The sequence below is a fragment of the Polyangiaceae bacterium genome (assembly GCA_020633235.1).
Lineage (GTDB): Bacteria > Myxococcota_A > Polyangia > Polyangiales > Polyangiaceae > JACKEA01.
In genome coordinates this window covers 745,557-803,227 of the sequence record JACKEA010000002.1, presented here as the reverse complement: position 1 = coordinate 803,227, position 57,671 = coordinate 745,557, and the positions used below count along the sequence as shown (strand labels likewise).

Here is a 57,671-nt window from a genome sequence, read left to right as displayed (position 1 = left end):
GGCCTACTCGCCCGCGGACGGCACGCCGGTGTTCGGGTTCGAGGATTCCGGGCGCTTCTTCTACGGATTTCCGGCCCTGGAGCCCGGGGTGGTGAAAGTGGCGCTCCATACGGGCGGGACGCGAGTTTGCGCGGCGGACCGACCCCAGAGAAACCTGGAAGCGGCGGACGTGGACGAGATCAAGGCGCTGTGTCGAGCGCACCTGCCCAAGGTGGAGCCCGTGGTGCTGCGCCACGCGGTGTGCATGTACACCATGACTCCGGACGAGCACTTCGTAGTCGACCGCGACGACAACGTGGCGTTCGCCGCGGGGCTATCCGGTCACGGCTTCAAGATGGCGCCGGTGATCGGTGAGGCGCTGGCGGATCTCGCGCTCGACGGTCGCACGGAGCTGCCCATCGGGTTCCTGTCGGCGGCGCGCTTCGCTCACTGAATCGCGCGTAGGTCCGAGCGATCTTCGCCGAAGGAGTACACGGGTGGCTTGCCGATGGGCGCGTCCGCGTTCAGCGTCTGGCCTCCGTCCACGCTCTGACCGGTCCACACGTCGAACCAGGTACCTGGCGGCAGGTACACGCTGCGGCTGGTGGCGCCTTCGGTCAGCACCGGCGCGACCAGGAGCGCGTCGCCGATCATGAGCTCGTCGCTGACGCCGCGGCTCCCGGGGTCGTCGGGAAACACGAGCATCAGCGCGCGCAGGATGGGCGCGCTCGACGTCTGGGCGTCGGCGGCCAGGGCCTTGAAGTCCGGCGCCAGCGCTTGGTGGATGCGCGCCATGCGGGCGAAGTGGGCGGTGGTCTCGGCGTCCTTGTCCCAGGCCCAGTTCTGGTCCCGCATGTTGCCCTCGTGGGTGCGGAAAATGGGCGTGAAGGCGCCGAGCTCGGCCCAGCGCAAAAACAGCTCCTTGCTGCTGGGGCCGCCGCTGAAGCCGGCGACGTCGTGGCTCACGTAGGGCTGGGCGGCGAGGCCGAGGTTCAACAACGCGGGCACCACGGTGGGCAGGCCGTCCGTCGTGCTCCAGGTGCACTCTTGATCGCCGGCCCAGGTGATCTGCGTGGCGCCGGTGTCTCCGGTCCAACCGGAGCGCGTGATGAAGGCGAAATCTCCGCCCGGCCGTTGTTCTTCCATCACCTCGCGACTCAGGCGATGCCACTCGATGGGATAGCGCTGGTGGGCGGCCATCGCGTCGCTGCCGTCGCTCGGCACGGTGTCTATTGGCACCCACTCGCCGAAGTCGGCCATCCAGCCGTCCATGCCGAGGTCGTTCACCATCTTCGCGAGGTAGCTCTTCACGTAGGCGCGGGCTTCGGGCTTCGTGAGATCCGGATGTGAAGCGTCGCCCGCGGGGGAGGCGTGCAAGTACGTCGCGCCGCTGTCGTCCTGGATCAAGAGCCCTTGGGAGTCCATCGCGGCGAAGTGATCGAGCTTGGGCATCACGAAGGGATTCGCGTAACCCAGGAACTTGAGCCCGCGACCGTGGAGGTCGTCAATCATGCCGGCGAGATCGGGATACAGCGTCTCGTCCGCCACCCAGCGGTACTGCACGCCGTAGCCGCCGCCGGCGTTGGTGCGCGCCCCGGTCCAGTCCTGCACCCACAGGGCGCCCACGGGCACCTGGGCGGCGGCAAGCGCGTCGGCCTCCGCCAGCACCGCGTCCTTGCCGCCCTGCACGGCGATCCAGGGTGAAAACGCCCAGTCCGGCAGCGGCGCCGGCCGACCCGTCTCGTCCCCCAGCTCGCGGATCACGTCCAGCGGCGTGGGACCGTGCAGCACCACCAGCTCCAGCGGCGCCGCGCTCTCCGCCTCCAGCCAGGCGACGCTCTCGTCGGTCTTGCACACGTCCGCGAGCACTCGCGCCCCCGTGCGCAGGAGCGCCCCGAAGCCGCGCGCGTCGAGGAAGTACGGCATCGGGTAGTACGTGGTGTGGGCGTTGCCCGCGATGGTCGCCAGATCTTCCGGCCCGTCCCGACCGATGCCCTGCTCGCTCACGAACAGCGACAACGCCTCGCCGCGCTGGTCGATGCCATTGTACTGCTCTCCGAAGCCGTAGAAGCTCGCCTCGGCGTCGCAGGCGAAGGGCAGCGCGATGGACCTGACTCCCTCGTAGCCGCTCGCTTCGATGCGCACGAGGCTCGCCCCCGCCCTGAGCGGGGAGATGGTGACGGTTGCCTTGGCGCCGCCGTCTCCGGACAGCTTGGCGACGAAGCTGTCGCCGCTCTTGGTGCCGCCGTCGAAGTGATTCACGAGCACGGTCTCCTCCGCGTCGCGCACGAAGCTCCACATGCCCAAGAGGGACGTGGACGTCTCTTCATAGCGCGCCAGCCGCACGCCGCCGGTCAGCGAAAGTACCGTGCGCCCGTCCACGGAGAGGCTCACGCTGCCGTCGCTGCCCACCTGCGCGCGGGCGCCGTCGGAAAACGTCGCGTGGTCCGTGCTCGCGCTGCCGCTATCGGAGTCGTCGCTGGAGCAGGCCGTGGCGCCAAGCAGGGCCGTCATGCCCAGGAGCGTGAGAAACCGCATGTCTCCGAGTGTGCCACGTTCATGGCTTTGGGCGCTCCTCACACATTCGTGGGTGCCTGATTACGATGACGGGGTGGAGGGACGTGCCTCTCGCCTGGGCCCCGGGTTTTCTGGCCCGGCGCGGAATCAGCCCGCGCGCGCATCCCGCCCATTGCGGAACGAGCAACGCCAGGGCACGCCGAAGTAGCTCTTCTAGCGAGAGGCTGCGGGCTTCGCCTGCGAGCTTCTTCGTCGCCTTCTTGGCTTCGGCCCTTTTGAACCCTTGGCTCGTGAGGGCCAACAGGAGCTTGTCTTGCTTCTCCCGCGCGTCGGCATCCGCAGCGTCCTCGGTGTCTGAACGCCTTCGCTGACGAAGGCGAATCTTGTCTTCGACGTACTCGCGGCCGAAGGTCTTCTTGGCCGCGTTCAAATTGTGGCCTCTGCAATAGATCCGACCATTGGAGGATCCATCCCACCACCGATGCCGGTAGCTTCGACCACGACCTCCAGCTCCCGGCTCACGTGGCTCATCAGATCCTGGGCGTGCTCGAGTTTTGCTTTCAGGCTCTCTCTCCGGCCCAGCTCGAGCTCGCCGATCAGGGGGGATCGGTCGCGCCCCAATCGGTTGCTATGTAAACTGATTTTCCTGCGCCAAAGACCCCCACGCGTCCCCCTTCTGCCCTTCTCGAGCCTGCCGAACCCTGTCGAATGCAACGATCAGGGGCTTCGGACGCGCCTAGATCAGTTGCTATGTAAACCGATTTCCGTGCACCCCAGACCCCATCAATTCCGCGGGTCCACCCCGGCAAAGCCCACGCCCTTCGTTCGGCGCGGAATCAGCCCGCGCGCATCGCGCTTACCGCGGAACGAGCAGCGCCAGGGCACGACGGAGCAGCGGCGGCGGCACCTGTCCGTCGCTCTCGCCGGAGTGGCACCGATGGTGGTCAACCCAGGTGAACAGTGGGTCTAAGCTCCAATTGCCGGTGCGCTGGCGAAGGTCGCGCAGCTGAACAGCGACGACCTCTCGACTTCTTCCATGTCGATGCCAAGCACCGAGTCAATCCGTGCTCGACGGCGGAGCTCGACGGTCCTCAGCGCGGCCGCCTCTTTTCACGTCCCAGTCAGCGAAACGTGGGGACAGGCGCACCAAGTTCGACGATCCCTCAGGGCCCCGACTTCGTCGCGAGCCGCTGCGGAACACTCGAAAGTGTGGGTGTCCGCGCGTGCCCTGGGCGTCAGTGGCTCACGCCGGCCACGGAGAGCGTGACGGCCAGCACCAGGACGCCGTACTCGAGGGCGCCCTTTGGCAGGCGCTCCGACAGGCGGCGGAGGCGCTTGCCGACGAGGTTGCCGCCCAGGATGGCGACGGCGCCCAGGGCCGAGAGGGCGAGCACGTGGCGATCGAAGAGCCCCGCGCCGGCGTAGCCGAGGATGCGGCCCGTGTGCATCACCACGGCGGAGGCGGCGATGGTGGCGACGTAGGGAATGCCTTCCAGTCCCGAGGCGAGCAAGAGCGGCGCGACGAGGAGCCCGGCGCCCCCCGCGGCGCCGGTGAGGGCGCCGACCACGAGACCTGCGGGTGCGAGGGCAGTGACGGGCACCGTGAAGCGCAAGCGCAGGGTGGCCCGGGCCACCGCGAGCAACGTGATGGCGACCATCAGGACTTGGACCGCCGTGGGTGGGATCCACGCGACGGACAGGCCGCCCAGCAGGGCGCCGGGCAGCGCGCCGAGGGCGAAGGCGAGGGCGCGCCGGCGATCGACGGACGCGCGATACATGTGCAACCGGTGCAGGTTGCCCAAGAGCAGCGCGGGCGCGGTGACGGCCAACGCCTTGGACGGTCCCCACAGCACACTGAGGGAGAGCAGCAGCATCAGCCCACCGCCCATGCCCGCCATCGTGGTCACCACCCCCGCGACCACCCCCAACGCCACGACGATGACCAGCTGCTCCATGGCCTCAGCCTGGGGCCCGAGGGCATATCCGTCCAATCGATTGATTTTCTGATATCCATAAGCAATTCCGATGGTGTCCGGGTGATCGAAGAGCTGCGCCACTTCCTGCTCGTGGTGGAGCACGGCACGGTCACGGAGGCCGCGCGTCACGCGCACCTTTCGCAGCCGGCCCTGTCGGCATCACTGAAACGACTCGAAGAGTACTTCGGCGCGCCGCTCCTGTTCCGCGGTCGCGCGGGCGCAACGCCCACGGCGGCGGGCATGGCGCTGGTGCCACGAGCGGAGGCGGTGCTCGCGGCGCTGGGCGACGCGCGGCGCGCGGTCGCGGAGATCGAAGGGCTCAGCGCCGGCGAAGTGCGCGTCGGGGCGAGCGGGACGGCAGCGACGTACCTGTTGCCCGAGCCGCTGGCGCGGTTCCGCAAGCTGCACCCCGACGTGCGTATCGTGCTGCGCGAGCTCAGTGCGCGGCGCGCTGCCGCGGACGTGGAGCGCGGCGAGCTCGACCTCGCCGTGGTGAGCGACCCCGGGGGCGAGCTGTGGATGCGCGACGAGTTCGTGCTGGTCGGCTCCCGCAAGGTGCACACGCCGGACGCGCCGATGATCACGTTCTCGACGGACACGACGACGCGCCAGAACCTGGACCGTCACTTTCCGGACGCCAACATCGTGATGGAGCTCGGGAGCATCGCCGCGGTGAAGCGCCACGTGCGCGCCGGCATCGGCATCGCGCTGCTCAGCCGCGCCGCGGTGCAGGCGGATCTGGACGCCAAGCGCCTGGTCGTCGTGAAGAGCGACAAGACGCCCATCCCGCGGGAGCTCCGTCTGGTGCATCGCGGGCGAGAGCTACTGTCCCCCGCCGCCGCGGCGCTCCGCGCGCTCCTGCTCGAGCGCCAGAAGAAGCGCTGACCCGCGCGCCGCGCGCTTCAGCTCCTTCCAGTGTTCCGCGGGGGCTCGCGCCGCCCCGACATACTGGTGGAGCACCCGAACGAGTCGGCCAGGCAGACGCCGAAGAAGGCCTTACTTCTTGGGAGCGGGCGGCGTGGTCTCGCTGATGGGCGGGCGCTTGGCGAGACACTTGTCGATGTTGTTCTTCAGCTCTTGCGCTGCGATCTTCGGCAGCCGCGGGCGGCCCATCACGTCGGTGAAGATGCGATCCCAGGTGATGCCGCCGTTCACGCCGAAGCTCATCCACACGAACATGGCGCGGCCCTTGATGTTGGCGAAGGGTGCGCCGCCACCGCGACCGCCGAACCAGGCGCGGGAATCGCTCGAGTTGTTGCGGTTGTCGCCCAACACCCACACTTCGCCGGGCTTGACGAAGTACGGACCCTGGCGGCCGTCGAAGCGATCGTCTTCGAACAGCGTGAGGTAGGCGTAGTCCCCGAGGTACTCGACGAAAAGCTCCCCACGCTTTTCCATCTGCTCGTCCCCCTCGAAGAACTCGTAGCTGCCCACGTCGCAGTTGGGCACGCGCCAGCCGTTGATGCTCGGGTGCCCGCCCTCCACGGTGAGCGTGTCCCCCGGCAAGGCAATCACGCGCTTGATGAAGTCCTGACGCTCGTTGGCGGGGTTCGGATCCGGGTACTCGAACACGATCACGTCGCCGTGCTTGGGCGGCAGGCTGTTCCACAGTCGCTTGTTCGTGAACGGTATGTGAGGCCCGTACACGAACTTGTTCACGAAGATGTGATCCTGGATCTGCAGCGTGGGCAGCATGGAGCCGCTCGGGATCTTGAAGGCCTCCACCACGAAGGCGCGCAGCAACAGGGCCACGCCCACGGCAATGCCGATGGACTCCACGTACTCCCGGAGCTCGCCCTTGCGCCAGCGCCCCAGGTGGCGATCCACCTGCTCCGCGGCGTCTTCCAGGGACTCCTTGAACTCGCGCTCGTCGAAGGGCTCCGCCTGCATCGCGTCCCGCAGGGACTCGAGGGAGTCCTCCAGGGACTCCCGGGCCTTGCTGGGCACGTGGCGCTCGATCGACTTTTCGTTCTTGCGCCGGATGCGCTCGGCTTCGTCCAGAAGGTGCGCGGCTTGCTCGAACTGGCGCCGGAGCTCCGGCGCCAAGTCCGGTCGACCGCCGATACCCACCTTGCCTGCCAGGGGCAGGTTGTAGCGGTAGTGGTAGAGCACCATCTCGAACACCGTGAACAGCACGATGCCCACCGGAACGGGCTGGTCGTAGACCCAGAAGCGGAGCTTCGCCAGGCCTTGGGCCATGGGATCCGGATCCGCCGGCTTCAGCACCCAGATGGTGACGATGGCGAGCAGAGCAGGGACCACCACGAACCACAGCGCGTAGAACGCGTTGCGGTACAGCCTGGGGTTTTGTGCGGGGGGAGCTGCCGGTTCGGCCAAGGTTCGGCTTGCCTTCTACCTGGATGGACCCGGCCGGGCAACCCCGGGAGCTTGCCCTGCGTCTTGCGAGGTGAGCTCAGGGGGCATCGTCGATCTGCACGACGTAGTCGACTTTCGCCGCGCGATCATCGCCCACCTGCGCCGGGGGCGCGCTGCGGCCGACCTTGTCGCTGTGGTCCACCACCAGATAGTAGAGGCCCTTGGGTACGGCGACGTAACGCTTCCAGGGCTGCCCGGCCGAGAGCTGCTCGTCGAGATTCGGCGGCCCAGGCAAGAGCGCTGGCCCCGGGTTCTTCACGTACTGTTCGATCATCTGATCGCCCAGGTTCTTCGCGACCAGGAACACGTCCACTGCGGGAGCGCCGTCGAGGGACATCGTCATGTACAGCGCTTGTCCGCTCTCGGTGACCTCGAAGCCGCCGATGAAATCTTGCTGGCCGCTGTGCACTTCCGTGCGGTCGTTGGCCAGCGTGACGCGCTCGCTCTTGATGTAGAACGGCTTGAAGGGCTTCTGCCCCTTGGGGATGTAACCGAGGCCGAAATCCGTCTCGCCCTTGTCGTTGTAGCGGATCACGGTGAAGCCCCGCTGCAGCTGCCCGTCGACGATCTGCCGGCCGAGCTGGTCGGGATTGATGCCGGTCATCGCCATGCCGCCGCGGGCGAAGGAGCTCTCCACCAGGGTGGTGGCGAAGGAGCTGGCGCTCACCTTGCGCGGCCGGAAGTAGATGTACATCGCGCCGTCGTCATCTACCTGGAAGTCCGGCGCGTACTCGATGAGCCCGGAGGCGGTGAAGCCGATGCGACCGGAGAGGTTGGTCCAGCCGTAACCCTTGCCGCTGTACTGCACGACCAAGCTCTTGCGCGTGTCGTCGTCCAGGATCGTCTGGTTGCAGCTGTCCGCGAAGAAGCGACCGAGCACGGGCTGGTCGTCGCTCAGCTTGAGCGGTGCACCGCGACGCGTCATCTCGAAGCAGAAGCGGTCCAGGCCGAACTTCAAGATGTCGAAGCGCAGCGACTTGTTCTTCGGGTTGTTGATCACTCCGGGGCCCAGCACGCCCATGGCGTTCGAACCGAGGGACTCCTTGGAAGGACAGCCGGAAAGCGACAGCGCCAGGAGACAGAGCGCGAGAGCGAGGGGGATGCGGGCGCGCATGGCGGCCCAGCATACAGCCGACGACGCTCGTTGACAGCCTGCTGCCGATGGCCAAAGTCTCGAAACCATGAGCCATGTCGCCGTGATCGGAGCTGGGGCCTGGGGCACCGCGCTGGCCCTGCTCTTGGCGGGACAGGGGGAAAATGTGGTGCTGTGGACCTGGCAGCCGGAGCACGCTCGCGCCATCGAGCGGGACCGGGAGAACCGAGAGTTCTTCGCCGGCTTCCCCCTGCCCGACGCCATTCGGGCCAGCTCGGAGCTACCGGACGCCCTGGCCGAAGCGGATCTCGTGCTGTTGGTCGTGCCCTCGGACGCGTTCCGCGAGACGCTCGAGCGCGCCAAGCCCCAGCTGCCCGCCGGCGTACCGCTGGTGAGCGCCACCAAGGGCATCGAGAACGACTCGCTCATGCTCATGAGCGAGGTGATCGAGGACGTGCTGGGTTCCGACGCGCGCGCGCGCTCGCTGTTTCTGTCGGGGCCGAGCTTCGCGAAGGAAGTGGCGCTGGGCATGCCCACCAACGTGGTCGTCGCCGGGGACGATCAGGAGCTGGGGGTCGAGGTCCAGAAGCGCTTCGCGACGGATCGCTTCCGGGTTTACTCGAGCGACGACCCGGTGGGCGTGGAGATGGGCGGCGCGCTCAAGAACGTGATCGCGATCGCCGCCGGCGCGTGCGACGGCCTGGGCTTCGGCCACAACACCCGCGCCGCGCTCATCACCCGAGGCCTCGCCGAGATCTCGCGCTTGGCCATCGCCAAGGGCGGCAACCCGCTCACCCTCGCGGGCCTCGCGGGGATGGGGGATCTGGTGCTGACCTGCACCGGGGAGCTCAGCCGCAACCGGACCGTGGGCTTCGAGATGGGCCAGGGCAAGAGCCTCGACCAAGTGCTCGCGAGCTTGGGTCACGTGGCCGAGGGCGTGAAGACCGCCAAGAGCGCCCACCAGCTCGCGGCGCGCTTGGGCGTGGAGCTGCCCATTGCCGGGGAGGTGTACCGCGTGCTGTACGAAGGCAAGGACCCCCGGACCGCGGTCCGGGACGTTCTGACGCGGCCCCTCAAGAAAGAGTGGGATTGAGCTTTCGTTGGTCCGGCGCGATGCCCGTCGGTGAATGCCGGCGCGGCCCTTTCCGTCCTTCGAAACGCGGGACAAACTTGCCCCGCGGCCCGAGCCGGATGATGGTCGACGGGGTTTTACCGTGAAGCACTTCGCCTCCATGACCATGGGACTCGCCGCGCTGTGCCTCACGGCGACGGCGGCAGCGCAGGGATATGGCCAACCCGGCTACGGTCAGCCGCAGCCGGGTTACGGTCAGCCGCAGCCCGGCTACGGTCAGCCCGGCTACGGGCAGCCGACCTACGGCCAGCCGGGGTACGGGCAACAGCCCGGCTACGGCTATCCCGCACCCACGTACCCGGTTCCGTCGCGCTCCAAGAAGCGGGACGACGTCGAGATCGGGTTCTTGTACGCGACCAGCGTGGCCTATGGCGTCGGCACCGGCGTGTGGTTCTCGTCCGAGGTGGGCATCAGCGATCCGGGCTTGTTCCTGATCCCGCCGGCCCTGCTCGGCGTCGCCGCGCCAGTGGGCGTGTACTTCATGGATGATCCGGAAATGCCTCGCGGCATGCCGGCGTCCGTCGCGGCGGGCATGGCCATCGGCGCGGGTGAAGGCATCGGCATCGCGAGCTATCAGTTCGTGACCGCGGACGAAGAAGACGCCTGGGGTTTCAAGGGCCTGGCGCGGGCCACCACGCTGGGCGCCACCTTGGGCGGCGTCGGTGGCTACGCCGTGGGCTACTACCTCGAGCCTTCTCCCAAGAGCACCCTGCTCACCACCAGCAGCGTGCTCTGGGGCACCACCATCGGTACCATGTTCGGCTACGGCGCCAGCGAAGCGGGTGTGGGCTACGGCATCGCCAACGACTCCGCCGCCCTCGGCGGTCTCATCGGCTACAACATCGGCCTGGCGGCGGGCGCGGCCAGCAGCGTGCTGTACATCCCGAGCTGGGAGCAGATCGGTTGGATGTGGGCCGGCGGCGGCATTGGCGCTGCGGCGTCGCTGCCCGTGTTCTTGTTCTACGCCGGCGAAGATTCACCCCCCGCCAAGCGCGGCTTCTTGTTCATGGGCACCGCCACCACGCTGGGCATCGCCGCGGGCGCCATCTTCGCGTCCGGCTATGCGGACGAATACGAGATCGGCTCGGAAGACTCGGCGCCGGGCAATCGCTTCGCGTCCCTCACCAGCATCGCTCCCATGGCGTTGCCCGGTGGCGGTGGTGGCGTCCAGATCGGCGGTATTCTGTACTGAGGTCGGGTGAGCGGGCCCGCCCCACACATTTGGTGGTAGCTTCAGGGCCCGTATGGCGACGCTTCGCTACTTCCCGCCGGAGGGGCAGCCGGTGCTCCTGCCCATCCACAAGCCGGTCACCACCGTAGGCCGCGCGCTGGGCAACGACGTTCACCTGCCGGACGACACCGTCAGCGACCACCACGCGCAGATCGTGTTCAACGGTCGGGACTTCCAGCTCGAAGAGGTGGATCGCGGCGCGGAGATCCTGATCAACGGCAAGAAGAAGCGCCGCGCGCGCCTGGTGAACGGAGACCGCGTGCAGCTCGGAAGGGCGCAGCTCGGCTTTTCCATGTTCAGCGAGCTGCCCACGGCGACGGAGCCGGATCGGGACAGCTCCGACGGTTCGAGCAACGTGCTCGCCAGCCTCCGCCGCCTGCACACCTTCAGCGAGCGGCTGATGACCACCAGCAGCGTGGACGAGCTGCTCGAAGCCCTGCTGGACGACATCATCGAGCTCACCGGAGCCGCCCGCGGCGTGGTGCTCTTGGTGGACCCGGGGGAAGGGCAGAGCTCCACGCCCCGGGTGCGCGCTTCGCGCAACGTGAAGCGCGAGGCCATCGAGGACCCCTCCGGCGCCATCAGCGATAGCATCGTGCGCCAGGTGCTGGAGTCGAAGCGCCCGGTGATCGTCAGCGACGCGCTCACGGACACCAATTTCTCGAAGAGCGAGAGCGTGATCGCGCTCAAGCTTTCCAGCGTGATGTGCGTGCCGCTGCTGTCCCAGGGCGAGATCATCGGCGTGATGTACGTCGGCAACGACGAGGTGAAGCACCTGTTCCACCGCGAGCAGCTGGATTTGCTCACCATCTTCGCGGGGCAGGCGTCGCTCATGCTCCAGAACGCGATGCTGGTCAGTGCCCTCAGGGCGGATCAGCAGAAGCTGAAGACCGAGCTCCAAGACAAGCGCTTCGGAGAGATCATCGGCGCCTGTCCGGGAATGATGGAAGTGTTCCGCAAACTGCAGAAGGTGGCGGCCACGGACATCAGCGTGCTCATCACCGGAGAGACGGGCACCGGCAAGGAGCTCATCGCGCGGGAGCTGCATCGTCGCAGCAATCGCGAGACCGGCCCCTTCGTCGTCGTCAACTGCGGCGCCATCCCGGAAAACCTGATGGAGAGCGAGATGTTCGGCCACGTGAAGGGCGCCTTCACGGGGGCCGTCGCCAGCCGCCCGGGCAAGTTCCAGCTGGCGGACGGCGGCACGCTCTTCCTCGACGAGATCGGCGAGCTCACCCTGCAGCTGCAGGTGAAGCTCTTGCGTGCGATCCAGGAGCGCGTCGTCTACCGCGTTGGCGACAGCCGGCCGGAGAAGTGCGACATCCGCATCTTGGCGGCCACCAACCGGAACCTGGAGGACATGATCAAGACCGGTGAGTTCCGGGAAGATCTGTTCTACCGCCTCAACGTGGTGAACCTGTGGCTGCCTCCGCTGCGGGAGCGTGGGGACGACGTGTTCATCATCGCCAAGGCGTTGCTCAGCAAGTACGCGGACGAGCTCGGCAGCCAGGTGAAGGGCTTCTCCCCGGCAGCGCTCACCTCCATCAAGAAGTATCCCTGGCCGGGCAACATCCGGCAGCTCGAAAACCGCATCAAGAAGGCGTTGGTGCTGTGTGACAAGACCTTGCTCGATGCCGAGGATCTGGATCTCGGTCCCGAGGCGCAGGTCGCCATCGTGCCCCTCGAGAAGGCGAAGGAAGACTTTCAGCGGCGCTACGTCTTGGAAGTCCTCGAGCGCAACAACGGCAACCGCACGCAGACCGCCCGGGATCTGGGCGTGGATCCGCGCACCATCTTTCGCTACCTCGAGAAGGAGCAGAACCCGATGCCCAGCGGCGCCGGCGGTGCTCCCGTGGATCGCGGAGAGTAGCTCCCACGGCCCTCCTTCGGGCCTTTTCGGGGGAATGTTGGCTCGCCGCGGAACCCCACGTTCCGTCGCCTGCGCGGCCCGGTCCGTCGCGCCGCGCCGCTACTTGCCGCCCAGCTTGGCGCGGAACGCCCGCACGACCATGTCGACGCAGGCGGGGATCGACAGCGTGCTGGTGTTGAGCATCAAGTCGTAGTGCAGGGGGTCGGCGACGTCGGCGTTGAAGTGCTGGCGGTAGAACGCCACGCGTTCCGCGTCGATCTTGAGCACCAGTGCGCGGGCCTCGCCGTCGCTCAGGTCTCGCCGCCGGGCGATGTAGGCGATGCGCTCGTCCAGCGGAGCGTAGGCGCGGACTCGCAACGTGCGATCCGGATCGAGCAGGAAGTGGGCGCCGCGGCCGACGATCACTCCCTTGCCATGACGGCCCAGGGCGCCGACTACCTTGCTCAGGTTCTTCAGGTAGTCGTTGGGGGCGAAGGTGTCGCCGTCCATCAGCTCCGTGACCCACTGCTCGATGTTGTCGCGGGCTCGCTCGTCGAGGGACTCCACCAGTTGGCGCCGCACGCGGGACTGCCGCGCGATCTCGTGAACCAGATCCTGCGAGTGGTACTGAAAGCTCAGCTTGGCGGAGACCTTCTTGCCGATCTCCGCGCCCCGGCCGCCGAACTCGCGGCTCATGACGATCATCGGCTTTTGCTCGCTGTCCGCGGAGCGCCGCTTGGAGGTGACCTTCTGCTCCTCCACCCAGCGGAGGAAGTTCTGATTGACGAGCTGCTCGACGCTTCGGGGCATGGTGTTCGTTCATGATAGCGCGGGGGCGCTGATTTCCGCCAAGGACGGATCCGCGCTGGGACGGGAATTTCATTGAGGAATCCCGAGGCGCTCGACGCGACGTGCGGTGTTGACGGGATTTCGAGGCATTGGTAACTTGCATGTTACCAATGCGGCAATCGCTGGAAAGCACACGAGAAATCGCGCTGGATGCGCTCGGCAGCGCGGTCCGCCGGCAGATTTTGGGGATCCTGGCGGCGGGTCCCGTGTCGGTGGGGGACATCGCCGAACAGCTGCCGGTGAGTCGACCCGCCGTGTCCCGTCATTTGCGGCTCCTCACGCGCGCCCAACTGGTGACTCACGAACGGCGCGCGACGCGCAACGTGTTTCGTCTGAATGGCGACGGCTTCCAAAAGGTCCGCAGCTATCTCGACGAGTTCTGGGACCAGGCCTTGCCCCGATTCGCCGCGCGCGCCGAGGCGCTGGAACGAGAGGGCCGCTGATGCTCGAGCGCAGCATCGTCGTGCGCTGCTCTCTCGCGGCGGCCTTCGAAGCGTTCACGACGCACATCGACGAGTGGTGGCCGCGGAGCCATCGCCGCTGGTCGGACTCGGTGCTGGTCCTCGAAGGCCGTGCCGGCGGACGCTTGTACGAACGGAGTGCGGGGGGCGAAGAGGCGTCCCTCGGTGCCGTCACGCACTGGGAGCCGCCCGCGCGTCTCGGCTACGACTGGTACCCCGGAAGCGGTGTCGACGTACCCACCCACGTGGACGTGCGCTTCTTCGTCGACGGCGATCGCACTCGCGTGGAAGTGACGCATTCCCTCGGGAAGGTCGCGCGCGAGCTCTGGACCGAGCGCGTGGCGCGCTTCGAGCAAGGCTGGGGAGCGGTGCTGCCGGCCTTCGCCGGTCACGTGGAGACTATGGAGAGAGGGAACAGCGGATGAAAGAGTATCGAGCGTCCACCACCATCGCCGCCCCGGCGGAGCGGGTCTGGGAAGTGTTGATCGACACGGCGCGCTGGCCGGAGTGGGATCCGTCCTGCGAGAAAATCGAGGGCAGCGTGGGCCCTGGGCACAAGCTCAAGGCCTTCAGCAAGCTGTCTCCGGGCCGCGGATTCGCCGTCAAGGTCACGGAGCTCGCGGATCAGCGCCGGATGGTGTGGTCCGGCGGCATGCCCCTCGGCCTGTTCAAGGGCGAGCGCACCTTCGAGCTCACTTCCCGTGGAGACAGCACGGACTTCAGCGTGCACGAGGTGTTCTCCGGGCCAATGCTGGCGCTGATCGGCGGATCCATTCCGGACATGACGCAGGCGTTCCAGGGGTTCGTGGAGGGACTGAAACGGCGGGCCGAAACCGCGCCGTAGAGGGCGCCGCGCCGGGGCTCGCGCCGCCCCGACAAGACCTGCAAGCTGCACGGGGTCGACGAGCGGAAGACCGCGCTACGATGCGCGGCCATGCGTGTCGAGATCCCAAAGCTGTGGTTGATTGTCCTGATGCTGACGCTGGGCGCGGCGTCGTGTCGCGGTCACGGTGAAGCGCCAGCGGCGAGCACACCACCGCCGGTGGCTTCCGCGCCCGCGGTGGCGTCGCCTGCTCCGGTCCTCGGCAGCGGTGGGGACTTCCGCACGGAGGACGAGAAGAACACCATCTCCGTGTTCAATCGCGCGGCGGCTTCGGCCGTGTTCGTCACGGAACGTCGAGTGGTGGTGGACTACTTCGCCGGGCGCGCCATGGAGGTGCCCGCGGGCTCGGGCTCCGGCTTCGTGTGGGACGACCAAGGCCACGTGGTGACCAACTTCCACGTGGTCGCCAAGGCTCGCAGCGTGACCGTCACGTTGCAGGATCAGAAGACGTATCCCGCGGAGGTCGTCGGTACGGAGCCGCGGCGGGACATCGCGGTGCTCTTGATACATGCGCCCAAGGGCAGCCTTTCGCCCATCACGCTGCCGGCGCCGAACGGCAAGCTGGAGGTCGGTCAGAAGGTGCTGGCCATCGGCAATCCCTTCGGCCTCGATCATACGCTGACCACCGGGGTGATCAGCGCTCTGGGGCGCGAGGTGGACGGCATCGGTGGCGTCACCATTCGCGACATGATCCAGACCGATGCCGCCATCAATCCCGGCAACTCCGGCGGTCCGCTGCTCGACAGCGGCGGTCGGCTGATCGGGATGAACACCATGATCTACTCCAAGAGCGGCGCCTGGGCGGGCATCGGCTTCGCAGTGCCGGTGGAGACGATCCGGCGCATCGTGCCGCAGATCATCCGCACTGGGCGCGCCGAGCAGGTGGGCTTCGGCATCCGCATCGATCCGCAGCAGCGGATCGAGCGGCGCCTCGGCATCAAGGGCATGGTGGTGCTCGGCGTGCTGCCCGGATCCCCCGCGGAGAAGGCGGGCCTCACGGCCATTCGTCAGACGGCGGACGGCTGGGCCCTGGGCGACGTGATCGTGCGCGTCGGCAAGGATTCGGTCGACGACTACGACGACCTGTACAACGCCCTCGACGGCAAGAAGCCCGGCGAGCGGGTGAAGGTGGAGGTGGTGCGCGAAGGCCAGCACGTCAGCCTGGACGTCGATCTCGTCGTGGTCCAGTGACCATACTCTCGGGTATGCTCCAAATCATGAAGAGCCGAGGGGCGGTGGAGGAACGTATCTTCGCTGCGGCGCGCAAGCTGGCGTCGGAAAAGCCGCTGGATCAGATCGGCCTCTCGGACGTGGCGCGCACGGCGGGGGTCAGCTGGCCCACGGTGAAGCGACACGTCGGCAGCAAGGCACGCTTGCGCGCCGCCCTCGAGAGCGAAGAGCCGGAGCTGTCGGGAACCCACCCGGACACCCGCAGCCGATTGCTTTCGGCGGCGGCACGAGTGTTCGCCAAGCTCGGCTACGACGGCGCCACGCTGGACGGCATCGCCGCCGAGGCGAGCCTCACGAAGGGCGCGGTGTACTGGCACTTCCAGAGCAAGCTGGAGCTGTTCGTGGCGCTGGTGGACGCGTTCGTCGCCGACCAGGTGAGCCACCTGGCACAAGACGTGGCCCACGCCAGCACCCAGAGCCGTGAGCGCTGGCTGGACCTGGTGCTCGGCGGCGCGCTCACGCGGGCCCGGGGAGACGGCGCGCGGCTGTTCGTGGAGTTGGCGGCGGAGAGCCGCGAGCCGGCGGTGCGCCAGCGGCTGGCGAGCGCGCTCTCCGTGCGGCGGCAAGCGGTGGCGGAGTTGCTGCGCAGCCCGGAAGCGGCGCTCCCCGCCGACGTGGACGCCGCCGTGCTCGCTGCGCTGGTGGTGGCGCTGCTCGACGGCGCGGCGCTGGCGGACGTGGCCGGCGCGGCCATCGAGCCGGCCCACGCGGTGCTGACCTTCGCGCGCATCCTCGGGCGCGAGCCCAGCCGCGCGCGGGCGCGCTGATCAGAAGTCCAAGCGAGCGGCCACGCTGGGGACCACGGTGAGGAACGTTCCGAATCCGTCGTCGGGGCCCAGGCGAAGCAGACCCAAGCGCGCCGTGCTGCCGTCGGAGAAGGCGTTCGGGACGTCCGGTAGCTGCTGACTGCGTTCGTTCTTCGCTCGATCGCGGTCGCTGGTGCCGACGCGCGCCGTGGTGGGTGCGAACATCACGAACATCGCCACCCCCGCGTCGACGGCGAAGCGCTTGCTGACGCGATAGCCGATGCGCACCTCCGGACCGGTGAAGGGCACCCACAGCGAGGGGCTCTGCTCGGGGATGTCCACCGGCTCCGCGAAGTCGTAGGTCAGGGTCTGCCCGCCGGTCGCCACCGTGGTGGCCCGTCCGCGGAAGGTGCCGGATCCGGAGAAGTCCGCCTTGGCCCGCGCTGCCCCCAGCCACACCCGAAACAGCAGTGGAGTCCGCTCGAAGAACTGATAGCTGGCAGACAGAGCCGCCGCTGGGCCCCTCAGCTTCGTGGTGTCTTCGAAGGCGGTGGCGGTGGACGGGAAGTCGCCGCTCGCGCTCTTCTGCCGTGTCACGCTCTCGGACAGGCTCAGATAGCCGAGGAACAGCTCCAGGCCGAGGCCGCTGGTGAGCTGGTAGCCGCCCCGCGCACCCACCAAGAAGCCGAACGGTCGCGAGCGATCGGAACAGCCGGCATCGCTGCAGGCGGCGTCCGCACCACCCGCGAAGCTCCGCGCCAGCGCGGGGCCGCCCAGCGCCTCGAGATACAGGTGTGGCTCGAAGAAACTCTCCCGCCACATGGGGTTCGAAAGGTCACGCTCCAGCGCGACGCGGAGCACTTCTCGCTGGCCGGACCGAACGGAGACCTCACGGCGCCACGCCAAGAAGCCCTCTGCAGTGACTTCCACCTGGTGCTTTCCGCTCCTCAGCTTCCCCTCCCACACGCCGTTGCCCACCGTGACGCCGTCGACGTCTACGCGCGCGCTGGTTGGGGTGGGATCCACGCGAACGGTGGCGTCGAGGCGCGTGGCCGACAGGCGCAAGGTCGTGGTCTGGTTCGGCTGGATCTCGGCGCTGCTGGGGGGCGCGCCCATGTCCCCCTCGCCGCGCAGCGCTACGCTGTGGACGCCGACGGACAGACGCCCGTTCCATGGCGTTTCTCCCACCACCGCGCCATCCACCAAGACCGAGAGCTTCGCGCCGGCGGCTTCCTCCACCCGCAGCGTCCCGGATCGCGCGAGGGCGACGAGCTTGGCGTCGACGGATTTGTTCTGACCGCTCGCGAGGAGCAGCTGTGCCTCGAAGGGCTCGTAGCCTTGCAGAAAGACGCGAACGGTGTGGCGCCCAGCATCTAGACGTAACGGCGCCGGCCGCGGTGTGAGCCCGCGCTCCAAGCCGTCGACCACGATGGTCGCACCCGCCGGTGTGCTCGTCACCGTGAGCGAGCCGACCGATTGTCTCAGCTGCCGGACGGCATCCGCGACGAGCTTCTGGTCCTGAGCGTCGAGCTTGTCGCCGAACGAGCTCTGCAGGCGCTCGTAGGTTTCCAGGGCTTCGGCGTTGCGATGCAGCTGGCGCAGTGCGATCGCGGCGTTCTTCAGAGCGACGGAGGTGGGAAACAACTCCACCGAGGCGCTGAACTCCGCAAGCGCCGCGTCCCACTGCCCGTTCTGGGCCAGCTCTATGCCGCGCAGGAAGCGCTGACGCGCCTCCTGACGGGCGTCGCCGTTGGCGGGGGGAGCATCCGGGCCGGTGTCGGCGTTGGCCCTGCCAGCAGCCAAAGTGAGACTCAGCGCGAGGCACACGAGTGCAGCGAGGCGACGGATCATGAGGGGCGGCATCCTAACCGTCGAACTCGCTGGTCGACGTGCTGAGCTCGGGCTTCTTCTTGATCGCGGGCTTGGCCTTCGGTTCCGGGCGTTTTTGATCGGGCAGTTTCGGTGGGGGCGTGCTCGCCGGCCTCGCCGCCGGAGCCGTGGGCTTGGCTCGGGTGTCGTCGAGCATCAGGCGGTCAGGGAGCAGACCCTCTCGGGTGAGGGCCACGCGCACGTTCTTGTGTCGGTCCCCGAGGCTCAGGTCCACTTCCCGCGTGTCCCCGACTGCGCCGGACAGCTCGATCCCGCCGTCCGTCACCGAGAGCAGCTTGCCGTCGACCTTCACCTGGGCCCCGGCGGGCTCGACCGGCAGGAAGTAGCTCTGGGACTTTGGGGCTGGCTCCACGACAGACGGAGTGACCGTCGCGCTGGCCGGCGCCTCGCTGGCGACGGGCGCCGGCGGCAAAGCTGGGGCTTTCGGATGCGACGTGGCGATGACGGCGGTGGCGACAACCGCGCTGATGCCGGTGACGCCGAGCACGACGATGGGCCATTTGGCTCGGGGTTTGGGCGAGTCTTCGGCGCCGGTGACGTCCGCGGTGTGGGCGACGCCTTGGGCCGTCGACTTGAGCCGGGGTGCCACGGAACCACGCTGCTCCGTCGTCACGCTCACGATCTCGGAAGGATCCAGTCGGTCGCCGCCGAGCGCGGCGGCGAGGGCGTCTCGCAGAGCGCCCGCATCGGCGTAGCGGTGCTCCAGATTCCGGGAAATGGCCCGTTGGGTGATCTCCGCCAGCTCGGCCGGCACCCACGGTGCGCGATCTTGGAGCGGAGCGATCTCCGCGGTGAGGATTTCCACCATCAATTCCGCGAGGCTGGTCACGCCTTCGTAGGGTAGTGCTCCGGAGAGTAGCTCGTAGAGCACCATGCCCAACGACCACACGTCGCTGCGGGCATCGATCTTTCCCGCGCCGCGTGCTTGCTCAGGAGACATGTACAAGGGCGTGCCCAGCATGTTGCCCGTGTGTGTGAGCGCGGCGTTGGTGTCGGAGAAGTTCTCGAGCACTTTGGCGATGCCAAAATCGAGGATCTTGACCACGCAATCGCCCGCATCTCTCCGCGTGATGAACAGGTTTGCGGGCTTGATGTCACGATGGAAGATGGAAAGCTCGTGGGCTCGGCTCAAGCCGGTCGCGGCTTGCAGCGCGATCTTGCCCGCTGCCCGCGGCTCGATGGCGCCGAGCCGAGCGATGGTGTCCGAGACATCTTCGCCGTTCAGGAGCTCCATGGCGATGAACGGCCACCCCGTCGCTGCGTCGGTGCCCGAGTCGAAGACTTGCACGATGTGATCGCTCTCCACCGCCGCGCCGGCCTTCGCCTCTCGGAAGAAGCGCTTCACCAGCGCCGGGTGCGACACCAGATCCGGGGATGACAAGAGCTTCAGCGCACAGCGTTTCAGCGTGGTGCCGTGCCGGGCCTCGTAGACCGCACCCATTCCCCCTCGTCCGACCAAGCGCACGAGCTCGTAACGTTCGTCAATCACGCGACCGCTGAGGTCCTCCTCGCTGGTCTCGCCCATGCTGTCGTGCAGCGGCGTGGTCTTGTCCTGGCTCATTCCTTGTCTCGTCGGCGCCGCAAGATCGCCGTCATTGCGGCCAAGGCCCATAGCAGAGCGCTCGGCGAAGGTGCAGAGGGGCGGGCGACTCGGCAACCGCAGCCGCCATCGTCGGAAGGCGGCGCGCTCGCGCCGCCTTCGGGAGCAGTGCCGCCATCGGACGAGCCGCCGCCGCTTCCCGAAAGGTTCACGCACTGGCCGCCATCGCACACGAAGCCAAGGGCGCAGTCCGCCGCGACCTTGCAGCTCGAGCGACAGCTTCCCGTCTCGGGATCGCACAGGAACGGCGTGCAGGCCGTCTTCGGGCCGCTGACTGGCTGACTGGCGGCGTTTGCGTCGACGCACACCGCCGATGTTTGAACGCACTGACCGTTGGCGCAGGTCATGCCGTCGCCACAGCTCGTGCTCTTGTCGGGGTAACTGCACGACGTGGGGTCGCCCTTGCAGCTACCAGCGCACACGCCGTCGCCGTGGCACGGTTCTCGAGCACCACGGGGATCGCCAATGACCGCGACGCACAAGCCCGGCGTGGCGGCCTCGTTGCAGGCCTGGCACTGACCGGTGCACGCCGAGTCGCAGCAAACGGAGTCGGCGCAGATGCCGCTGGCGCATTCGGCGCCGTCGCTGCATGCATCGCCGTTCGACTTCTTCTGGCACTTGCCGTCGGTGCATACGAAGCCCGTGGCACAGTCGGCCACGGTGGTGCATGCCTTGGTGCAGGCGCCCTGGGCGCACACGTATCCGGAATCGCAGCCCTGAGCGGCTGCCGTCACGCAGGTGCCGTTGCCGTCGCACTCGGGAGCGGGAACGCTCTGGGTCTCGGTCGCGCAGGTGGCGCTGCCGCACTCGGTGGTCGCCGCGTACAATCGGCACGCTCCGGCGCCATCGCAGGTACCGATGGTGCCGCAGCTCGAGGCTGGCTGGCTGGCGCACTCGTCGTCCGGATCGTCTCCGTCCGGGATCATGCCGCAAACGCCGTCCTTGCCGCCCTTCTTCTTGGCTGCCGAGCACGCGCGGCATTTGCCGCCGCAGGCGGTCTGGCAACACACACCGTCCACGCAGCTGCCCACCAGGCACGGATTCGCTCCGCTGCAGGCGCAGCCGAAGTCCACGCACTGCACCTCCGCGGGGTCTTGGAAGTTGCTCGTGCTGCCGGCGACGAGGATCTGTCCGTTCGGTAGAAGATCGGCCGTGTGCGTGAAACGAGCGATCTGTAGGGTGCCGCCGGCGCTCCAGGAGTCTCCCGCGCGACTATAGACGAAGGTATCGGAGCTGCCCGAGGCGCCGCTGTCGCGGCCGCCGATCAGGTAGGCCTTGGCGCCATTGCCAAAGGGCACCAGCGCCGTCTCTTTTCGATGGTACGTCTGCCCGCCGACGACCAGGGAGCCAGCGCTGCTGAACGTGCCCGCGGTGGGATCGTAGAGTTCGGCGGTGGAGAGCGTATTGCTCATGTAGTCCACGCCACCCACGACCAGCACCTTTCCATCGTCCAGCAGCGCAGCGGAAAACAGTGAGCGCGTCTCCGCCATACTGCCCGTATTGGACCAGCCGGAGCCCAACGTGTAGACCCGGGCCGACTGCATTTGCGCGATGGTTCCGTTGCTCCCCCCGGCGACCAATACGCGCCCATCGGCCAGCTTGGTAGCGGTGTGGCCATCTCGGGCAAAGCCCAAGTTGCCGGCGTTGGCCCAGGTGTTGGAGCTGGGCAGGTAGCGCTGGGCGGTGCCGGCGCCGGTCACGAGCACGGAGCCGTCGTCCAGCAAGATCGAGCCGTGATTCCAGCGATCCACGGCCATGTCCGCAGCGGGGGACCAAGTCCCGGTGGTCGGGGAGTAGAGCTCGGCGCTCTTCAGGTTGTAGCCGCCGCTCACCAATACGCGCCCATCTGGCAGGGTGGTGGCACGGTGACTGCTGCGCGAGACGCCCGGCGCTCCCGTCGTGGCGAAGGCACCGTTGGAGTACAGCTTGGCTCCGAGGACGCCGCCGCACACGAGGAGCTTGCCATCGTTCAACACCGCGGAGGCGCCAGCACTGAAGATGCCGGGAGTGGCGGTCGTCGACCAGGAAGGATCGACGAGCAGGGGCGGAGGTAGGGCGCCGTCGAACCGCACCTTGATGGTGCACGCGGAGCTACCCGGCGGGGTGACGGGGCGCCCGAACGGTGAGACGGGACTGCGGTCCGCGGCGCAACCTTCCAGCGCAAGTTGCGCCCGATGGCGTTCTCCGTGACCGTCCTTCACCCAGGGCGGGTCGATCCGAAGCCGCGGCGTGCCATCCGCTTCCAGCAGCTCGAGAGTGTCGTCCACCAGGCGCAGGCCTTCGACCCGCGTGAGCGCGATCTCGTAGCTGAGCTCGGGTCGCGCAGGCCGCTGCTCGAACACGACGAAGTCCTCGACGCCGTGCGGGCTCACGCGTTGCAGCACGTCCGCACCCTCGGGTCCGGCGGCGGCATAGACGCCGAGACCTCGCGCTGCGGCGAGCGCTTCGGAGCGCGTACCAACCAGGCGGAAGCTGGCGGCCACCCCCGAGCGCTCGGCCACTACGTGCACGGCACCATCCGCCCGGAGAGGCAGTGTCACACGCGCGGGGCGGGGCTCGTCCCCGGTGGCCACCCAGGTCACGCCGTCCGCGCGGAGACGAACCGAATGGGGCGGCGCCAAGGCACCGAACTGCCGCTCGATGCGGGCAACCCGGGCCACTGCCTCCGGGCTCTCGGCCAGCGAGGGGTCGCCGGACGACGGGCTACCGCCGCTGCTGCACGCCGTGGTCAGGGCCACGACCGCTCCCGCGGCGAGCTTGCGACGCCGAGCAGTCAGGAGCGCGAGCAGCAGTAGACCGAACAGGCCCGCGCCCGGTGAACCGCCGCGTCTCGACGCGCTGCAGCCTCCGTCACTTCCGCTGTCGGCGGAGCCTCCGCTCGTGCACTTGGCGCCATCGCAGTAGTACCCCGAGGCGCAATCCTGGGTCTTGCTGCAGCTGTCGGCGCACGCGCCGCTGGAGGTGTCGCACAAGTACGGCTCGCAGCTCACGGAGCCGCCCTCGGCGGGCAAGCTCGCGCTTCGGTCGTCGGAGCAGATTGCGACGGGCTGAACGCAGTTGCCGGCACCGTCGCAGCTCTTGGCGCTGCCGCAGCTGGTCTCCGTGCCGGGATACACGCACTTCTGTGGGTCGGCTCCGTTGCAGGTGGACGCGCACTCGCCGGAGCCCGTGCAGGACGGCCGTACGCCGTGGGGGGCTCCGGTGACCGGAACGCACTGGCCCAGGGTGACGTCGCAGGCCTCGCATTGGCCATCGCACACGGAATCGCAGCAGATGCCATCCACGCAATGTTGGCTGTCGCACTGGTCATCCGTGCTGCAGGTGGTGCCGTTCGGTCGATGCCTGCACTCCCCGCCAATGCACTCGAAGCCGGCGACGCAGTCGCTCGCGTCTCCGCAGCTGCTCTTGCAACCGCCGTCTTTGCACAGATAGCCGGTAGTACATGCACCATTGCCGCCGTCGGTACAGGCACCCTTGCCGTCGCACACGTCCGGATTGACTTGACTCTGGTCGTCGATGCAGCTCGAGGGGGCGCACACCGTTCCCTGCGGGTGGAGTCTGCACGCACCCGCGCCGTCGCAGAAGCCATCCATGCCGCAGCTACTCGGGTCTTCGGTGGAGCACTCGTTGTCGGTATCGAGACCGGCGATCACGGGCTGGCAGGTGCCGTCTTCCCCCTGGCCCTTCTTTGCCTGGGTACAGGCCATGCAAGTGCCTGCGCATGCGTCGTCGCAGCACACGGCGTCCACACAGTGGCCGCTGTAGCATTCCGAATCCACGTTGCAGGCGCAGCCTTGGCTCAGACAGAAGATCTCTGCGCTGGGGCCCACGCTGCTCAAGCTGCCCACCAAGAGCACGTCGCCCTTGGGCAGTCGAGCCGCGCCGTGGTCACGTCGCTCGGCGAGCATGGGAGCGCTGCCCTTTTGCCAAGTGTCGGAGGAGGGCGAGTAGAACAGAGCGTTGTCTTGAGACCCCGAGCCAGACACGGAAGTGCTGTATCGCCCGCCCGTGATCAGCACGCGCCCGTCGTCGAGCAGCGTTGCGGTGTGTTGTTCCCGCAACGGTGTCGGGCCCGGCATGTCGGAAGCGTTCGACCACGCGTTCGTGGCTGGGTCGTAGAGCAGCGCGTCCTTCTTGCTCTCCACACCGTAAGCTCCGCCCACGATCAGCACCCGGCCGTCGGCGAGCTTCGTGGCGGTATGGTCTATGCGTGTGCCCGCCGCGCCCAGGTCTCCCGCCGACGCCCAGCTCCCCGTGCTGTAGAGCTCGGTGTCATTCGTCGTTCCCACGTCGGGGTAGCCCCCCATCACGAGGACCTTGCCGTTGTCGAGCAGCGTCGCCGTGTGGTTGCCGCGCGGATGTCCGAGTTTGCCGGTCGGGCTGAACGTCTTGGTGCTCGGATCGAACAGCTCGCAGGTGTCGAGCTTCACGTTGCCCGCGTAGCCCCCTGCAACGAGGACCTTGCCGTTCTTCAGCGTGGTCAGCGTGTGTCGGTTCCGTCCTTGGCCCAAGGAGCCCGCGGCAGTGAAAGAGCCCGTGCCCGGGTCGTACAGCTCCGCTGCGGTGATCAGCGCGCCATTGTCCCCACCCGCAATCAGCACTTTCCCGTCGTTCAACAGCGCGGCCTTGGCGCCCGTGCGCGCGGACGAGAGGCTTCCGGTCGACGCCCAGGTTCGCGTCACGGGATCGAACAGCTCCGCTGCGGCCAACGCCCCCCCGCCGAGCTTGGTCCCACCCGTCACGAGCACCTCGCCACTGATCAGGGCCGTCATGGTGAAGCTGAAGCCGCGCGTCTGCACCATGCCGGAGGTCGCGACCCACGGCGGGTCCACCAGGATCGGATAGCGGAGGCCGGCCGAGTCCCAGCGCACCTCGATGGTGCAGTGGTCGCCGCCGGGGGCGATGGTGGCGCGCCCCCAGGGTGGTCGCGGGTCGCGGTCCGCGGCGCAATCGACCACATCGAGGGAAGCCGAACGCCACGTTCCATCGGCGGTGGTCAACTGCGCCGGCCCGATGCGCAGGCGCGGCGTGCCGCTGCCGTCCAACAGCTCCACCACCCCCCCAACGGAGCGCAGCCCCTGCGTCTTGACCAATCTCAAGTCATATCGAAGCACAGGTTCGGTCTTCTCGCTGCGGACCTCGACCCAGTCTTCCAGCCCGTGTTCCACGTTGCGAACCTGGACGTCTCCGCCGTCCGGGCCGGCGCCGGGATAGCGATCGCCACGCAGCGGTGCGTGGGGCGCGCCGCGAAGTCGAAACGCAAGCTCGACGTTGCCGGTCCGGTCGACGACCCGGGTCAGCGCGTCGGCATGAAACGCGATCTCGAACCGACCCGTCGCGGCGTCGACTGAGCTCGACTCGTTCGGCGGGCGCGGTGGGTCCGAGCTGGAGCACGCAACGACCACCCACGTTGCCAGCAGTGCGATGCTGAACCTTCGTCCCACGAACCGATCTCCTTCCCGATCCCACGACTTTCGCCTCTGCCAGGCCCGGTGACCAGCGCCTTCCACGGGCGCTGGTATTTCCAGCCCTCCCACGGCGATTTGCGCCTGGCGAAATCCGAGTAGAGTGGCGCCCATGCCCATCCTGGATTCCGTCATCGACGCCGTCGGCAGCACCCCGATGGTCCGCCTTTCGCGCATCGGCCGAGACCTCCCGTGCGAGCTCCTTGGAAAGCTGGAGTTCTTGAACCCGGGAGGCAGCGTCAAGGATCGCATCGGCGTCCGCATGTTGCTCGAGGCGGAGAAGGCGGGCCGCATCAAACCCGGCGACACGCTGATCGAGCCCACCAGCGGCAACACGGGCATTGGTCTGGCGATGACGGCGGCGGTGCGTGGCTACCGGATGATCATCACCATGCCGGAGAAGATGAGCCGTGAGAAGCAGGTGGTGCTCGAGGCGCTGGGCGCCGAGATCATCCGCACGCCCACCGAGGCGGCGTGGGATTCACCGGAGAGCCACATCGGCGTGGCGAAGCGCTTGAAGGAAGTGATCCCGAACTCTCACATCCTCGACCAGTACGGAAACCCCGACAATCCCAACGCCCACGAAGAGGGTACGGGGCAGGAGATCATCGAGCAGTGCGGCGGCAAGCTCGACGCCTGCGTGCTCACGGCGGGCACCGGCGGCACCATCACCGGCGTCGCCCGGGCCATCAAACGCGCGATGCCGAGCTGCCAGATCGTGGGCGTGGATCCCGAGGGCAGCATCTTGGCGGGCCCCGGGGAGATCAAGAGCTACAAGGTGGAGGGCATCGGCTACGACTTCATCCCCGACGTGCTCGACCGCAACCTGGTGGATCGCTGGATCAAGTCGAACGATCGGGATTCCTTCCGCACGGCGCGCCAGCTCATCCGCCAAGAGGGGCTCTTGTGCGGCGGCTCCAGCGGCTCCGCCGTGTGGGCGGCCATGCAGGTCGCCAAGGACATGCCCAAGGGCTCCCGCATCGTCACCATCTTGCCGGACTCCATCCGCAACTATCTGACCAAGTTCGTGGACGACTCCTGGATGCGCCAGCATGGCTTCACCGAGAGCGACTGGGAGATCGGGAGCATCGGGGACATCGTCCGTACGCTGCCGCCCAAAGAAGTGATTTGCATCGAGGACGATCGCACCCTGGAGGACGCGGTGGCGGCCTTCAAGGAGCATGGCATCTCGCAGATGCCCTGCACGTCCGGCGGTCGTCTGTCGGGCATCCTCACGGAGACGGATCTCTTGGGCCTCTTGGTGCGCAATACCAAGCGCACCACGGCGCTGGCGGAGGTGATGGTGCGTCGGGTTTCCACCGTGGCCCCGCACGACGGCGCAGGCCTGTTGCCGGCCATCTTCGAGCGCGGCGAAGTCGCCATCGTTGTGGACGACGAACGCCACGTGCAGGCGTTGCTCACCAAAATGGACTTGATCGACTACTTGTCGAATCGTGCGCGCCGTACGCGAGCGACATGACCAGCAAGCAATCGAGTCTCGGCCCTTCGGGCGTGGCTGCGTTCTGGCTCTGCGACGACCACACGGAGATCCCCCTGGGGCCCGGTGAGTTCGTCGTGGGCCGGGCGTCGGACTGCGAGATCGCCTTGCCGGAGGACTCTCTGCTCTCGCGTCACCACGCGCGGCTCTTGGTCAAGGAGCAGGGTGTCGAGGTCGAGGACCTGGGCAGCACCAACGGGACGCAGGTGAACGGCACTCGAATCGTGCGCCGGACCAGCTTGCCGCCGGGGGCTCGGGTCACCTTTGGCGGCTTCCAGCTCGAGCTGCGGCAGGGCGTACCCAAGGCGATGCGCAAGAGCCGCGAGACGTCCCCGGAGGTGCCGCGCATTCGCGCTTCCCTGCTGCCGCCGCCGGATCGCGAGGACCGCACGGATCGTCTGACCGTGTTCGACGCGCTGGCGCCGGAAGTGGTGGAGGCGCTCGCCAACGGTCGCATCACTCAGGCCAAGCGCATCTTGGAGCCGTGCTTCGAGCAGGTGCTGCGCGACGCCGAGCGCGTGAAGAAGGTCGATCAGCAGGTACTGGACCGTGGCGCCGCCTTCGCACTGGAAATGGCGCGTCGCACCGGCGAGGGCCTGTTCGTGGACTTCGTGATTCGCCTCCACGTGCTGGGTCGCAAGGTGCCGAGCGAGGTCACCATCGAACGCCTCGAGAAGGTGGTGGAAGGCGTAGACGTCGTGGACGACGACCTGGCCGACGAGTTCTTTTCCCTGCTCAGGACCCTGTCACCGGAGCTCGACGCCGCGGAGCTGATCCTGTGCACGCGGCTGGAGACGGCGCTGCGCAAGGTGGGCAGTCACTCGCCCACCATCCCCGGGGAGCCGGTCTGACACTCGCGGGCGCGTCCGCGGATGCGAATTTCCAGATCGTTCGACAGCGCCCAGCCTAGGACGCCGCCCGGACGGATGCCAAAGTCCGTGCGGTCGATGGTGAAGCGCGCTTCGGCTCGCAGGCTGCGACGGCTGCGCTCCACCTGGACCGGTATTGCCACGGTGCGGGTGTGGCCGCGGAGCGAAAGGCGACCGACCACGCGCACCTGCTCGCCGGCCTTTGGCTCGACCGAGAGGGACTCGAAGCGAGCTTCGGGATGGTGCTCCACGTCGAGCACCCGAGCTGAGAGCACCAGATCCGTGAGCATCTCGGAGCCGGCGTCGATGCTCTTCAGATCCGCGCGCACCGTGAGCCGTACGGCGCGCCCCCGGTCCAGGATCACGCGGCCGCGCCAGCGCGATACTTTCACCGGGTAGTGACCGCCCAACGCCTTGGCCACCACCGTGAGGCGAGAGCGGTGAAGGTCCACGCAATAGGCCACGGGCGCCTCGGGCTCCTTCGCGGTTGGCGGCGCGCGCACCAGCTCTGCGCGGGGCGCCGCGCCGCCGCAGCCCCCGAGCAGCGCGGCCAGGACCAGCCAGCGGCTCACACGCTGATGGCGTCCTTGCGGAAGTCGCTGCCGGCGATCTTGACGTTCACGCAGGCGGGCACCTTGGAAGCGAAGGCTTCGTCGAGGGCGGGCCCGAGCTGGGCCATCGATTCCACCCAGTAGCCCTTGCCACCCACGGCCTCGACCACCTTCTCGTAGTGGGTGTAGTCGAGGGCCGTGGCGACCGCGCGGTCTTCGCCGTACATGGCCAGCTGGCCCCGGCGGATCTGAGTCCAGCCCGCGTCGTTTCCGATCACCGCGATCACCGGGAGCTTCTGTCGCACCATGGCCTCGAACTCCATCGCGTTCAGGCCAAAGGAGCCGTCGCCGTACATGATCACCGTGCGCGCCTCCGGGCGGCACAATGCGGCGGCCATGGCGTAGCCAGGTCCAATGCCCAACGTGCCCAAGGGTCCTGGATCCATCCACAGCTGCGGCCACTCCAGGGGAATCACGTAGGCCGCAGTGGCCACGAAGTCCCCGCCGTCGCCGATCACGATGTCGTTCTTGCCCAACCGCTTGCCGACCTCGTGACACACCCGGAGCGGGTTCGGCGGATCTCCGGCGGCCTCGATCTCGCTCTTCATCTTGGCGCGACGCTTGTCTTCCGCCTCGCGCACCTTGGAGAGCCAGGCGGGCGCTTTCTTCTCGCCCACCGCACTGAGCAGCTGCTCGAGCACCAGGCCGCTGTCGCCGTGGATGTGTACGTCCACGCTGCGATTTCGCCCGAGCTCACTGCCGTCCAGATCCACCTGCACGATCTTCACGTCGGGGTTCCAGGTGCCCGGTCGCCCGTAGTCCACGCGGAAATCGAAAGGGGTTCCGAACACGAACACGACGTCGCTCTCGACCATGGCGTGGCGGCGGGAGCGGGTGAACAAGCTCGGGTGAGCGAAGGGCAGCGCGCCCCGCGCCATGCCGTTCAAGAAGAACGGAACCTGCACTCGGTCCGCGAAGGTCTTCACGATCTCGCGGTTCTTGGACCAGCGGATCTGCGCACCGATGATGAAGCTCGGCCGCTCCGCCTTCGAGAGCAGCTCCGCCGCCCGAGCGATGGCCGCGGGATCCCCCGCCGGGCGTGGGGGCTCGAAGGGGCTGGTGAGCGGCTCGTCGTCGTCCGCGTAGTTCATCAAGAGGTCCAGCGGCATCTCCAAGTACACGGGGCCGGGCACGTTGGACTGCGCGATGCGGAAGGCGGAGTCGATGTATTCCTTGATGCGGCGGGCTTCCGGGACCTGCACGCTCCACTTGGAGATGGGCCGCATCAGCGTGACCGAGTCCATGTCCTGCAGTGAGCCCATGTCGCACAGCGCCTTCGGTCCTGCGCCGCCGATGCAGATCATCGGAACGCCGGCGCGCTGGGCGTTGGCAACGGCGGTGACCACGTCCGTGATGCCGGGGCCGGCGGTGACGAGGCAGACTCCGGGCTTGCCCGTTACTCGCGCGTAGCCGTCCGCGGCGTGGCCCGCGGTCTGCTCGTGACGGGTGTCCACCACGCGGATGCCTTCGTCCAGACAGCCGTCGTAGATGGCCTGGATGTGGCCGCCGCAGAGCGTGAAAACGTGGTCGATGCCCTGTCGCTTGAGTGCCTGCGCCACCAGGCGCCCGCCGTGAACCTGTGCCATGGGGGCGCACTATAGCCGAATCGGCGGCGCCCCGCGGCCCGCGAGTCGTTGTAGGCTCGGCCAGCCATGGCCGGGTCGAGCTCAGCAATCGTCGTCGCCCGCGGGGTGGTGAAGGCCATCACCCTCGCCGTGGGGGGGCTCACCACGGTGCTGTGCTTGATGTCCGCCATCGGCCACTTCACGGCGAACGGTTGGGTTCGGGTCTTGGGTGCCGTCGTGCTCGCCGTGCTGGTGCCCGCGGTGATCACCGATCGGATCTTGCCGGACGACGATCCTTCCCGCGGGAAGGGCGTGCCCACGGAGGTGTTCGCGCTCACCTGGATGGGCTTCGCCGTCGTGTTCGTGGTGGCGCTGGGCGGCTTCACGCGAGGACTGCTCGCGAAGGAGGGCGATCGTCTGGCGTCGTCCGGTCTTTCCGCCGTTGGCAGCATCGCGTGGACGCTGGCCGGCGTGCGCGCGCCGGAGAAGGCGACGCCGGAGCCCTTGGCGTCGGCGTCGGCGTCGGCGCCGATCGCCGCCCGCGTGGCGCCGAGCGCGGCGCCCACGGCGAGCGCCAGCGCGCCGCCGGTCGTGGAGCAGCCGGACGCCGCCGTGGCCGCGCCGCCCCAACAAAAAAAGAAAGATCCGGCGGACAGGACTCCCGCGGAGCTGTTCAAGGCCCTGGCTCCGGCGGTGGTCAGCATCGGCATCAAGGCCCAGGGAGACACCGAGGGCGGTGGTACCGGCTTCTTGGTGGACGACAAGGGAACGCTGGTCACGAACCATCACGTGATCGCTCCGGCGCGGTCCCTCTCCGTGAAATTCATGAACGGCGCCGTGTACGACGACGTGGACGTGCTCGCGGACGATGCGGCTCGAGATGTGGCCCTGCTGGCGATCGACCTGAAAAAGCCGAAGAGCGGCGACCCCCCGAAGGTGGAGCCCGTGACGCTGGGAAACAGTGACGAAATCCAAGTCGGGGAGCGCGCCATCTCCATCGGCAATCCGCTGGGGCTCGATCACACCCTCACGGACGGCTTGGTGAGCGCCCGGCGCGTGTACGACGGCAAGAACTGGATCCAGATGTCGGTGCCCGTGTCGCCCGGCAACTCCGGCGGCCCACTGTTCGACATGAAGGGCCGCGTGATTGGCGTGACCACCGCGCAGATCGGCAGCATGTTCGGCCGCGCCCAGAACCTGAACTTGGCGGTGCCCGTGAACGACGTCAAAGAGCACCTGAAGAAGAGCTACCCCGGGCGCCACAAGGTGGGCGAGTCCGGCGGCAGCTCGCATTGGTGAAGCCGTGCGCGCCAACGTCGTCTCCGTGATCTTGTTCGCCTTGCTGGCGACCCTCGGCGTGTCCTTGTGGATGCGTCCCAAGCAGCCGCACACGGGTGCGCTGCCGCGGGCCTCGGCGTCCACAGCGCCCTCTGCTTCTGCGCGCCCTTCCGCTTCTGCGCCGGTGGTGGCGGCGCCGAAGAGCAGCGGTCCGCTGCCCCTCACGCCCGCCAAGCCCAAGCCCAAGCTCGGCCGGCCCCTGCGGGTGGTGGCGCCCGGCTGGGACCTCTTGGCCCCGGTGCTGCTCGAGATCGAGCGCGACAAGGGCAAGAAGGACTTCGGTGGTGCCGGGCTCGCGGTGGAAGCCAAGGCCGTGGACGACATGTCGGCGGTGGAGGGCGCGCTGGCGCGGGGCGGTGGAGACGAAAGCGGCGCCGACGTGGCACTGATGCCGCTGCCCGCCTTGGTGGCCTCCTACGACAAGCTGAGAGCGTTGGACCCGGTGGTGTTCTTCGTCACCGGCTGGTCGGCGGGGCGCGAGATCTTGACTGGGCCAACGCTATCGCAGCTGCCGGCCAAGGGAGAGCTGGTGGTGGACTCCGGCAAGACGCCGTCGTCGACCCTGCTGGCGTTGTTCTGTCTGGATCAGTCCGGCGTGGCCCCCGAGCGCATCAAGCTCGATGGCGAGAAGCCGGAGCTCGTCGCCGTCAGCCACGAGCAAGACAAGGGCGACGACGCCGTGAAGCAGACCAGTGTGTTGGTGTCCACGGCGGATGCTTCGCGACTGATCCCGTTCGTGGCCATCGCGCCGCGATCCTTGCTCGAGAAGAACTCGGACGCGTTGCTCGGTTGGGTGAAGGGCTGGGTCGCCGGGCAGAAGAAGCTCTCCTCGGATCCACCTTCGGCGGCGCGCAGCATCGCCGCGCTGAAGGACGCGCCGGAGCCCATCGCCCTGCTCGCACGGCTGGGAGAGCTTTCCCCGGCGTCGCTGTACGAGAGCGCGGAGCTGTTCGGCTTGTCGGGCCGAGGCGCCGTCACGCTGAGCTCGCTCTTGACGGAGACCTGGAAGCTATGGCGCGCGGCGAGCCTCACCAACGCGCCGCCTCCGGAGTCCATGCCGGTGGACGGCCGCATCGTCGCGGGGCTGGTGCGCGCCGATCCCGAGCTGGCCGCGCCGCCGGAACGGGCCGCCGACAAGAAGAGCGAGGGCGCGCCCAAGACCGGCGCCGTGCTGCTCGTGCGTCGCTTGCGTGGCGCCACGCTGGACGAAGACGCCGCCCTCGAGGCCATCGGCTTTCTGGCGGGCATCTTTCCGCGCTCTCCGCTGCGCGTGACGGTGCACCGCGGCGGCGCCGCGGCCAGCAAGTCCCTGGCGGGGCGCGCCGTGGATCGCTTCGGCCTGACGCCGGATCGCGTGACGGCCGGCAAGCTCGCGCCCAAGCCCGGCACCATCGTCAGTATCGAAGTGCTGAGCGTCCCCTGACGCTTCCTTGTGTTGGTCCGGCGCGAGCCCCGTCGCGCTTCAGTGGACGGCGCCGACCAGCCAGGAAAAGGCCGGGACCAGCACCTCGTCGGGGCTGGCGCCGCCGTGGTCGCCGGCGCTGGTGCCGTTGCCCATGGCGTCCACGGTGAAGCCGTGGTCGCCGAACACCAGCACCAGGGTGCGCGGCGGCAAGTGCATCAGGTGATTGGCGATGGCTTCCGCCGCTTCGTCGGCGAGGGCATCGAGGCGCTCGCTGATGGGCGCGCCGGGCACGCTCAGGGCGGACTCGACGATGTCGAGCTTGAGCAGCTCGCGCTGTCCGGTGCGGATGCGGCGCAGCGTCGCCGCAGCGCGACCGCGGGCGACGGGGATCTCGCTGTCGGGGTGGGTGCCGATCTCCTTGAGACCCGCGGGTCCCTTGCCGATGAGCTCCACCTGCACCTCGGTGGTGGAGGGCAGGGCGGACCACAGCAAGAGCCGCTCGGTGAGGGCGGCGTGGCCGCCGACCAGCATCTTGATGCGGTCATTCACACGCAAGCCGAGGTCGAAGCGCATGCCGTCCACGAGCACCAGCTGGATGGAGCGCGCTCCATGCAAGCGACCCATGCGCAGCGCGATGTCCGGGACGTCGAGCACCATGGTGGGGCGCTTGCCCCGCACCCTCAGCGCGTCGAAGGCTTCGCTGTAGCTCTTGGCGAAGCTCTGGGACCAGGTCTCGAGCACCTCGCGGGCGTCGTCGTCGGCGAGGCCGCGAGCCACGGCGTCCGCGAGGGGAACGTAGGCGGAGACGAACATGCGCTCGACCACGGCCAAGGGCTTGGGACCGCGGGCGGCGGACAGCTCCATCATCCAGGTGCGCCAGTCCACCTCAGGCTCCGGGGCGGCTTCGGTGTCGGCCAGGGACGGCTCCGGCACCACCGTGGGCGGCTCCGGTTCGGCGGCTTCCACCACCGGGTCGGCGTCGGCCTCGGGGGCCGGCTCCGAAGCCTCGGGCTCGGCCTGCTGTGGGGCGCGGCTGCCGAGGGCATCGCTCACGAGGGCGTCGTCCTCGTCGGACAGCTCGCGCTCGTCGCTGGAGTCCACGTGCTCGTCGAAGAGCGCCGCCATGGCCTGCGCCAACGCGTCGGCGTCGCTGCTCACGGCCTCTTCTTCGGCATCGTCGCCGCGCACGTCGCGATAGATCGCTTCCACCGCCGGCGGCGCTTCCGACAGCTCCATCGTGGCGCTGCTCTGGGCCACCTCCGGCGCGGCCAACACCACCTTCTTCTCACCGCTCTCGGCTGGGGCGTCGGGCTCGTCCAGCTCGCCCACGATGTGGCTCAGGGCCGTGGGCTCGTCGTACACGGCCAGGTGCCGGTCGTCGTCGCTCAGCAGCAGGCGCACGGGGCGTTCCTCCGTCGCCGCCAGCCACCAACGGAGCACGGCGCTGTCCTCGGCGTCGAGGGCGCCGGCGAGATTGGCGACGCCCGCCAAGGTTCCGAGGGACAGGCACAGCCCGCTCTTGCCGACTTGGCGGGCGCGATAGAGCTGGTCCGAAAGGGACGCATCCAAGTCGCTGGAAGCGCCCACGCCTGGGGGCGATGCACCCCGCCGCTCGAGGGCGTCTTCGATCGCGCTCTCCATCACGAGCGCGAGGCGACCGCGGGCCGCGGGGGTCGGCGCGTCGATGTCCACCACCAGCAGACCTTCGCTGGCGGCGCCATGAGTGAGCTCGGTGCGCAGCACCTCACTGACGAAACGGGAGTGGCGACGCACCAGGTGCGTCTCGGGGTTCGAGGTCGCGGCCCAAGTCATGCTCGACCAATGGCAAAAACGCGAGATTCGGACCAATTTTGAGCAATTTGGGGTCAGCTGGGGGCCGCGCGCCCCGTGCCGAGAGGGATCACTGGGGCAAGCGGGGGTCGGCGTCGCGACGGTTCTCCCGGTTCAGGGATCCCTCAGGGTCTCGCGCCGCACCGACACTCAAATGAAAACGGCGGAGGACGAACGACGGAATTGTCAAGCCGTGAATCATGGATTGTCGCCGTGGCGATCGTCATCGATCGCACGTCGACCCGTTGACGACACGGGGACCGAGAAATACTCTTTGTGTCGGTTCCCTCTGCAGAGCGCGAGAGGAGCGCAGTAACGAATCCCGAACAAGCCATCGAACCAGGACATCGGAAGCACGACTGAGAGCTAGGCCCGGATCGCTTCACCGGGAAGCCGGAGGTCATGAAGAAGGTGCCCACCTAGCTAGCGCTAGGGGTTCGAACTACGCACACAGTCCCTACGGCTCAGGCGGTAAGGAACCCATGAACGGGCCGACGCGAAAACGTCGGCCCGTTCGCCTTTTGTTCGAGCGTGTGGACTTTTCCCGCGAGACTGAAGCGTTCCTTGGCCTTCCGCTTCCATGCGCTCTCGACTACCGTCGGACGACGAGATGCTGCACACCTTTCGGTTGTCGTCGTGGGCGCTCGGGCTGGGGCTTTTTGCGGCGGCGGTGTCGGGCGCGGGTGACGCGTCGGCCGCCAAGGTGAAGGGTCGGGTCGCGAACTGGCAGAACCTGTTGAACCCCGTGTGGTCCGAAGCCCGGGACCCCAAGAAGCATGGCTACTCGTTCCGGGAACCGTCCCCCACGGTGCGTACGGACTTCCGACGCTTGTTCCCGCACATCCCCAAGGAGCTGTGCGTGGCGCTGCTGTCCACGGAAGCGCAGAAGCCCCCGAAAACACCGATCTTGATCCGGGTCGGCGGCGGCCGAACCACACCGGTCACCATCGTGGTGCCGCCCGGCACGCAGCTGCAGTTCAAGAACACGGATCCTTTCAAGCACCGCCTCTACGGCGTGGGAATCAAGACGTTCCAGCCCAACGACACCATCAAGGGGGGCGCTCGGGACTGGACGGTTCCGGCGGCTGGTTCCTACGAGATCCGCGACGAGCTGGCGCCCAGCCTGCGCTTCTGGGTGATCGCCGAGCCCAAGGTCGCGGCCATCGCCTACCCGTCCCTCAAGGGTGACTTCCTGCTCACCGTCGACAGCGACGGTCCTTTCACGCTCCAAGCCTACTTCTCCGGCAAGCCCGCGGGGCCCGCGAAGCCCGTCGAGCTCAAGGGTCGCGACGTGGACATGTCCCGCGACCCGATCAAGGTCGCGCCGGACAAGAAGAAGGGCAAGGACGACGACGACGAGAAGAAGAGCGAATAGATGCTGCTCTCCCGCTTTTGGTACGTGGTTCTCGGGCTGCTCCTCGGGGCGGCGGTGTTCGTGCTGTTCCTGGCCACGAGCATGTACAACCGGGCCGGCGCTCGCGCCATGGGCGAAGCCCTCACTGCGGACGGCCAGGTCGTCTCCTGGTATCTCAAGGACGACGCCCGGCAGCGCTCCGCGCAGCTCATCAAGTTCGCGGTCAACGGCGACATCGCCAAGTACCTGGCGAAGAGCAGCGAGAGCGAGTCGAAGGTTCCCGACGAAGCGCGGGAGAAGGTCGGCGCAGCGCTCCGCGCGGTGCACGACAAGATCGCCGACGACTCCAAGTTCGACGCTGTCTTCGCCGTGGACCAGCACGGGCGCGTGGTCGCCTACCTGGGCTACGAGCAGGCGAGCGGCCTCGACGACTTCGAGCTGGGCGGCTACCCGGTGGTGGCGGACGCCCTGCACGGCTACATCCGCGACGATACGTTGGTGCTCGATCGCCTGTACCGCGTGGTGACGCGACCAGTGGAGTTCGATCTCGGACAGCTGCCGGCCGGCGCCATCGTGGGCGCGCGCATCATCGACGACCGCTTCGCGCGGGAGCTCTCCAAGCGGACCAGCGCGGCGGTGGCCTTCTACACCAAGGGCCAGCGGGTCGCCTCTGGGGCTCCGGAGGGCTTCGACAAGAGCCAGCTGGACCAGATCGTCAGCGACTTGCCGGAGCTCGACTCCGACAAGGAGTACCAGGAGAAGGGCCGCAGCAACGTGCGCACCCTGGGCGGGGGCCTCGGGGTGCAGTACACGCGCATGCCGGGCGAGGCCTGGGAGCTCGGGGCCGGCTTCGCCGTGGGCCGGGCGCCGACCCACGTGAGCAGTCCCGTGGGCTTCTTCAAGAAGGCCGACGACAAGGACAAGGCCCAAGCGAACATCGCGCTGGTGGTGGCGCTGGCGGCCCTGGCGATGATCCTCGGCATCCTGTTCACCCTGTTCGAGCACAGCCGCCCGCTGTGGATCTTCCGGCGTGAGGCTCAACGGCTGGCCAAGGGCGAGACGGATCAGCTCGCGCCCAGCAAGTTCCGCGGCGCGTATCGCAAGATCGCGTCCGACTTGAACGACGGCATCGATCAAGTGGCGGCCAAGGGCGGCGTGCCTCGCCGAGCCGCGGACCTCCAGCAAGTGCTGGGCGACTTGCCGGCGGAGCCGCAGATGAGCGCCTTCAGCTTCCCGGGGGACTCGGTGGATCCGGAGACACCCGCGGCGCCGCCGAGCCCCGCGGACCATCCCGCGGTGAAGCCGAAGCCGCCGGCGCCCAAACCCCAGGCGGTGCCGCCCCAGCTGGAGACCACCATGCCGTCGGAGCTCGGTCACGTTGCGGGGCCGCCGCCACGCCGACCGCCCCCACGCCGGCCGCCTCAGGCCAGCGGCAACGACGCCGAGGCGGACGGGGCTGCGGAGTGGCGTGCCGTGTACGACGAGTTCGTCGCCACCAAGAGTCAGTGCGGCGAGAGCATCGACGGCTTCACCTACGAGAAGTTCGAGCAGACACTGAAGAAGAACCGCGACGCCCTGGTCAAACGCCACGGCGCGGCGAAGGTGAAGTTCTCCGTGTACGTGAAGGATGGGAAGGCCGCCCTCAAGGCCAGCCCAATCAAGGAATGAGAACTCTCGGATTTGCCACAGGCCTCGTCGCTGCCTGCGCAGTGACCCAGAGCGCGTGGGCGACCGACGTGCGGGATTTCAGCGGCCTCGGCACTCAGCAGATCGGACGCGCCGGGGCCTGGGTGGCGCGGGCTACCACGCCGCTGGCCACCTTCGACAACCCCGCCGGCCTCGCCGGTCAGCGCACGGGGGCGAGCGCGGACGTGGCGGTGGTCGCAAACTCCGTCTGCTTCACGCGAGCGGGAGATGGTTCCCAGCTCGACAGCGGCGGCGTCGGGGTTCCGTATCCGGAAGTGTGTAACGACAAGAAGCTCGAGCCGCTGCCCGCCATCGCTGGCGTGCTCCACGTGATGGATACGTTGGGCATCGGTCTTTCGGTGGCGCCGCCGAGCTTGTACGGCGGCATCAAGTTCCCCGACACGGTGACCGGCAAGAACCGCTTCGGCGTGCAGACGGAGCTGCCCTCGCCGGGACGCTACATCTTGCTCGAGTCCGGCGGCGTGTACCTGAACACCACGCTCTCCGCCGGCTTCGAAGCGGCGCCCGGCTTGCGCGTGGGCGCCGGGTTCATCTGGGGCCTCGCGAACCTCAAGCTGGCCAACGCCAACATGGCCCTGAGCCCCACGCCGCAGACGGATGGAACCTGGCTCGACCCCTGGGGCAGCGACGTGCGCGCGGAGATCGACGTCAGCGACATGTTCATCCCCGGGGTGGTGGTGGGCGCGCTGTACTCGCCGATCGACATGCTGGACGTGGGCCTCACCGTCACCGCCCAAGAGGCTTTTGACGGGCACGGTCAGCTCACCACCCGCGCCAACTACTGGTCCTCCACCGGCGGCTTGTTCAAGAACCCCACGGTCACCAACAGCGACGACATCGAGGCGGACCTGGCCCACTTCCGCTTGCCGAATCCGCTCGACGTGCGCCTGGGCGCGCGCTTCCACATGCCGCGCGTGGGGGGCGACATCCAGCTCGGCCAAGAGCGGGATCCTATTGCGGACGACGTCTTCGACGTGGAGCTCGATCTCTCCTACACGCGCAACAGCGCGTACCGCGCGGCGGAGCTTCGCTTTCCTGCGCGGCCGGTGATCGAAGTGCAGGGCACCGGCGGCCAGGTGCCGCAAGACGCAGACGTGGACTTCAACGTCAAGGGCGACACCCTCGGCGCGCGCCTGGGCGGCGACTTCGTGGTGTTGCCCAATCGGGTCGCGGTGCGCGCGGGCGCGTTCTACGAGCCCGACGTGCAGCGTCCGGAGTACCTGAACGTGGCGTTCCTCGCGTCGCGCCGCATCGGCCTCGCAGGGGGCGTGCAAGTGCGGCTCGCCTTCGTGGACGTGGAAGCGAGCTACATGCACGTGTTCTTCGACGACGTGGACAACGGCGGCAACGGCCGCTTGCGGGTGGTCAGCGGGGACGTCAGCGCGCAGCCCGTCCCGAACCGTTCGCCCTACGGCATCAACGGCGGCAAGGTGACTCAGAGCGTGAACATCGTGAGCCTCGGGGCCCGCGCCCGCTTCTGACGATTGATGTTGGCTCGTTTCCGCGGCGCCCCAACAAACACCCGGAAAATCGGCTGAAAAGCCGAGGCTTGGGCCGGCCCGGGGGCTTTGCTAGAACCCATGCCGGCCCTAGACGGCTCTAAGTCCCTGCACCAGGGAAGGTCGACTGACATGAGCGAACCGAAACTCCACAACGTCATCATCATCGGGTCCGGTCCTGCGGGGCTCACGGCCGCCATCTACGCCGCGCGGGCCAACCTCGCGCCCTTGTGCGTGGAGGGCTTCAATGCCGGCGGGTTGATCCCGGGCGGGCAGCTGATGTTCACGACGGACGTCGAGAACTACCCGGGCTTCCCCACCGGCGTGACGGGTCAGGACATGATGGCGAAGTTCCGCGAGCAGGCGGAGCGCCAGGGCACGGAGCTCATCACCGCCGACGTGCAGAAGGTGGATTTGTCGGAGCGTCCCTTCAAGGTGTGGGTGGGCGAGGACGAGAACGAGCTGCACCTGGCCAAGACGGTGATCATCTCCACCGGCGCGCGAGCCAACTACCTGGGGCTGCCCAGTGAAGAGAAGCTCAAGAACAAAGGCGTCAGCGCCTGCGCCGTGTGCGATGGCGCGCTGTTCCGCAACCAGGACGTGGTGGTCGTCGGTGGCGGCGACACGGCGATGGAAGAGTCGAACTACCTCGCCGGGCTGTGCAGCTCCGTGACGCTGATCCACCGGCGCGACGAGTTCCGCGCGTCGCAGGTGATGCAGGAGCGTGTGCTCGCGAACCCGAAGATCAAGGTGCTGAAGAGCCACGTGGTGGAGGAAGTGCTGGACGTATCCCAGGACAGGGTCACCGGTGTGCGGGTGAAAGACCTGAAATCCGGGGACATTCGCACGCTGAACGCGGGCGCCCTGTTCGTGGCCATCGGCCACACGCCCATGACGGAGCTGTTCAAGGGGCAGCTCGAGACGCACCCCAACGGCTACCTCAAGGTGGAGCCGGGCAGCACGCGCACCAGCGTGCCGGGGGTGTTCGCTGCGGGGGACGTGGCGGATTGGGTCTATCGCCAAGCCGTCACGGCGGCGGGCACCGGCTGCATGGCGGCGCTCGATGCCGAGCGCTGGCTGGGCGAGCACGGCGGGCACTGAGGTCTTGTCGGACCGCGAAGAGCTCCTCGAGCTGACGCGGGCGCTTCGGGCGCACGTGGAGTGGCAAGCTGCGACCGGCGCCTTTGGGCTGCCGGTCGCGGAGCCCGGCCGGCGTGAAGAGCCGCCGCCGCGCGTCGAGCCGCCGCCGGCACGACAGCCCGCGCCGCGCGCGGAGCCGGTGGCGCGGGAGGAGCCGCGAGAGCCAGCGGAGGCCCCGGCGTTGGGCGCGGAAGAGGTGCGCGCGCGGCTCACGGTGCTCTCACAAACGGTCGCGGGCTGCAGCGCGTGCCGCCTCCACGAGACGCGGACGCAAACCGTGTTTGCTCGGGGCAACGGCAGCTCCGGGCTGTGCTTCGTGGGGGAGGGGCCGGGAGCCGACGAGGACGCCCAGGGCATTCCCTTCGTGGGGCCGGCGGGGCAGCTGCTCGACCGCATGATCGGCGCGATGGGCTTCGAGCGCGATGACGTGTACGTCGCCAACATCGTGAAGTGTCGGCCGCCCAAGAACCGCAAGCCGCAGCCCGACGAAATGGACGCTTGCCGCGGTTACCTGGAAGAGCAGCTCGAGCTGCTACGCCCGAGCGTGATCGTGGCGCTGGGCGCCACGGCGGTGCAGGGCCTGTTGGGCACTTCGGAAGGCATCACGCGGCTACGGGGTCGCTGGAAGCTGTACAAGGGCATTGCCGTGATGCCCACGTTTCACCCCGCGTACCTACTCCGCACACCTTCCGCCAAGCGGGAGGTCTGGAACGACTTGCAGGCGGTGCTCCGGCAAATGGGGCGACCGATCCCGTCGTCCGGAAAATGACGCTGTCGCCGCGGGCCGCCACCTGGGCCGCACGCGTGGCCCGGGGCTTCTTCATTCTGCTCGGCATCTCGCCGTTCTTGCCGCGGCTGGTGGGCGGATTGCCGGTGCTGGGCGCCGTCAGTCACGCCTTCGAGGCGTGGTTCACGTTTCAGTGCAATCGCGATCCGGCGCGCACGCAGCACTTCCTCGGCGAGCTCTTGCCGGTGTGCACGCGCTGTCTCGGCATCTACTTGGGGCTGGGGCTGGGCGCGGCCATCTTGCGCCCGCGGCTCTCGGTGTGGCCGCTTCGCGTGTGGGTGGGGCTGGGCGCGGTGTTCATGCTGCTGGACGTGGCGACGGAGCTCTTGGACATGCGGCCCGCGTGGGCGCCGCTGCGCTTGGCGACGGGACTGTTCCTCGCCTACCCGGTGGGCAGCGCCGTGGTGTGGGCGCTCCGGGACTCCGCCAATCCTGACGCATGATGTCGGGGCGCCGCGGTGCCGCCAGCGGCTTGGCTTTCCGCGCCGGCGCGGTGTCAACGCGTTGACACGCTGCACTCCGGCGCGGCGCCCGATCCCCCAGAGCTCTCCGGCGCTTCTCGTGTGCACATGACGGATGCCGCGCCGGCTTTGCCGTTGGTTCGCGTCTTGCTCACGCTGTTCGGAAATGCACCGTCTCCACACTTTCACCCTGGGCGCGCTCGGCGCGCTGCTCATCGCGGGTCCCGCGGCTGCCGCTCAGACCATCGGCGACGAGGACCATCACATCAAGATCGGCGGCTTGCTCCAGGCTTGGGCCAACGCCCAGCAGGACGCGGCTCCGGACGGCGGCACCGAGACGGAGATGTATCTCCGTCGCATTCGCCTGATGGTGTTCGGCAAGGTCGAGAAGAAGATCAGCTTCTTCATCGAGACGGACAACCCGAACTTCGGCAGGCGCGGGGATTTTTCCGGCCGCATGTTCATCCAGGACGCTTACGTGGAGTACGAGGTGAGCGACGCGCTGCAGGTGGCGGCGGGTCTGATCTTGGTGCCCTTTTCCCACCACGGCATGCAGGGCGCCACGAGCCTTCTGGGCCTGGATTACCACGCGGCCTTGATCCGCTATCCCACCGGCAGCAACCTGGTTTGGCGCGACACCGGCGTGATGGCGCGCGGGATGCCCTTCGGCAACGTGTTCGAGTATCGCCTCGGCGTGTTCAACGGCGTGCACGGGGACGCGACCCCGGCGGCAAAGACGAGCGGCGCCAGCGCGTGGTCCCAGGCGACGGACCCTCGGAATCCGAGCGACGCGCCTCGGCTGGCCGCGCGCGTCACCCTCAACGCGTTCGATCCCGAGGGCGGCCCGGGCGTGGGCGGGATGTTCTACGACGGCATCTATCTCGAGCCGAAGCCCGAGGGGCTGGTGTCGCCGAAGACGGTGCTCTCCCTCGGCGGGTCGCTCGACTGGCAGCGAAAGCTGAACGTGCAGTGGGCCGCAGCCCCAGCCACCGGCACGCGCCAGGTGGCCTCGCGCAGCGACTACGTCGCAGCCGCCGGGGACGTGTTCTGGGACATTCCGGTCGGCCCGGAGAAGATCATGAGCGCGAACGGGCAGGTGGACGTCTACTACTACGACCACGGCGACCGCCGCTCGCCGGACGCCTTCTACGCGGGCTCGGCCACCATGTTCAGCGGTATCGGCGTCGCCGCCGAGGCGGGCTTCCGCTACGACATCGTCGAGCCCGTGGTGCTCTTCGATTGGTTCGACTCCAAGGAAGCGAACGGCAAGGACGGCGACGTGGTGGGCATCGCCGGCGGCGTGAACACCTGGCTCTCGGGGCACACCACTACGCTGAAGATGCAGGCCGGCGCCGTGAAGACCGGCGACCAGCGTTGGCTGATGACCGGCACGCTGCAGGCGCAGCTCTTGTTCTGATCACTCGTAGAGCTCGCCGATGACCCCGGCGTAGCGCTCCCGGATCTTGTCGCGGCGAGGCTTCAGCGTCTCCGTGAGCTCGCCCGCGCCCACGCTGAGCTCGCGCTCGAGGACGGCGAAGCGCTTGATGCGCTCGAAGCGGGAGAGGCGACGGTTCACGTCGTCGACGTCCAGCTGGATCAATGCGCGGAGCTCCGGATCGTGCGCCAGATCCGCGAGGGCGTCGCTGCGCTTCTGCTCGCGGGCCCAGCGTTCGGCTGCCGCGGCGTTCAGCGTGAGCAGGGCCACCAGATAGCGCTGGCGATCGCCGACCACCACCGCCTGGGAGACCCAGGGCGACGCGGCGAGCAAGCGCTCGATGTTCTGCGGCGCGACGTTGCTCCCACCGGCCGTGACGATCACGTCCTTCTTGCGGTCGATGATGGTGAGGAAGCCGTCCGCGTCGATGCTGCCAATGTCGCCCGTGTGCAGCCAGCCGTCGGCGTCCAGGACCTCCGCCGTGGCCTCCGGCTGCCCGTGGTAGCCGCGCATGAGGGTAGGGCCGCGGAGCAGTACCTCGCCGTCCGCACCGACGCGCGCCTCGACGCCTTCTACTGGGAGGCCCACGGTGCCGAAGCGATAGCGCCCCGCGCGGTTCACGTGGGACGCGCCGCAAATCTCCGTGAGGCCGTAGCCCTCGAGCACCAATATGCCCACGGCGTGGAACCACTCGGCGAGCTCCGGAGAGAGCGGCGCGCCGCCGCTCACGGCGAAGCGCAGCCGCCCGCCAAAACCGGAGCGCACCTTGGCGAGGGCGATCTTTTCGGCGTAGCGGAGCCGGGCGGCGAGCAGGCCCGAGGGCTCTTCGCCGCGCTGGCGCGCGCGCGAGGCTTGCAGGCCAATGCTCACGGCCCAACGCCAGAGCCGCTCTTTCACGCGGCCCTCCGCGGAAACGCTCTCGTTGGCGACGGCGAACACTTTCTCGTACAAGCGCGGCACGCTGGCGAAGAACGTCGGCCGCACCTCGGCGAAGCTTTCCATCATCCGGTGCATGGCGTCGGCAATGGCCGTCCGCAGGCCCACGGCCACCGCCGTGAGCGCCACCACGCGAGCGAAGATGTGCGCCAGCGGCAGGAACAAGAGCTGCTCGTCCCCGGGGCCGAGCTCCACGGCCTCGGACAGGGCGCGCACCTCGTGGAGCAAGCTCTGGTGCGTGAGCCGCGCGCCGCGGGGCGGGCCGCTGGTGCCGGAGGTGTACACGATGGTGGCCAGATCTTCCGGGCGGATGCGCGCTTGGCGCTCGCGCACGCGCTCGTCGGGCTGGGCCAGACCGCTCGCGAGGAAGTCGCGATAGGAGCGCACGGCGATGGGACCCGCGGGCTCGAGGCTGGGCACGTCGGAGATCACGACGGCGAGGGTGACGTTCGTCGGTGCAGCCGCGCGCAGCGCCTCGAGGTGGGCGGCGTCCTCGACGAACACCACGCGAGCGCCGCTGTTCTCGAGGATGAAGCCGAGCTGTTCCGCCGTGGACGTGGGGTACACCGGGACCGTCACGGCGCCCGCGGCCAGGATGCCGAAGTCCGCGATCAGCCACTCTTCACGCGTGGACGCCATCAGCGCCACGCGATCCCCGTGCTCCACGCCGCAGTCGATCAGGGCGGCCGCGAGGCCGCGGCTGGCCTCGGCCCACTCCCGCCACGAGGTGGTGCACCAGCGGCCGTCGCGCTTGCTCCGCAGCGCGACGGCGTCACTCTGGGCTCGGGCGTCGAGCAGCTCCGCGAGGTGATGGGACACGGACGCCGCAGGCGCCGGCGGCTACAGCCCGAAGACGTAGCCGAGGGACGGCTCGATCACGGTGCCCGAGGTGGGCAGCATGAACATGATGTTCAGGTTGAGCTGGATGCCGCTGCTGGGGGACAGGGCGTACATGGCGCCGCCGCCGATGTTCACGAAGCTCTGGCCCAGCTTCTTGTAGGCGTCGAGCTTCTGCTCCTTGCCCAGGATCGCGCCGCTGCCACTGTCATTCGCGCAGTTGGTGTACGCCTGTGTCCCCACCTGAGAGGCGCCAGTGTTCGGATCCTGTGCGCAGTCCACCACCGTGACCGGGAGCTTGGCGTCCACCTGGGCGATGCCGCCGCCGCCCGCCACGTAGGGGCGGATGCCCTTCTTGGCGAAGGGCTGCTTGCCGAACCAGTAGCCGATGCGCACCTCGCCGTGGAAGGGCAAGAACTTCTTGTCGCCTGCCGAGGGGCCGCCGTTCAGCGCGTAGCCCGCGCGGGCGCCGAGGGTGAGGTTCTTCCCGAGCACCCGATCGAAGCTCAGCATGATGCGGGTGGTGGCGGGTGCCATGCCGGTGCTGATCTTGTTGGCCCGAGCGGGCTGGGGATCGAAGTTGTACTGGTTCTCCGTGCCCTCGTAGAAGCAGGCGAAGCCGTTGTTGTTCTGGCTGTCCTGGGAGCACACGTCGTCGCCGCCGACGATGGCCAGGTCCTGCGCCACGTGGAAGCCGATCCAGTTCTTCTTGAAGGGGCCGCTTGGACCCTCGCCGGACTGGCACACGCCGCCCTTGCACTTGCCGCTGGGGCAGTCCGCGTCGATGTCGCAGCTCTGGGCGGTTTCGCAGCTGCCGTCCACGCAGGCGAGGCCGCCCTGGCACTCGCTGGTGCTCTCACAGCTGGCGCCCCAGCCCTTGGTGCCGCCGCCGCCGCTCTTGCAGCCCGGGAAGTCCGGCGGGCATTCCACCTCTTCGGCGCAGCGCGCGGGAGCATCGCGATCCGGGAACGCCGGCGGCTCCGCGTCGGTCTTGCCCACGATGTTGAACTCGAAGGGCTTGCTCTTGGTGCCGAAGGTGTCGATCACGTCGCCAGAGGCGTCGTGGGCCCGCACGTAGACCTTGAGGGCGCCGGCCAGCATCGTCGCGGAGCAGGGGATCTCGGCCTGGAAGAAGTCCCCCCGCTTGGCCATCTTGATGGTCTTCCACTTCTCGCCGCCGAACTCCTTGTAGCGGAGCTCCGCTTTGACCGCGTCTTCCTCCGTGGTGCAGCTCATCGGGATGGGGCGCCGGGTCTGCACCTCGGTGATTTCCGGGCTGCACTCCATGGTGCCCGCCACGTCTTCGCCCTTGGGCGGCTTGCTGCCGTTGCCACCGTTGTTGGTGGGGGGCGTGCTGCCGCCGGCGTTGGCCTGAGCTTCCGAGAACGCCTTCTTGGTTTCCGGCGTGGCCAGTGCTTCGTCGAGCTTCACGCCGGGGTCCGCCGCGAGGGCCTGGGCGAAGGCGTCGGCGGCGCCCTTCTGGTCCTGCTTGCCGCTACCGCGCACGATGCCGACGTACATCCAGGCCCGAGCGATGACGCCGGCGCTGCACTTGTCGCCGCAGGCGTTGATCGTTCCGGTCAACACGCCCTCGGCCTTGTCGAAGTCGGTGGCCAAGTAGTGAGTGTTGATGGCCTCGTCGATCTTCTTGTTGGCTGCGGCGTCCCGCGGGGCGGCGTTGGCGCCGGCCGCGAGCAAGAAGAGGGCAACGAAGAGGAGCCAAGTCAGAGAGCGACGATGCACGAGATGGGTTCTCCAGGGGGGTATTCAGGGTTGTCGCGGGAGCCTCGGGGGTTCGGCGCCGCCGCCCCCCAGCGACACGTCAGGGGGCTCTCGAAGTCAGTTGTTACCGGTCTTCGGGCAGCCTTCCTTGGTGCCTTCGGTACGCACGAACTGAACGCGGCGGTTGAGCGCCATGTTCTGGGGGGAGGTGTTGGGCACCAGGGGCCGATCGAAGCCGTAGCCCTTGAACGTGAGCCGGCTGGCGGAAACGCCATGGCTCACCAGGTACTTCATCACGGAGCCTGCGCGCTGATTGCTCAGCCGCTTGTTGTAGGCGGCGCTACCGCGGTTGTCCGTGTGGCCTTGAACCTCGATCTTGATCTCGGGGTTCTTGTCCAGCACCTCCACCACGGCGTCGAGCACCGGGTAGCTTTCCTTGCGGATGGTGGCCTTGTTGTAGGCGAAGTGGATCTGCTGGGTGATCTTCACCTCGCAGTCCGTCACCACCACCAACGCGGGCTTGGTCGGACAACCCAGCGGTTCCTTCGTGGCCGAGCCGATTTCGTTCGGGCACTGATCCTTCACGTCCGGAACCGTGTCCTTGTCGTTGTCGGGATCGGGACAGCCGTCTTCGTCCTGGTAGCCGTCCGGATCTTCCGGATCGTTCGGGCACTTGTCGGCGCTGTCCAGGATGCCGTCGAGGTCGTTGTCCACGTCGGGGCAGCCGTCCTCGTCGAGGTAGTTGTCCTTGTCCTCGGGCTCGAGCACGCAGGAGTCGACCGAGTCCGTCAGGCCGTCGCCGTCCGTGTCCGGATCATCCGGGCAGCCGTCTTCGTCCTTGTAGCCGTTGAAGTTCTCCGGCTCGTCCGGACAGCCATCCTCCGGGTCCAGGTAGCCGTCGCCGTCCCGGTCTCCCGGAGCCGGCTTTGGCTTGGGAGCCTCCACGAAACCGCGTTCCGCGCAATACTGGGGCGGCGACAGGAACACCGCCGCATGCGCGTTGGGCTCCGCGATCCAGAGGTGCTTCTGCGCCTTGGAGACGAAGCCTTGCTCCAGCTCGATCTCCGCGAACTTCAAGTGGCTCTGGGCCAGTGCGAGCTCTCGCGGCGCGCAGCGAACGGCGCCGTTGCGCTCGGCCTGCTTGGTGAGCTGGCTCAGCCCTTCGATTTGACCGCGCAGCTTGGGTGCCTGTGCACAACCGGCAAAGGCGATCACCAGTACGGCGATGACGAGAGCGAATGCTCGAAGCGGACGCGGCATCAGCGACCCCCTCCACGATGCGCTTCACGCGACAAGCGAATGGCCTTGTCCGCGTACTCCTCTGCAGTCTCGGCCAGCGTTGCAGCGTCGCCGTAGTCGGCTTCGGCGGCTTCCGTTTCCGCTTTCTCGAGGTGCGCTTTTGCGTAGTAGTACTCGTAGGGAGCGTACTTCTCCGCGCCCAGCTCCTTCGCTTCCTCCACCTTGGAAGAAGCGGAGTTCGCCTGAATGGCATAGAGCGTGTTTCCACACCCGGTCACCGCCACGAGCAGTACCGCGGCTGCACCTATCCAAGTCCCGCGCCGCCCTGGCATTTCTTTCCGAGCCTCGCCTTGTATTTCGCCCATCCGACGCCCTCGGCTGACGAGCCGATTTACGCTGACGCGACGCTAGCAACGGGCGGATTAGCCCGTCAACAACGGACTCCGTCTCACGCCGCGACAACACCCGTTTTCGAGGCCGATACCCGTGGGTATGGCGGGCCTGGAAGGATGGACCGGTGCCGGACCCCGGGCCGGTGGCGCGAGGTTCCGCGGCGGACCGACAAGAGGACTCAGATGCGGCGGAAGACGCCGATGACCTTGCCGAGGAGCATGGTCGAGCGGAAGTCCGTGGCGCGCACCAGGATGGGTGCCATCTGCGCGTTGGCCGGCTGGAAGCGGACGTAGTCGCGCTCTGGGTAGTAGTACTTCACGGTGGCTTCGTCGCCGATCAGCGCGACCACGATGTCGCCCCGCTCCGCGGTGGCCTGCTTCTTCACGAAGATGTAGTCGCCGCTGAAGATTCCAGCGTCGATCATCGAATCCCCGCTGACGCGGAGGCCGAAAACGTCCCGTCCGCCGCGCACCATCATCTTGTCGATACGCACCGTATCGATGACGTTTTCGTCCGCCAGGAGCGGCGCTCCCGCGGCCACGCGGCCCAGCACCTGGATCTCGATCAGGTCGTCCTCGTCCGGCTGGGCGACGGCGTCTTCCACCAGCTTGAGGGCGCGGCTCTTCATGTCCTCGCGGCGGAGATAGCCTTTGCGCTCGAGAGCGCGCAGGTGATCGTTCACGCCGTTCGTGGACTTGATGCCCATGTGCTCACCGATCTCTCGAAGGGTGGGCGGATAACCCCGCTCTTGGATGGAACGGCGGATGAAGTCCAGCGTCTGCTCTTGGCGCTTGGTGAGTCCCTGCATGGCCCCGACAGAGTACTGAACGGGTGTAGGCCCGTCAAATTCTGTGCCTAACTTGTGGACGGCCGGCCGGAAAGCTGGGGATTTTCCACAGCTTACACTTCACCACATCTGCCCCGCGGAACTCAGAATTTTCCGCTGATGGACAGGAACGTGAGCTTGTTGTTCGTCTCCCGCAGGCGGCCGAGCAGCATCCGCACGATGCTCCACAGCACCTCGTAGGCGAGATCCTTGTGCAAGAAGAGCAGATCGTCGAAGCCATCTTTGGGGATCGCGAGCAGGCGGCAGCGATCGTGCACGCGGGCATCGGCGGAGCGCGGTGATTCATCGAGCAGCGCCATCTCGCCGAACACTTCACCAGCGCCCAACACGGCCAGCGCTTCTTCTCCCATGCCGGGCACTTCGCGACTGATGCGCACCTTGCCTTCGAGGATCAGGTACAGCTTGTCCCCCGCGTCGCCGTGCTGAAAGATCTTGGTCCCCGTGGCGTGCGCCTCTTCCGTCGCCACGCGCGCGATCAGCTCCAGGGCCTCCTGTTTGAGCCCTGCAAAAAGATCGATCTGCCGGAGTTGCTCTACGCGCTCGCTCATGGGAGGGCCGGAGAACAATACCTCCCAATCGCGTGTACAGCGACTTTTGTCGAGTCCTGCACGCCCGCGCAGCCTGAAAGAATGATTGTCGTTCCGCCGCGGAACCACCCTCCACGCCCGTCGCGGCCCTGGGCGCGCGCGGCGCGCCCAGGGTTCGGGTCCGCACGACCTTTGGAGCTGAATCGCCATTGCCGCGACTCATGCCACAGTGCACGCCCAGAACCGTTCTGTTCCGAACGAATGTCGGAGTTTGGACAAGCGCTCCCGCAGCGGTGATTGGGGGGTGCCGCGCGCGCAGAACCGTTCGGTTCCGAACGAATTTCAGAGCGCCATCCCGACTTGCGCTGCAGCCGGTGACACTCGCACAAGGTGCGAGGCGGGGTGCCGCGCGCCCGAAACCGTTCGGATCCGAACGAATCTCGGCGGTCGGACCACCCCGCCATTCCGACTCGCGCTGGAGCTGGTGACGCTTGCGTCGGACCACCGTCGGTCGCGCCGCAACGACGACGTTTGCGCCACCCCTCGGCAGTGGTGTCGGTCGCGCCGAGAACCGTTCGGATCCGAACGAATCTCGGCGGTCGGACCACCCCGCGCCATTCCGACTCGCGCTGGTCCGTCACGCAACACGCAGGTAGCGCCCAGGTGCGACCGGGTGCCGCACGCCCAAAACCGTTCGGGTCCGAACGAATGTCGGAGGTCGGACCATGGGTGCCGCGCGCCAAAAAAAACAGGTCGGGTCCGAACGAACTTGGGAGCACGGAGGACGACTGGAGGCATGACGTTGCGCCAGGTGCGAGCGCCGGGGTGCCGCAGGTCGAAGACCGTTCGGGTCCGAACGACCCGTCAGGCCAGATCTCGAGCGACGTCACGCCAGATCGCGAACCAGGCGTCGAGTCAGAGCGCCGCCAGCTCACGACACCCGTGTTCGACTAGCCCCACTGTTCACCTGGGTTGACCACCATCGGTGCCACTCCGGCGAGAGCAACGGACAGGTGCCGCCGCTGCCGCGCGTCGTTCGAGGGCGGACCAAGCGGCCGGAATGTCTGCAACGATGGCGATCCGAGACGAGTGCGAAGCGGACGACAGAATTCGACACCGCGAAGACGATTTCGGTTGACGAGATTTCGGACGCTCCGCGCTCTCATTTCGTCGCTCTCGTTCGCACAGCGCCTGCGCGGCGCACGTGCGCCCACTGGGCGCGCGTTCGAAAGCAAATCGCTCTTCGAGCTGTCCCCGTCTGCGAAAGCGTCTCGAGAGGGCGCTGAAGAAGGCGAAATTTCCCATGGTATGCCCGGGGAAACCACGGGGGTTTGTCATGTCATCGTCCAAAGCCATTTCCGTAGAACCGTCTGCCACCGAGCGCACTGCGCTCTCCGCACTTCAAGACCTCTCCAATCGCGATCTCTGGTCCAGCGCGGTCGTGGCCAACGCCGGTCGGCGCAAAGCCACCGCGCACTTGGTCGCCCACCTCGCCGAAATCGACCGGCGCGGTGTTGGATCAGGCAGCCGGCTGGAATGGTCGCGGCACGGGGTTGGGCCCCCGTGCGGGGTGTGGGGCGCAGCCCCACCGAGAATGCCGGCGGGGCCGGCGCCGACTGGCATCGAATGAGCACAGGCGCGGGGCGCTGTCGGTCTGGACACGTAATTCAACCCTACTCCTCCATGTTCGACTTCTGCGTGCGTGGCCTCGGGATGAGCGAGGGCACGGCGTACCGGAGCATCGCCGGGGCGCGGGCAGCGCGCTCGTTTCCGGTCGTGCTCACGCTGCTCGCGAGCGGAGATCTGCACCTTTCCGGGCTTTCGCTCTTGGCTCCGCGGCTCACGCAGGAGAATCACACGGCGCTCCTGGAAGAAGCCGCCGGCAAGACCAGCACGGGGATTCGCGTGGTGCTCGCGCGCTGGTTCCCGAAGCCGGACGTCCCGGACCAGGTGAAGCCGCTGCGCACTGGCGGAAAGGGTCCGGCGCCCGGCGTGGAGCCGCTCTCGGAAGGGCGCTTCGAGGTGCATTTCAGCGCTGGCGAGAGCCTGAAAGCGAAGCTCGAGCACGCCCAGAATCTGATGAGCCACGTGAGCCGAGACCTGGAGATCGTGATCGAACGGGCGCTCGACGCGCTGATTCGCGAGCTGGAGAAGAAGCGCTGGGGCAAGACGGACAAGCCGCGCCACTCCCGCGGAACGAAGCCGGGCGAGCCCGGCCGTGCAGCCCGGCGCGAGGTGTACGAGCGCGACGGTGCCCAGTGCTGCTTCGTGTCGGAGTCCGGCGTGCGCTGCACGGCAAGGGCGTTTCTGCAGTACGACCACATCGAAGCCACCGGCATCGGCGGTGGCGATGGCGCCTCCAATGGTCGGGTGTACTGCAGGAGCCACAATTTGAACGCGGCCAAGAAGACCTTCGGCCGCGAATACGTGGAAGACAGGATACGCCTTCGTCAGCGAAGGCGCTCAGACACCGAGGACGCTGCGGATGCCGACGCGCGGGAGAAGCAAGACAAGCTCCTCTTGGCGCTCACGAGCCAAGGCTTCAAGAAGGGCGAAGCCAAGAAGGCAACGGAAAAGCTCGCCCGAGAAGCTCGCAGCCTCTCGCTAGAAGAGCTACTTCGGCGTGCTCTGGCGCTGCTCGTTCCGCGATAGGCGGGCTGCGCGCGCGGGCTGATTCCGCGCCGAGCCGACAAGCTACCCGGTGGGAAGAATCGTCGCTGGGTCGCCGCTTGTGCGAGAGGACCGACTCAGGTGAGCACTGGGGTTAGTTCGCCTTTCAGCGAACTAGCGAGTAAACCGCACCCGAATCGGCGGCGTGGTTTTCGCGACGGGATTGCCGGCCTTGTCCGTGCCGGCGGTGTAGCTCTTGCGGAAGGCGCAGCTGCGAGCGAGAGCACCGAAGCCGTAGCCGGGATCGCTCAGCACGCTGACGTTCTTCGCGCGGCCGCTGGCGTCAACGGTGACGGCGATGGTGACGACCGCGTAGTCGATCTGTTCCATGTCGGCGGCCGCGGGGAAGCCGCAGTCGTTCCAGTTACCGCCGCCGACGAGGCCCGCGGCTCGCGAAAGATCCTTGCCGCCGCCGCCGGTGCCCACGGCCGGGCCGGGTTTGTCTCCGGTGCCGCCCTTCTGGCCACCGGCCTTGGCCTTCGGGTTGCGGACGGCGGTCTCGCTGGTGCCGTTGGAAGCCGTGGTGCCGCCGGCGTAGTGATCGCCGGTCCCGGTGACGAAGCCGTCACCGGTGAGATCGAGGGGAGCGTCGGGATCCGGGTCGGCGGTGAGCACCTTGCCGGCTTGGGCGGCCTCCGGCGCCGGGTCGTCGTAGGGGTTGTCGCTGACCTTGTCGTCCTTGGGCGCCTCCTGCTTGGGCGGCGTCTTCTCCGGCTGCTTCTCCTCGGGCTGTTCTTCCGGCGTGCTCACCTCGGGCGGGGGCTCGAAGTTCACATCGTAGGTGGCGCGAAGCCGTTCCTGCACCGTGCTCTCCACGGAGGACGCGAACTGCGCCATGTACACCAACGTGGTGATGCCCTTCGCAGCGGCGGCGCCATGAACCAGAAACGCTCCCGCGATGCCGATGGCGAGACCCACGCGCACCTCGTGACGCCCCAACGCCAGAACGCGGCCGAAAGGATCCGGCCGCACGCCTCGGCGAGAGGCGCTGCTAGGGCTGTGCGGGCCGGGCGGTGCGTCCATGGAGGGAGATCATTTGGCCGGAACGGTGTCGACGTCAGTCCCCTCTTTCGACACGGCGAATGCGATCTTTGCCACGCCTGCGCGCTTGAGCAAGTCCAGGACGTGGATCACGCGGCCATGTTCCACTTTCCGATCCGCGCGGATGACTGCGCGAAGGTCCTTGTTCTTGGTCTTTGCGTCCTTGGCCAGCTGCTGGATGGACTCGTCGCTGGGTACCGGCTTCGAGTCCACCACGGTCTTGCCGTCCGCCGTGAGCTCCACCGAGAAGATCTGTTGGACCTCCTCGCCGCTGGCGGCCTTGGGCAGGTCCATGGGAAGGCCCTGAGACACGATGATGCGGGCCGTCACCATGAAGATGATGAGCAACACCAGCGTGACGTCCACCAGCGGCGTCACGTTGATGCCGCTGATCAAGCCGTCGTCGTCGTCGTTGGTTCCGCCGGCCACCGATCAGTCCTCGTCTTCTTCCGGCTCGCGCTTCTTGCTCGACTTCTTCTCGACGACCGGTGCTGCGGTGCCCGCGTCCACCGCCACCAGATGCGCGAGGAGCACTCGGCTCAACGCTTCCGTGTTGGCGAGGATGGCCTTCGCCTTGCGCTGAAACACGTTGTACATGGCGACCGCGGGAATGGCGACGGCCAGACCCACGGCCGTTGCGACCAACGCCTCGGCGATGGCGCTCATCACCTCTTGCGGGGCCATGGTCGAGGCTGCCGCGGCGGCCTGGGCGGCACCGGGGTTCTGGCGCCCGAGCGCCTCGAAGGCCTGCACCACGCCGATGACCGTGCCGAACAAGCCGATGAACGGCGCGTTGTTGCCGAGGGTGCCCAAGAACGCCAACCGCCGCTCGAGCTTCATGCGTTGCAGTGCGGCGGCGCCCTTCATTGCCTCGTCTGCCGCCTTGGCTCCGCGATCCGCCTCCAGAAGGCCAGCGCTCACCACGGCCGCCTCTGCGCTCGGGGACTTCTGCATCCGCTGCTTGGCGCCGTCGAGATCGCCATTGCGGAGCAGATCTCTCAGTTGCGACGCCAGGGAGGCCAGGTCGTCCCGAAGGGACCAATAGAACCACGCCCGCTCCAGCATGATGGCCACTGAGATGATGCTGAGCACGATCAACAGCCACATGACCCAGCCAGCGCCGAAGTTGCTCATCAGGCGCTGTAGCCACTCAACGAGATTCATCTGTTCCGACCTTCTGTCCTGGTTCGTGCCTACATAGGGCGGTGGGGGGCACTTTCGAAAGGGGCCCTTCGGTTACCATGGAATGGCGCCCCGAGCCTACCGGAACAGACGAGAAGACCAGGTATTCCGGACCCTTAGACTATAGCTCGTGGGGCATGAGGTCGTGCGGGGAGCGGAAGAACTGCTGCGGTGAGTAGGCACCGAGGCAGGACACCCGGCGGGTGTAGATGTCCGCGTACATGTTCACCTGAAGCCCGAACATGCTCATCTCGTGCTCTTCCTTGAGCAGCGAGCCCCAGTAGGGGTGAAACGCCGCGTCCACCCGTTCCACCAGGGATCCGTGCTCGGCTTCGACGTGGCGAAGTTCCGTCCGGATGCGCTCGATGGCTCGCTTGATGCGGGTGCGCTCGGCCTCGCGGTCGGCGCCGTTGCCGTTTTGCGCCTTGGCGTGCTCCTTGTACCGCGCCTGATAGAAGCGAAGCTCATCCTCCAGCTTGTCGCGGATCTCGTAGAGCTCACGAATGCGGGTCATGTCCGGAAGCTCGGCTTCCAGAGCCGCGACTTCGCTGTCGAGCTCTTGGATGATCATCGCCGTCCGCCACGACGACTCCTTCTTGGATCTCAAGATGTCGCCGTAAATGTGGTCTCCGACGTAGAGCACGGCGGATCCGCGTACCCCGGTGAGGCGTTCGAAGTCCCGCAGGTTCCCGCCTTCGTACACGCGACCGCGTTCCAGCGCCTTGACGTGACGGAGAACCTCGCCATCCCGCTCCATGAACGGACGCCCTTCCTGAAACCACACCGGCTTCTGGGCGGAGCAGACCACGACGTCGAAATAGTGGTGCCAGCTCGGGTACTCGGCCATGGCGCTGCCGAGCAGGAATCGCAGCATCTGGTCGGTGTAGGCCCACGGGGAGTTGGTCAGCAGGAACAGCTTCTTCCCCGAGGAACGCAGCTTGTGCAGCGTGCGAGCGAGCTCGGCATCGAGCTCCACGAAGCGAGCCAGATCCGCCGTCACGGTGGCGTATACCGCGCCATCGCGATGAGCTTCGTCGATGGCGGCCCGGACGTCGGCGAACACGCGATCGAAGTCGACTCGTTCGCCGCGTTGCTCGAGGGACTCCACGATGGCGGCGTAGGCCGTGACCTCGCTGAGGGCGAAGAGCGTGTCGATCCAGTGGTAGCGAGGCGTGTGCGGACGGATGCGCTTGTGGTGATACAGCTCGAGCAGAGCGTCGCGCTTGAGCCGCTGCATGCCGTGGTAGCCCTTCAACACCATCTTGTGGCGGTCCATCTTCAGGATGTGACCGTGGCGCTTGTCGATGAGCAGGCCGCGAATCGGAAAGCGAGTGTCGTAGGAGAGTTGCTTCAGGTATGCGGGGTAGCCGCGCTTCACCATGCGCTCGACGGTGAGCTCGATGCTCAGCGCGTCCATCGCCGCCTGATTGTAAATGGCGATGGTGTAGTCCATGTCGAACCCGACCCACTCGATGCCGCTCATCCGCAGGTTTCGGTTGACGAAGACGCGGTCGATTCGCGGGATACGGCTGCCGGCTGCATCGCCTTCGGAGATCCCGGGCAGGGGAAGGAGGAGCTGCCGGTCGGTGGCGGGGGACGCTGGCACTGCTCGCTCCGGTGTAGCGCGGAACGGGCCCTGGTTCCCGTTTTTGACGATTTCGGGCCCGGGGCCGGCTCAGCGGGTGACGCCGTGACCCGCGGCGATGCCGTCGACTCGGATGCGCGCTCCGTGGCGCAGCATTCCGCCGCGCGTGGGGTCGTTGCGAAGGAACAGCGGCGTGTCGAGGTCGACGACTTCGAAGCCTCCCTGGCCGGCCGCCAGGCACGCAGAGGTGGTCATCGCCAGCGAGCTCTCCACCATTCCGCCCACCATCAGGCCCAGGCCGAAGGAGCGCGCCGTCGCGATCACGTCCAAGGCCTCGGCGATGCCCGTCTTCATGATCTTCACGTTGACCACGTCAGCGGCGGCTTCCAGGCCCAGGCGCACGACATCCGCGGCGCCTCGCGCGCTCTCGTCGGCTGCCACGCGCACGTGCGCGCGGACTCGCCGCAGGCCGTCCAGATCTTGGGCGGGGGTCGGCTGCTCGAAGAGCGCGATGCGCTCGCGTCCGACGGCGTTCACCAGCTCGATCGCTTCTACTGCGTCGAAGCCCCCGTTGGCGTCGAGCACCAGGCGCGCGTCGGGGGCGACGCTCTTGATTGCGTCGAGACGGGCGCGGTCGAGCTCCACGCCTTCGCCGACCTTCACCTTGAGCATCGAGAAACCCGCGGCGACGGCCGCGCGGGCTGCGCTCACCGCGCTGGGGACGTCGCCCGTGACGATGGTGACGTCGCTTTCGAGCTCGGCCACCCTGCCGCCGAAGAAGTGCCACATGGAAAGGCCCGCGCTCCTCAGGGCGGCGTCGAGCACCGCGGTCTCCAGTGCGCAGCGCGCGCTGGGAGCGTCGCCGCAGGCTTCCCGGATGCGGTTCGCGAGGTCGAGGAAGCGGCGAGCATCGCTGCCGAGCAACGCCTGCGCTGCGTCGCGGACCCGCTCCAGCGTCCTGCCCTGCGTCTCGCCGCTCACCACCGTGAAGGGCGCCCCTTCGCCGAGCCCGACGCTGCCGTCTCCCAGGGTCACCTGGACGAGCACGTTGGCGGCGACTTCCTGCGCGCCCCCGGCAATGCCGAAGGGCTCCGTGAGCTCGATGTCCATGGGCTCGGCCGTGATGCTCACGATGTGGGACATGCAGAGCAAAGCGTAGTCCTCTATTCTCGCCTACGTGAAGCCACTCGGTATCCTGGTCACGGGCGTTCCGGTTCCCTTGGCCCAAGAGCGCCGCGGCAGCTTCGTGGACATGATCCGCGCGGCTCTCGCTGACGGCGGACCACGTCCGATCGTCGCCTTCCAGGCGGACGCGGACGACGCCCTGCCGGCGGCCGCCGATCTGGGGGCGCTGCTGATCACCGGCTCCGCCGCCAGCGTCACGGAGCGCGCGCCGTGGATGCTGCGTGGGGAGGCCTGGCTCGCCGGCGTGGTCGCCGCAGGACTACCCGTGTTCGGTCTGTGTTTCGGCCATCAGATGTTGGCCCAGGCCCTGGGTGGGCGCGTGACGGCCAACCCGCGCGGCCGGGAGATCGGCACCGTCACCATCCGGCGGGTCGCGGACGACGAGCTGCTGTCGGATTCGACCTTCGACGCCAACATGACTCACGTGGATTCCGTCGTGGAGCTGCCTCCCGGGGCTCGCCGGATCGGTGAGAGCGATCTGGATCCCAACGCGGCCATCCGGTTCGGCCCCCGGGTCTGGGGCGTGCAGTTCCACCCCGAGTTCGACGCCACCACCCTTCGGGCCTACGTCCGCCAGCGGGCGGACGTGCTGCAACGGGAGGGATTTGCTCCGGAAGCGCTGGAGGCGGCGGCGTCCGACGCGCCCCGGAGCCGCGCTCTGCTCGCGCGCTTCGTGGCCCGCTTCGCTCAAGGTTAGCCGCCGCCTGCCGTTCGGCGGGGCGTGTGACACC

The 57,671-nt window shown here is 67.8% G+C and carries 46 protein-coding genes (1 of these 46 only partly in view); 23 read left to right on the top strand and 23 right to left on the bottom strand.

The genetic code is table 11. The annotated features are described in order from the left end of the window. Positions 1-433, top strand: the 3' end of a protein-coding gene (gene solA, locus H6717_14025) for an N-methyl-L-tryptophan oxidase (protein MCB9578138.1). 689 nt of this gene lie to the left of the window's left edge; only the last 433 of its 1,122 coding nucleotides appear in the window; its start codon lies beyond the left edge, outside the window; its stop codon occupies positions 431-433. Here solA and H6717_14020 read toward each other — a convergent pair. The 3 genes from H6717_14020 to H6717_14010 form a co-directional block, all read right to left on the bottom strand. Beyond that, on the bottom strand, positions 427-2,517 hold the full coding sequence (locus H6717_14020) for a hypothetical protein (protein ID MCB9578137.1): 2,091 nt from the start codon (positions 2,515-2,517) through the stop codon (positions 427-429). The two genes, solA and H6717_14020, sit on opposite strands and share 7 nt — an antisense overlap. Positions 2,518-2,536: 19 nt before the next feature. Further along, entirely contained in the window at positions 2,537-2,926 is a 390-nt protein-coding gene (locus H6717_14015) for a hypothetical protein (GenBank protein ID MCB9578136.1), read from the bottom strand. 805 nt (positions 2,927-3,731) lie between these two features. After that, positions 3,732-4,451: a TSUP family transporter gene (locus H6717_14010; protein ID MCB9578135.1), complete on the bottom strand. Its 720-nt coding sequence runs from the start codon at positions 4,449-4,451 to the stop codon at positions 3,732-3,734. Positions 4,452-4,532: 81 nt separating this feature from the next. Here H6717_14010 and H6717_14005 point away from each other — a divergent pair, with 81 nt between their 5' ends. Continuing rightward, positions 4,533-5,357, top strand: coding sequence for a LysR family transcriptional regulator (locus H6717_14005; GenBank protein MCB9578134.1), 825 nt, complete (start codon positions 4,533-4,535; stop codon positions 5,355-5,357). A 111-nt stretch (positions 5,358-5,468) separates the two neighbouring features. Here H6717_14005 and lepB read toward each other — a convergent pair whose 3' ends face one another. Both lepB and H6717_13995 read right to left on the bottom strand, forming a co-directional pair. Beyond that, positions 5,469-6,809 carry a signal peptidase I gene (gene lepB, locus H6717_14000; GenBank protein MCB9578133.1) on the bottom strand — a complete coding sequence of 447 codons (1,341 nt, stop codon included), beginning with the start codon at positions 6,807-6,809 and terminating at the stop codon, positions 5,469-5,471. A gap of 76 nt (positions 6,810-6,885) precedes the next feature. Continuing rightward, positions 6,886-7,962, bottom strand: a complete 1,077-nt coding sequence (locus H6717_13995; GenBank protein ID MCB9578132.1) for a hypothetical protein — start codon at positions 7,960-7,962, stop codon at positions 6,886-6,888. Positions 7,963-8,029: 67 nt separating this feature from the next. Between H6717_13995 and H6717_13990 the strand changes: the two genes are divergently transcribed. The 3 genes from H6717_13990 to H6717_13980 all read left to right on the top strand — a co-directional run bounded on the left by H6717_13990 (position 8,030) and on the right by H6717_13980 (position 12,174). After that, a complete protein-coding gene (locus tag H6717_13990; protein ID MCB9578131.1) occupies positions 8,030-9,034 on the top strand; it encodes an NAD(P)-dependent glycerol-3-phosphate dehydrogenase in 1,005 nt (334 codons plus the stop codon). A 139-nt stretch (positions 9,035-9,173) separates the two neighbouring features. Next, positions 9,174-10,265, top strand: a complete 1,092-nt coding sequence (locus H6717_13985) for a hypothetical protein (protein ID MCB9578130.1) — start codon at positions 9,174-9,176, stop codon at positions 10,263-10,265. Between the two features lie 52 nt (positions 10,266-10,317). After that, positions 10,318-12,174 (top strand): sigma 54-interacting transcriptional regulator, encoded by a 1,857-nt coding sequence (locus H6717_13980; GenBank protein ID MCB9578129.1) that lies wholly within the window; start codon positions 10,318-10,320, stop codon positions 12,172-12,174. A 99-nt stretch (positions 12,175-12,273) separates the two neighbouring features. Here H6717_13980 and H6717_13975 read toward each other — a convergent pair whose 3' ends face one another. Continuing rightward, the gene (locus tag H6717_13975; protein ID MCB9578128.1) at positions 12,274-12,963 is read right to left on the bottom strand and encodes a cytidylate kinase-like family protein; all 690 of its coding nucleotides are present in this window, start codon (positions 12,961-12,963) and stop codon (positions 12,274-12,276) included. A gap of 149 nt (positions 12,964-13,112) precedes the next feature. On the opposite strand from H6717_13975, the gene H6717_13970 reads away from it, so the two are divergent. The 5 genes from H6717_13970 (at position 13,113) to H6717_13950 (ending at position 16,343) form a co-directional block, all read left to right on the top strand. Further along, positions 13,113-13,445 carry a winged helix-turn-helix transcriptional regulator gene (locus H6717_13970; GenBank protein ID MCB9578127.1) on the top strand — a complete coding sequence of 111 codons (333 nt, stop codon included), beginning with the start codon at positions 13,113-13,115 and terminating at the stop codon, positions 13,443-13,445. Continuing rightward, positions 13,445-13,888, top strand: a complete 444-nt coding sequence (locus H6717_13965; GenBank protein ID MCB9578126.1) for an SRPBCC domain-containing protein — start codon at positions 13,445-13,447, stop codon at positions 13,886-13,888. Before H6717_13970 ends, H6717_13965 begins: the two co-directional genes overlap by 1 nt. After that, positions 13,885-14,307: an SRPBCC domain-containing protein gene (locus H6717_13960; GenBank protein MCB9578125.1), complete on the top strand. Its 423-nt coding sequence runs from the start codon at positions 13,885-13,887 to the stop codon at positions 14,305-14,307. Before H6717_13965 ends, H6717_13960 begins: the two co-directional genes overlap by 4 nt. A gap of 90 nt (positions 14,308-14,397) precedes the next feature. After that, positions 14,398-15,537, top strand: a complete 1,140-nt coding sequence (locus tag H6717_13955; GenBank protein MCB9578124.1) for a trypsin-like peptidase domain-containing protein — start codon at positions 14,398-14,400, stop codon at positions 15,535-15,537. Between the two features lie 26 nt (positions 15,538-15,563). Next, positions 15,564-16,343: a TetR family transcriptional regulator gene (locus H6717_13950; GenBank protein MCB9578123.1), complete on the top strand. Its 780-nt coding sequence runs from the start codon at positions 15,564-15,566 to the stop codon at positions 16,341-16,343. Here the strand turns inward: H6717_13950 and H6717_13945 are convergent, their stop codons facing one another. From H6717_13945 to H6717_13935, 3 genes are read right to left on the bottom strand one after another with little or no spacing between them, the layout of a single operon-like run. Further along, entirely contained in the window at positions 16,344-18,173 is a 1,830-nt protein-coding gene (locus H6717_13945) for a PEGA domain-containing protein (GenBank protein MCB9578122.1), read from the bottom strand. It abuts the gene before it with no gap. A gap of 13 nt (positions 18,174-18,186) precedes the next feature. Continuing rightward, the gene (locus tag H6717_13940; protein MCB9578121.1) at positions 18,187-19,773 is read right to left on the bottom strand and encodes a serine/threonine protein kinase; all 1,587 of its coding nucleotides are present in this window, start codon (positions 19,771-19,773) and stop codon (positions 18,187-18,189) included. Then, a complete protein-coding gene (locus H6717_13935; protein MCB9578120.1) occupies positions 19,770-25,256 on the bottom strand; it encodes a hypothetical protein in 5,487 nt (1,828 codons plus the stop codon). The genes H6717_13940 and H6717_13935 overlap by 4 nt, the downstream gene beginning before the upstream one ends. Before the next feature lie 133 nt (positions 25,257-25,389). Here H6717_13935 and H6717_13930 point away from each other — a divergent pair, with 133 nt between their 5' ends. Both H6717_13930 and H6717_13925 read left to right on the top strand, forming a co-directional pair. Further along, entirely contained in the window at positions 25,390-26,757 is a 1,368-nt protein-coding gene (locus tag H6717_13930; protein MCB9578119.1) for a cystathionine beta-synthase, read from the top strand. Then, positions 26,754-27,626 carry an FHA domain-containing protein gene (locus H6717_13925; protein ID MCB9578118.1) on the top strand — a complete coding sequence of 291 codons (873 nt, stop codon included), beginning with the start codon at positions 26,754-26,756 and terminating at the stop codon, positions 27,624-27,626. Before H6717_13930 ends, H6717_13925 begins: the two co-directional genes overlap by 4 nt. Here H6717_13925 and H6717_13920 read toward each other — a convergent pair. Both H6717_13920 and H6717_13915 read right to left on the bottom strand, forming a co-directional pair. Next, complete coding sequence (locus tag H6717_13920; GenBank protein MCB9578117.1) at positions 27,593-28,216, bottom strand: YceI family protein; 624 nt, start codon at positions 28,214-28,216, stop codon at positions 27,593-27,595. The two genes, H6717_13925 and H6717_13920, sit on opposite strands and share 34 nt — an antisense overlap. Continuing rightward, entirely contained in the window at positions 28,213-29,841 is a 1,629-nt protein-coding gene (locus H6717_13915; protein MCB9578116.1) for an acetolactate synthase, read from the bottom strand. The genes H6717_13920 and H6717_13915 overlap by 4 nt, the downstream gene beginning before the upstream one ends. A gap of 66 nt (positions 29,842-29,907) precedes the next feature. On the opposite strand from H6717_13915, the gene H6717_13910 reads away from it, so the two are divergent. After that, positions 29,908-31,119, top strand: coding sequence for a trypsin-like peptidase domain-containing protein (locus H6717_13910; GenBank protein MCB9578115.1), 1,212 nt, complete (start codon positions 29,908-29,910; stop codon positions 31,117-31,119). Between the two features lie 4 nt (positions 31,120-31,123). Next, a complete protein-coding gene (locus tag H6717_13905; GenBank protein MCB9578114.1) occupies positions 31,124-32,581 on the top strand; it encodes a hypothetical protein in 1,458 nt (485 codons plus the stop codon). Positions 32,582-32,620: 39 nt separating this feature from the next. On the opposite strand, the gene H6717_13900 is transcribed toward H6717_13905, so the two are convergent. After that, entirely contained in the window at positions 32,621-34,375 is a 1,755-nt protein-coding gene (locus H6717_13900) for a hypothetical protein (protein MCB9578113.1), read from the bottom strand. 598 nt (positions 34,376-34,973) lie between these two features. On the opposite strand from H6717_13900, the gene H6717_13895 reads away from it, so the two are divergent. The 7 genes from H6717_13895 (at position 34,974) to H6717_13865 (ending at position 42,758) form a co-directional block, all read left to right on the top strand. Continuing rightward, a complete protein-coding gene (locus H6717_13895) occupies positions 34,974-35,768 on the top strand; it encodes a hypothetical protein (protein MCB9578112.1) in 795 nt (264 codons plus the stop codon). Further along, positions 35,769-37,415: a hypothetical protein gene (locus H6717_13890; GenBank protein ID MCB9578111.1), complete on the top strand. Its 1,647-nt coding sequence runs from the start codon at positions 35,769-35,771 to the stop codon at positions 37,413-37,415. It abuts the gene before it with no gap. Continuing rightward, positions 37,412-38,935 carry a hypothetical protein gene (locus H6717_13885; GenBank protein ID MCB9578110.1) on the top strand — a complete coding sequence of 508 codons (1,524 nt, stop codon included), beginning with the start codon at positions 37,412-37,414 and terminating at the stop codon, positions 38,933-38,935. The genes H6717_13890 and H6717_13885 overlap by 4 nt, the downstream gene beginning before the upstream one ends. Positions 38,936-39,085: 150 nt before the next feature. Next, on the top strand, positions 39,086-40,054 hold the full coding sequence (gene trxB, locus H6717_13880) for a thioredoxin-disulfide reductase (GenBank protein MCB9578109.1): 969 nt from the start codon (positions 39,086-39,088) through the stop codon (positions 40,052-40,054). Then, entirely contained in the window at positions 40,017-40,862 is an 846-nt protein-coding gene (locus tag H6717_13875; protein MCB9578108.1) for a uracil-DNA glycosylase, read from the top strand. Before trxB ends, H6717_13875 begins: the two co-directional genes overlap by 38 nt. After that, positions 40,859-41,323: a DUF2085 domain-containing protein gene (locus tag H6717_13870; protein ID MCB9578107.1), complete on the top strand. Its 465-nt coding sequence runs from the start codon at positions 40,859-40,861 to the stop codon at positions 41,321-41,323. Before H6717_13875 ends, H6717_13870 begins: the two co-directional genes overlap by 4 nt. A 184-nt stretch (positions 41,324-41,507) precedes the next feature. Next, a complete protein-coding gene (locus H6717_13865; protein MCB9578106.1) occupies positions 41,508-42,758 on the top strand; it encodes a hypothetical protein in 1,251 nt (416 codons plus the stop codon). Here H6717_13865 and H6717_13860 read toward each other — a convergent pair whose 3' ends face one another. The 6 genes from H6717_13860 to H6717_13835 all read right to left on the bottom strand — a co-directional run bounded on the left by H6717_13860 (position 42,759) and on the right by H6717_13835 (position 49,298). After that, the gene (locus H6717_13860; protein ID MCB9578105.1) at positions 42,759-44,531 is read right to left on the bottom strand and encodes a long-chain fatty acid--CoA ligase; all 1,773 of its coding nucleotides are present in this window, start codon (positions 44,529-44,531) and stop codon (positions 42,759-42,761) included. 21 nt (positions 44,532-44,552) lie between these two features. Further along, positions 44,553-46,292: a hypothetical protein gene (locus tag H6717_13855; protein ID MCB9578104.1), complete on the bottom strand. Its 1,740-nt coding sequence runs from the start codon at positions 46,290-46,292 to the stop codon at positions 44,553-44,555. 96 nt (positions 46,293-46,388) lie between these two features. Beyond that, positions 46,389-47,531 carry an OmpA family protein gene (locus H6717_13850; protein MCB9578103.1) on the bottom strand — a complete coding sequence of 381 codons (1,143 nt, stop codon included), beginning with the start codon at positions 47,529-47,531 and terminating at the stop codon, positions 46,389-46,391. Continuing rightward, positions 47,531-47,842, bottom strand: a complete 312-nt coding sequence (locus tag H6717_13845; GenBank protein ID MCB9578102.1) for a DUF4398 domain-containing protein — start codon at positions 47,840-47,842, stop codon at positions 47,531-47,533. Before H6717_13845 ends, H6717_13850 begins: the two co-directional genes overlap by 1 nt. Before the next feature lie 239 nt (positions 47,843-48,081). After that, complete coding sequence (gene lexA / locus H6717_13840) at positions 48,082-48,711, bottom strand: transcriptional repressor LexA (protein ID MCB9578101.1); 630 nt, start codon at positions 48,709-48,711, stop codon at positions 48,082-48,084. A 122-nt stretch (positions 48,712-48,833) separates the two neighbouring features. Beyond that, positions 48,834-49,298, bottom strand: a complete 465-nt coding sequence (locus tag H6717_13835) for a cyclic nucleotide-binding domain-containing protein (protein ID MCB9578100.1) — start codon at positions 49,296-49,298, stop codon at positions 48,834-48,836. A gap of 1,662 nt (positions 49,299-50,960) precedes the next feature. Between H6717_13835 and H6717_13830 the strand changes: the two genes are divergently transcribed. Further along, positions 50,961-51,929, top strand: coding sequence for a hypothetical protein (locus H6717_13830; protein MCB9578099.1), 969 nt, complete (start codon positions 50,961-50,963; stop codon positions 51,927-51,929). A gap of 132 nt (positions 51,930-52,061) precedes the next feature. Here H6717_13830 and H6717_13825 read toward each other — a convergent pair whose 3' ends face one another. The 5 genes from H6717_13825 to H6717_13805 form a co-directional block, all read right to left on the bottom strand. Next, a complete protein-coding gene (locus H6717_13825; GenBank protein ID MCB9578098.1) occupies positions 52,062-52,970 on the bottom strand; it encodes a hypothetical protein in 909 nt (302 codons plus the stop codon). 9 nt (positions 52,971-52,979) lie between these two features. Further along, entirely contained in the window at positions 52,980-53,417 is a 438-nt protein-coding gene (locus H6717_13820) for a biopolymer transporter ExbD (protein ID MCB9578097.1), read from the bottom strand. Between the two features lie 3 nt (positions 53,418-53,420). After that, positions 53,421-54,152, bottom strand: a complete 732-nt coding sequence (locus H6717_13815; protein ID MCB9578096.1) for a MotA/TolQ/ExbB proton channel family protein — start codon at positions 54,150-54,152, stop codon at positions 53,421-53,423. Between the two features lie 139 nt (positions 54,153-54,291). After that, positions 54,292-55,776: an HAD-IG family 5'-nucleotidase gene (locus H6717_13810; protein MCB9578095.1), complete on the bottom strand. Its 1,485-nt coding sequence runs from the start codon at positions 55,774-55,776 to the stop codon at positions 54,292-54,294. Between the two features lie 69 nt (positions 55,777-55,845). After that, entirely contained in the window at positions 55,846-56,898 is a 1,053-nt protein-coding gene (locus H6717_13805; protein ID MCB9578094.1) for a dipeptide epimerase, read from the bottom strand. 34 nt (positions 56,899-56,932) lie between these two features. Between H6717_13805 and H6717_13800 the strand changes: the two genes are divergently transcribed. Continuing rightward, positions 56,933-57,637 (top strand): glutamine amidotransferase, encoded by a 705-nt coding sequence (locus tag H6717_13800; GenBank protein ID MCB9578093.1) that lies wholly within the window; start codon positions 56,933-56,935, stop codon positions 57,635-57,637. The last annotated feature ends 34 nt before the right edge of the window (positions 57,638-57,671 follow it).

Excerpts from the sequence above, each read along its gene's own strand:
- H6717_13950 (MCB9578123.1), top strand. The coding sequence starts at position 15,564 with ATGAAGAGCCGAGGGGCGGTGGAGGAACGTATCTTCGCTGCGGCGCGC.
- lexA (MCB9578101.1), bottom strand. The coding sequence starts at position 48,711 with ATGCAGGGACTCACCAAGCGCCAAGAGCAGACGCTGGACTTCATCCGC.
- H6717_13845 (MCB9578102.1), bottom strand. The coding sequence starts at position 47,842 with ATGCCAGGGCGGCGCGGGACTTGGATAGGTGCAGCCGCGGTACTGCTC.
- H6717_13875 (MCB9578108.1), top strand. The coding sequence starts at position 40,017 with ATGCCGAGCGCTGGCTGGGCGAGCACGGCGGGCACTGAGGTCTTGTCG.
- H6717_13915 (MCB9578116.1), bottom strand. The coding sequence starts at position 29,841 with ATGGCACAGGTTCACGGCGGGCGCCTGGTGGCGCAGGCACTCAAGCGA.
- H6717_13990 (MCB9578131.1), top strand. The coding sequence starts at position 8,030 with ATGAGCCATGTCGCCGTGATCGGAGCTGGGGCCTGGGGCACCGCGCTG.
- H6717_13980 (MCB9578129.1), top strand. The coding sequence starts at position 10,318 with ATGGCGACGCTTCGCTACTTCCCGCCGGAGGGGCAGCCGGTGCTCCTG.
- H6717_13940 (MCB9578121.1), bottom strand. The coding sequence starts at position 19,773 with ATGAGCCAGGACAAGACCACGCCGCTGCACGACAGCATGGGCGAGACC.
- H6717_13985 (MCB9578130.1), top strand. The coding sequence starts at position 9,174 with ATGACCATGGGACTCGCCGCGCTGTGCCTCACGGCGACGGCGGCAGCG.
- H6717_13975 (MCB9578128.1), bottom strand. The coding sequence starts at position 12,963 with ATGCCCCGAAGCGTCGAGCAGCTCGTCAATCAGAACTTCCTCCGCTGG.
- H6717_13995 (MCB9578132.1), bottom strand. The coding sequence starts at position 7,962 with ATGCGCGCCCGCATCCCCCTCGCTCTCGCGCTCTGTCTCCTGGCGCTG.
- H6717_13835 (MCB9578100.1), bottom strand. The coding sequence starts at position 49,298 with ATGAGCGAGCGCGTAGAGCAACTCCGGCAGATCGATCTTTTTGCAGGG.
- H6717_13900 (MCB9578113.1), bottom strand. The coding sequence starts at position 34,375 with ATGACTTGGGCCGCGACCTCGAACCCCGAGACGCACCTGGTGCGTCGC.
- H6717_13970 (MCB9578127.1), top strand. The coding sequence starts at position 13,113 with ATGCGGCAATCGCTGGAAAGCACACGAGAAATCGCGCTGGATGCGCTC.
- H6717_13895 (MCB9578112.1), top strand. The coding sequence starts at position 34,974 with ATGCGCTCTCGACTACCGTCGGACGACGAGATGCTGCACACCTTTCGG.
- H6717_13925 (MCB9578118.1), top strand. The coding sequence starts at position 26,754 with ATGACCAGCAAGCAATCGAGTCTCGGCCCTTCGGGCGTGGCTGCGTTC.
- H6717_14010 (MCB9578135.1), bottom strand. The coding sequence starts at position 4,451 with ATGGAGCAGCTGGTCATCGTCGTGGCGTTGGGGGTGGTCGCGGGGGTG.
- trxB (MCB9578109.1), top strand. The coding sequence starts at position 39,086 with ATGAGCGAACCGAAACTCCACAACGTCATCATCATCGGGTCCGGTCCT.
- H6717_13930 (MCB9578119.1), top strand. The coding sequence starts at position 25,390 with ATGCCCATCCTGGATTCCGTCATCGACGCCGTCGGCAGCACCCCGATG.
- H6717_13850 (MCB9578103.1), bottom strand. The coding sequence starts at position 47,531 with ATGCCGCGTCCGCTTCGAGCATTCGCTCTCGTCATCGCCGTACTGGTG.
- H6717_13865 (MCB9578106.1), top strand. The coding sequence starts at position 41,508 with ATGCACCGTCTCCACACTTTCACCCTGGGCGCGCTCGGCGCGCTGCTC.
- H6717_13825 (MCB9578098.1), bottom strand. The coding sequence starts at position 52,970 with ATGGACGCACCGCCCGGCCCGCACAGCCCTAGCAGCGCCTCTCGCCGA.
- H6717_13870 (MCB9578107.1), top strand. The coding sequence starts at position 40,859 with ATGACGCTGTCGCCGCGGGCCGCCACCTGGGCCGCACGCGTGGCCCGG.
- H6717_13945 (MCB9578122.1), bottom strand. The coding sequence starts at position 18,173 with ATGATCCGTCGCCTCGCTGCACTCGTGTGCCTCGCGCTGAGTCTCACT.
- H6717_13885 (MCB9578110.1), top strand. The coding sequence starts at position 37,412 with ATGAGAACTCTCGGATTTGCCACAGGCCTCGTCGCTGCCTGCGCAGTG.
- H6717_13955 (MCB9578124.1), top strand. The coding sequence starts at position 14,398 with ATGCGTGTCGAGATCCCAAAGCTGTGGTTGATTGTCCTGATGCTGACG.
- H6717_13805 (MCB9578094.1), bottom strand. The coding sequence starts at position 56,898 with ATGTCCCACATCGTGAGCATCACGGCCGAGCCCATGGACATCGAGCTC.
- H6717_13830 (MCB9578099.1), top strand. The coding sequence starts at position 50,961 with ATGTTCGACTTCTGCGTGCGTGGCCTCGGGATGAGCGAGGGCACGGCG.
- H6717_13960 (MCB9578125.1), top strand. The coding sequence starts at position 13,885 with ATGAAAGAGTATCGAGCGTCCACCACCATCGCCGCCCCGGCGGAGCGG.
- H6717_14020 (MCB9578137.1), bottom strand. The coding sequence starts at position 2,517 with ATGCGGTTTCTCACGCTCCTGGGCATGACGGCCCTGCTTGGCGCCACG.
- H6717_13815 (MCB9578096.1), bottom strand. The coding sequence starts at position 54,152 with ATGAATCTCGTTGAGTGGCTACAGCGCCTGATGAGCAACTTCGGCGCT.
- H6717_13965 (MCB9578126.1), top strand. The coding sequence starts at position 13,445 with ATGCTCGAGCGCAGCATCGTCGTGCGCTGCTCTCTCGCGGCGGCCTTC.
- H6717_13890 (MCB9578111.1), top strand. The coding sequence starts at position 35,769 with ATGCTGCTCTCCCGCTTTTGGTACGTGGTTCTCGGGCTGCTCCTCGGG.
- H6717_13910 (MCB9578115.1), top strand. The coding sequence starts at position 29,908 with ATGGCCGGGTCGAGCTCAGCAATCGTCGTCGCCCGCGGGGTGGTGAAG.